We start from the raw sequence: 57,671 nt of genomic DNA, 5'->3' as shown, positions 1-57,671 counted from the left end.
CGCCGGTGAAGGACTCGACGACGGCGGTGTCCGGTATTCCGTTGCTGGAGGGCGCGACGGAGCTGAAGACGGCGATCGAGAGCAAGGACTGGGCCGGTGTGGCGATGGGCGCGGTGGGGACCGCCCTGGACGCCCTGACGATGGCGATGGACCCGATCGGCGCGGTCTTCGCCGCCGGGGTCGGCTGGTTGATCGAGCATGTCGGCCCGCTGAAGGAGGCGCTGAACGCGCTGACGGGCAACGCGGACGAGATCGCGGCGCAGTCGGAGACCTGGACCAACATCGCCAAGGAGCTGGAGAGCGTCTCCGCGGAGCTGGTGGATCTGGTCGAGAAGGATCTGCAGAGCTGGAAGGGTGACTCGGCCGACGCGTACCGCAAGCAGGCCGAGAACACCGCGACCCTGATCGCCAGCGCGCAGAAGGGTTCCGAGGGCGCGGCCAGCGGGGTGAAGACCGCGGGCGAGGTGGTGGCCGCGGTCCGCACGCTGGTCCGCGACATCATCGCCGAACTGGTCGGGCATCTGATCTCGTGGGCATTGCAGGTGGTGTTCACACTCGGGATCGGGATGACGTGGGTGGTGCCGCAGGTGGTGGCCGCGGTGGCGAAGACGGCGTCGAAGATCGCGAGCGTCACCACGAAGCTGGTGAAGGCACTCAAGGCGTTGGTGCCGTTGCTGAAGAAGGCCGGGACGCTCTTCGATGACGCCGGGAAGGCGTTGAAGGGCCTCAAGGGCGGCAAGCCCAAGGCCCCACCCAAACCGAAGGACATCAACTCCTCGAAGGGATCGCCGGGCAAGGACGGCAACTCGTCCGGGGACTCGACCACGACCTCCAGCGCTGGTCCGGGATCGACGAACACTGGCGGGACCGGTGGTGGGAACAGCGGCGGCGGTTCGCGGCCGCATGGCGAGACGGACCAGGGCGGCACACACGGGCCGGGCGGGGCGCCGCCACCGGGTCGTGGCCCTTCCGGCGGGAACAATTCGACCTCCGCTTCGGGTGCGGGGCCGGGTGTCCGGGGGAACAGCCGCGGTCCGCGGCAGGACGGGGTTCCCGACAAGAACAAGAACACCTGCGGTGACCCGATCGACGTGGCCGCCGGTGACGTGGTGCTCGCGCAGACCGACGTCGAACTGGCCGCGGCGCTGCCGCTGGTGCTGCGCCGCGTGCACCTGTCCTCCTACCGGGCGGGCTGGTCGTTCGGCCCGAACTGGGCGTCCACTGTGGACCAACGGCTGGAGGTCGACGGGGAAGGGGTGTCGTTCGCCGGCGATGACGGCACGCTCCTGTTCTACCCGCATCCGATGCCGCAATCCCTGCCGCTGGCAGGGCCGCGGCGGCCGCTGGCGTTGACCGGCGAGGGCTACACGGTCACCCTGCCGGAGCAGGGCCGGACGCTGCATTTCGGCGGCGGCACCGGGGTGCTGCCCTTGCGCGCCATCACCGATCGCAACGGGCACCGCGTCGAGTTCGTCCGCGACGACGCCGGAGTGCCGACCGAGATCCGCCACAGCGGGGGCTATCGCATCCGGGTCGAGTCGGCGGGCGGGATGATCCGCGCGCTGCACCTGTGTGGCGCTGACGACGGTGCCGACCTGCTGTTACTGCGGTACGGCTACGAGCACGGCCGGCTCGCCGAGGTCACCAACGCCTCCGGGACACCGCTGCGGTTCGGCTACGACGGCGCCGGCCGGATGACCGGCTGGACCGACCGCAACGGTGCCTGGTACCGCTACGGCTACGACTCCGAGGGGCGGGTGGTGCGAGCCGAAGGTTCCGGCGGATTCCTCAGCGGCACCATGGCGTACGAGGACAAGGTGCGGCGATGGACCAACTCGCTGGGACAGCAGACCGTCTACCACCTCAACGAACTGGGCCAGACCGTGCGTGAGGTCGACCCGGCAGGGCACGAGGTCCGTTCGGAATGGGACGCCTTCGACCGGCTGCTCTCCCGGACCGATCCGCTGGGCCGGACAGTGCGGTACGAGCACGACGAGTTCGGGAACGTGGTGGCGGTGACCCGGCCGGATGGCTCGCAGACCCGGTTGGAGCACAACGGTCTCGGGCTGCCGGTGACGATGATCGCGGCGGACGGGACGGTTTCACGGCAGGAATACGACGAGCGCGGCAATCTCACCCGCACGATCGACGCGGCGGGCCGCGCGAGCGGCTATGGCTACGACGAGCAGGGGAACCTCTCCACGATCACGGACCCTCTCGGCGGAGTGCGCACCATCCTGAGCAACGACGCCGGACTGCCGGTGTCGGTCACCGATCCCTCGGGCGCGGTCACCCGGTACGAGCGGGACGGATTCGGGCGGGTCTCCGCCGTGGTGGATCCGGCCGGAGCCACCACGCGGTTCGGCTGGACCGTGGACGGCCTGCCTGCCTGGGAGACTTCGCCGGACGGGACCACGCAACGGTGGATCTACGATGGCGAAGGCAACCTGCGTACCTATGTCGACGCCCTCGGCCAGATCCATCGCACCGAGGTCACCCATGCCGACCTGCCCTCCGCCGAGACTCGTCCCGACGGCACCCGCATGGAGTACGGCTACGACACCGAACTCCGGTTGACCAGCGTCACCAACCAGCAAGGCCTCGTGTGGCGCTACGAATACAACGTGGCGGGCGATCTGGTGCGGGAGACCGACTTCAACGGCCGGGTGCTGACATACCGGCACGACGCGGCCGGGCAGCTGGTCGAACGCGTCAACGGCGTGGGGGAGACCGCGCAGTTCCACTACGACGTCCTCGGGCGCGTCGTGGAACGCCGCAACGGCGCGGCGGTCACCACGTTCGCCTACGACGCGGCGGGCCGCGTGATCGAAGCGACGAACCCGGACGCGCGTGTCACCTTCACCCGGGACCTGGACGGACGGGTGCTCACCGAGACGGTCAACGGCCGCACCGTCGCCTCGGTCTACGATCCGCTCGGCAGGCTGGTCCGCCGCCGCACGCCGTCCGGAGCGGAGAGCGTGTGGGACTACGACGCGGGTCCCCGGCCGGTGTCGCTGCACACCGCCGGGCGCACGCTGCGCTTCGCCTACGACAGCGCGGGCAACGAAACCCGGCGGGAATGGGGCAGTCAGGCGGTACTCGCCCAGTCCTGGGACGGCGGCCACCGGCTGCGCTCGCAGTCACTCACCGATGCCACGGGAACCGAGACACAGCGACGTTCCTACCGGTACCGCGAGGACGGTTTCCTGACGGCCATGGACGATCGGCTCACCGGTCCGCGCCGGTTCGACCTCGATCGCGTGGGCCGGGTCGTGGCCGTCAGCGGCTCGGGCTGGAGCGAGCGATATGCCTACGACGCCGCGGGAAACGTCGCGCACGCGTCGTTGCCGACCTCTCCCGAGCCGACCGGCGAGGAATTCGGCGCACGGGAATACCGTGGCACACTGATCCGCCGGGCCGGCAACGTCCGCTATGAGCACGACGCCCAGGGCCGGGTGGTGCTGCGGCAACGGAAGCGGTTGTCCCGTCGCCCCGACACGTGGCGGTACTTCTGGAACTCCGACGACTGCCTTTCCGAGGTGCTCACCCCTGACGGCACCCGCTGGCGTTACCGTTACGACGCGCTCGGCCGCCGGATCGCCAAGCAGCGGCTCACTCCCGACGGTTCCGGGGTGCTGGAGCAGATCGAATTCGCCTGGGACGGGCTCGTGCTGGCCGAACAGGCGCACACGGTCGGCACCGGTCCGGGGGACGCCCGTGTCACGGTGTGGAACTGCGAACCGGACACCGGCCGCCCGCTGACCCAGACCGAGCGATCACCGCTGCGCCACGCGCCGCAGCAATGGATCGACGAACAGTTCTATTCGATCATCACCGATCTGGTGGGCACGCCGACCGAGCTGGTGGACGACCGAGGCGACGTGGCCTGGTTCCACCGCACGACGCTCTGGGGTGCCACGGCGTTGAGCCGGGGCGGCGCGGGAACCGGCACCCCGTTGCGTTTCCCCGGCCAGTACCACGACCCGGAAACCGGCTTCAACTACAACGTCCTGCGCCACTACGATCCCGATTCCGCCCGATACGGCAGCGCCGACCCGATCGGCCTGCGAGGGGGAGCCAACCCCCATCAGTACGTGCCCAACCCGCACACCTGGCTGGACCCGCTCGGGCTCACCCCGTGCCAGGAACAGCTCGCCGCCGATCTCGGCGACCGGGCCTCCTATTACCACCGCATGCTCAATCCGCGAACCGGCGAATACAACACGGTGTCCGTGATCAGGGTGCGCGACAGTCAGGGCAACGAATTCAATGTCGTCACGCAGAATGGCGGAGACGACTTCACCAAAGCGCAGCGAGGAGCCGCTCAGCCCGGTGATCTACTGGTTCGCGTACCCGGTGGAGTCGATCGGCACGCCGAGATGAACGGGATGGCCGTCATCCGGAATCAGGGATGGACGCCGATAGCCGGCGGCGCGAGCAGGCCCGTGTGTACGCCTTGTGGCACGACATTGTGGAACCAGCATGGTGCTCAGGTGGTCGGGCCTGAATACCTGGGCGAGGGGACCGGGCAGACCGGATTCATCTTCCCCCTTCCCGCGAATCCGACATGACGAACGAGAGGCCGATCGACCGCTCGGATGCCGACGGGATTCAGTCGATGGCGCGGGACGACCTCGTCGACCATCTGGTCGATGAGGTCGGCGCTCACTTCCCAGTCCGGCGAGAGAACTGGCGAACAAGCATCCCGGATCTATTGAGGGGTAAGTCAAATGTGGCGTGACTGGGCCTCTTGCGGCGAAGGACCCTTCGCTGGATCCGAGGTCGGAGGTGCCCTTTGTGGCGTGCTTCTGGGCCGGGCTGCGGGCGGCAGTCGTCCCTGAGTGTCCACAGAGGACGCTCTATGGCTTCCTGATGTCCGATTGATGGCTAGATGTGCAGTTTTGGCAGGGGTCGTGAGTGGTAAAGAGGGTTAGAACCCGCTTTGCCGCTCACGACCCCCTTCGCAAAACGTGCACATGGGCATCAATCAGACATTTTGTCACTGAGGGGGCGTCCTGGGGGGACGGTCAGAGGGCGGCCGATTTGGATCCGCGACACTGAAGCCTCCCTTCAGCGCATCGGACGCGGCGAAGGGAGCCCTCGATCCGGCACGGCCCGCTTGCGAACACGACACGTTTGCCCCTCTCGTCAATAAGTCGTAGCCCGCCCAGTCGTGCACCCAAGGGTCAAAGAGCTGGTCGAACGGCCCTGCGCATGGAACTTCCAGTGGTGGAATGAGCGGTCACGGCGCGGCGTAGGCGGGGGAGGCGGAATCATCATCAAGGCGACCCAAGCCAGGCACCGCGCCGCGCCTGAGCGCCCGCGTCAGGCGCACCGAACCGGACGGTTTTTCCCCAACCGATCGGACAGCCTGCCTTCCTCGTTCCCAATGCAGGACGATGGACGGGCGTTTCATCAGAATTTCATGGACAGCCGATAGCCTCACCCGAGGTCGAATCTCACGTCTTTTCGCAGGAATCACAGCTGATCCGGATGGAGCAGTTCGGCCGAATGCGTCACCGCTCTATTCCGTGCGCGACAGAAATCGCTGTTCTTCGCCGGACCCGGAAGCCGATTTCCTGATTCCAAAGGGGGTCGAGGGCATGTTTGCCTTCGCGTGGGCTCGTCCTGTTCGTCATCGCCACAAGGCGATGGTGGTCGCGTTGTTCCTGGCGTTGGTGGCGATGACGGTTCCGAGCGCGGGTCCGCCCGCCTCGGTGCGGGTCTCGGGTGAGAACGGGGCGTTGACGACTCCGGAGCATCCGGAGGGGACGGCCTTCGATCCGAATCAGATCAAGGACATCAAAGCGGCTGATCCGGGGGCCGGGGTGAACCTGATCGGGCCGCCGTCGGCGAACGCCATGGGTGATGCCCGCTTGTCGTATCCCCTGGAGGTGCCCAAGGGGAGAGCGGGCCTGGAGCCGAAGCTGGAGGTGAAGTACGGCTCCGGAGGTGCGAACGGCTGGCTGGGTGTCGGATGGGACGTCGCCCTGCCGTCCATCACGGTGGACACCCGCTGGGGCGTGCCGCGGTACGACGCCGGCCTGGAGACCGAGACCTACCTCCTGAACGGTGCGCAGCTCACCCCCGTCGCCCACCGGGGCGAGCTACAGAAGCGGACGGCGGAGAAGGTGTTCCACGCCCGGGTGGAAAGCCGGTTCGATCGGATCGTGCGCCATGGAGACAATCCGGCCGGTTACTGGTGGGAGGTCACCGACAAGGCGGGCACCCGCATGCTGTTCGGCGGGACAGCCGACACGACGCTGACCGACAAGGCAGGCCGCGTCGCCACCTGGGCGGTACGCGAGATCCGTGACACCCACGACAATGTCATGCGCTACCGCCACGCCAAGGTGAACGACGGTGGGACCGCCGAAGCGAAGGTGCCGGGCGGCAACCTGTATCCGCAACGGATCACCTACACAGGCCATGGCGACGCCGAAGGCAGATACTCGGTGACGTTCCTGCGCGACAGGGACCGTGGCGAGCCGCGCCGTGCGGACGTGCAGATCGACGCCCGCGGCGGCTTCAAGAAGGTGACCGCCGACCTGCTGCGACGGGTCGAGGTGAAGCTGGACGACCAACTGGTCCGCGCCTACGAGCTGAACTACCGGACCGGTGCGTTCGCCAAGACGCTGCTCGCGTCGATCTCGCAGTTCGGTGCGGACAACCGCCTTTTCACCACGCACTCCATGGACTACTTCGATGACGTCCGCGACAAGGACGGTAATTATCGCGGATTCGCCGAGGGCGCGAAATGGGCGGTCGCCGACGACGACCTCGGGGTGAACGTACGTGAAGGGGAGGCGTCCGCGTTGTCGGCGAGTACGTCGGTGAGCGCGGGCGGGCATCTGTACACGGGCTACAACCCGGTCGCGCCGATCAAATCGGGCTCGGCCGGGGTGAAGATCGGCGCCAACGCCGGTGTCTCCGACGGGCTGCTCGCGCTGGCCGACGTCAACGGCGACAACCTGCCGGACAAGGTGTTCCGCAAGGGCGGCGAGGTCTGGTACCGGCCGAATCTGGCCACACCGGGCGGGCAACCACGCTTCGGCGACACCGCGCTCAAGCTGCCGGGGCTCCCCGCCATCTCCTCGGAGTCGACGTTGTCCGGCACGATCGGCGTGGAGGCCTTCGCCGGGGCCGCGGCGCAGCTGGATCTGGTCTCCACGATCACCACATCGGATCGCTACTTCTCCGATGTCAACGGCGACGGGATCACCGACCTGGTCAACAACGGCGGTGTGTTGTTCGGCTATCTGGACGCGAAAGGTCAGCCCGCCTACAGCGAGGACAGCAAGCGGACCTCGGTCCCGGTGTCCGGGGGAGTGGCGTCGGGGGAGTTCGTCGGCGACCAGCGGGCGGCGTTCGACCGGGCGGTGGACACCGCGCCGTTGCTGGACAGCGTGCGCCGGTGGGTCGCGCCGTTCGACGGGACAGTGCGCATCGACGGGCGGGTGCGGTTGGAGAAGGACATGTCGCCGCAGCGCGCCGCGTATCAGAAGGCCGACGGGGTGCGCGTGACGATCCAGCACAAAGGCACCGAGTTGTGGGCCCAGCGGATCGGCCCGGACGATTACCTGGAGTTCGCGCCGACAGGTGTCAGCGCGATCGCGGTGCGCAAGGGAGAGGCGATCTACTTCCGCACCCAGTCCATTTTGGACGGGATGTACGACACCGTGGCATGGGATCCGACGATCACCTATGCCGGCAGCGCGAGTATCGATGTCAACGGGTTGAGCAACTCCGTGTTCTCCGCGTCCAAGGACTTCACCCTGTCCGGGCGGCAGTCCCAGGTCACCGCGCCGGTGACCGGAACCTTGAAGCTGACCGGTGACGTGGTCAAGGACAAGGTGACCTCCGACGACCTGAGAGTGGTGATCACCCGCAACGGCAAGGACGTAGTCAACAAGAAGTTGCCCGCCGCCTCGACCGGTACCACCCCGATCGACGTGAGCGTTCCGGTGACGGCGAAGGACAGTTTGTCGTGGCGTTTGCGGGCGGATTCCGCGATCGATCCGAGCGCGCTGAAGTGGGTGCCCCAGGCGCACTACACCCAGGCGGAAGGAGTGGAGACCGTTGTCGACGAGAACGGCAAGCCGACGATCGTGATCAACCCGCCGTACGACCTCGACATGTATCCGGTGTCGAATGGCTCTACACCACAGAAGGCCTGGACGGCGGGCCAGACCGGTCAACTGTTCGTGCAGCCTTTCATCAACCCGATCGTGATGGACAAGGACAATCACACGTTCGTGTTCACGATCAAGAAGCGCGGCGGGCAGCTGCTGGGCAAGCAGGTCATCGAGATCCCCGGCGGACTGACTCCCAAGCCGACGCCGCCGCGGATGACGGTGCAGGTCACTCAGGGCGATGAGCTGTTCTTCGACTTCGCCTCCCAAGAAGAGAAGGCGCCCACGCTGATCAGCGCGTCGGCGATGGTCGGTTTCAACCCGTTCTTCCTGCCGCAGGTGTCCGCCACGGTGTCCGCGTCCGCGAAGCCGGGCGCGTTCGCCCAGCCCTACCGCGGGTGGGGGGTGATCGGTTATCAGGCGCAAGGTGACCGGGCGACCAAGCCGATCGTGGAAAGCGATCTGGTGCTGGACGAGAGCTTCCGCGACTCGCTGCCCAAGGCGCCCAAAGAGGAGGACGTGCCCGGGTTCAAGGCGGATCCGAAGGTGACCATGCCCAGGCTCGCGGTGCTCGTGCCGATGCCCGCCGAGGGCAGATGGGCGGGCGCGGACGAGAACACCTGGGTCGGGCCCGGCACGACCGCCAGTTCCCGGTACGGCATGGACACCATCGACGTCGTCTCCGACGCCGATGTGGCCGGGGCGAAGGGTGTGCCGCGCCGGGGGATGACCGTGCAGGTCTCGACCACGCTCGGCGTCGGCCCGGTCGGCGGCAGCCTGGCGGGCGGCATCACTGCCGGTGGTGTCGACTTCCTCGACCTCAACGGGGACAGGTTCCCCGATGTCGTGGGAAGCAGCGGGATCCAGTATTCGGATATGACCGGTGGGCTCGGCGGGACGCGGGGGTCGCTGAACGGGACAGTGCGTGACACGAACTCGGTCGCGGTGTCGGTGTCCGCGGGGGCGGGCAGCCCCGCGCGGACGATGGGTACCGCTCGCGGTACCGACGCGCCCGAAGCGGACGCCGCTTCGACCACCGCCAGGGCGGGGTTGGAAATGCCCGCGCTGGGAATCGGCGGCAGCGTCGGCGGTGGTGAGTCGGCGACGGTGCGGGATCTGCTCGACATCAACGGTGACGGCCTGCCCGACAAGGTCCACGCCGACGGCAAGGTCGCGCTGAATCTGGGTTACTCGTTCGCTGACCCGGAGCCGTGGCCCGCGGGCGCGGTCAACACAGCCCAGACCGGGAACGTCGGAGTCAACCTCGGGGTCAACCTCGACAACTACGGCTTCGCGGGCGGCGTGTCGGCGACGCTGGGCGCGACGACGACCAAGGCCGGCCTGGCCGACGTCAACGGGGATGGCCTGGCCGACCGCGTGTTCGCCGGCGAGGCCGGGCAACCGATCTCCGTGGCGGTCAACACCGGTAGCGGTTTCGTGGCGCCCGTGCCGTTCCGCGGCGGGTTCAGCGAGGTCGCGGTCGACAAGAGCGCGAACCTCGCCGGCGGTGCCTACTTCACCTTCGGCTTCCCGATGCCCTTCGGTGGTTTCCTGGTGTTCAACCCCGGCGCCGACGCCTCCACCGGCATCGGCCGTAGCGAGATCGGCCTCCGTGACGTCAACGGCGACGGGCTGGCGGACCACGTCAAATCCACCCGCGACAACGAATTGCTCGTCGCGTCCAACCAGACCGGCCGCACCAACCTGCTCCGCTCGATGACGAGGCCGATGGGCGGGCGCGTCGACCTTGACTACACCCGCACCGGCAACACCCAGGCCATGCCCGAATCTCGCTGGGTCCTGTCCCGTACCACCGTGTCCGACGGCCATCGCGGCGACGGAGCCGACACCCAGCTCACCACCTATCGCTACGAAAACGGCGAGTACGACAGGCTCGAACGCGAATTCCGCGGCTTCGGCAAGGTCGTCACCGAGCAGCGCGACCCTGGTGCGGCCGACGCGCTCTATCGCTCGACCACCGACGAATACCGCACCGACGGCCCGTACACGGTCGGGCTGCTCGCCCGCACCCTGACCGCGGACGGCGCCGGACGGCCACTCGCCGAAACCGTCAACACCTACCAGCTCCGCGACGCCGACGGGGGAGCGGCGAAATCGGCCAGTGTGTTCCCGCAACTGACCAAAGTGGACAAGCACTTCTATGAAGGCGCCGCCGAACCCGGTAAGTCCACGCGGGTCGAGATGTCCTACGACGAGTACGGCAACCTGATCCGGTCGTTCGACGCGGCCGATGTCGGCGCCGCCGACGATGTGGAAACCACCTACGGCTACAGCGCGTCCGATCCGGCTTGCCGGGACCGCAACATCGTCGGTGTCGTCAACCTGGTCAAGCAGCGCGGTACGGTCGGCGACGCGGTGTCCCGGCACAGTGAATCCACAGTGGACTGCGGATCCGGGGCGATGCGGCAGATCCGCCAGTACCTCACCGACAGTGTTTCGGCCGACACCGACATGGAGTACTACCCGGACGGGAACCTGAAATCGGTCACCAATCCCGCCAACCGGTCCGGTCAGCGCTATCGGCTGGAGTACGGCTACGACACAGTCGTCGGCGTCCACATCGAGTCCATCGTGGACAGTTTCGGACTGCGATCGAGCACTACGCACAACCTCAAGTACGGTCAGCCGGAGCGCACCACCGACCAGAACGGCCAACTGGTACTGCGCGTCTACGACAGTGTCGGACGGCTCGACACCGTCACCGGGCCGTACGAGATCGGGTCCGGCAAGGCCACGATCGACTTCGACTACCACCCCGAAGCCGCCGTTCCCTACGCCACCACCCGGCACCTCGACCGCGACGCCGCAGGCGTGCGCGAGGACACCATCGACACCGTGACCTTCGCCGACGGCCTCAAGCGTCTCCTGCAGACGAAGAAGGACGCCACCGTCGCGGAGAAGCCCGGTGACGAGCCGGAACAGGTCATGACCGTGTCCGGGCGCGTCAAGTTCGACTTCGCCGGGCGGGTGGTGGAGCAGTACCACCCGGTCACCGAACCCAAGACCGGCGACAACAGCACCTTCAACGCCGCCTTCGACACGGTGGCGCCGACGCGCGTATCGTTCGACGCGCTCGACCGGCCGGTCAAGACGGTCGAGCCGGACGAGGTCACCAGCACCACGACCTACGGATTCGGCCCCGACAGGGCCGGAACGACCCGGTTCGAGACGACCGTCACCGACGGCAACGGCAAACAGAAGCGCACCTACCAGGACGTCCGCGAACTGACGACCGCGGTGAAGGAGTTCAATCCGGCGGGTGGGCAGCCGGTCATCTGGACCGGTTACGGCCACGATCCGCTCGGCCGGCTCACCGCCGTGGTGGACGACAAGAACAACACCACCCGGTCCGAGTACGACACCCTCGGCCGCCGCACCGTCCTGGACAGCCCGGACGCCGGTCGCACCGAGACCCGCTACGACCTGGCGGGGAACACGACGGCGAAGGTCACCGCGAGCATGACTGCGGCGGCCAAGCAGGTCGAGTACGACTACGACCAGAATCGCCTCAAGGCGGTCCGATATCCGACCTTCCCGGCCAACAACGTCACCTACACCTACGGCGGACCGGGCGCCCCCGACAACGCCGCGGGTCGGGTCACCGAAATCCGCGACGCCGCGGGTACCGTCACGCGCGGTTTCGGCCCGCTCGGGGAGACCGTCCGCGAGACCCGCACCATCAAGATCGCCGGGCAGGCGGACCGCGCTTACACCAGCCAGTGGCGCTTCGACGCGTTCAACCGTGTCCTGCAAATGACCTATCCGGACACCGAGGTCCTCACTTACACCTACGACAGCGGCGGTCAAGTCGTTCGCGCCACCGGCACCAAGAACGGCACCGGCTACACGTATCTCAACCGGCTCGACTACGACAAGTTCGGCCAGAAGGTCGTGCAGGAGGCCGGTAACGGGGTACGCACGACCTACACCTACGACCAGGCCGACCGCAGGCTCGCCACCCTGAAGTCGAAAGCGCCGGGCGGCACCGAATTCCAGAATCTCGGCTACACCTACGACAAGGTCGGCAACATCACGAAGCTGGCCAACGAGGTGCCGGGGAACGGAACGATCGGCGGGCCCAGCAGCCAGACCTACGGCTATGACGACCTCTACCGGCTGACCAGCGCCAATGGCCAGTACACCACCAAGAACAACCAACAGGACAAGTACTCTTTGGCACTGGGGTATGACTCCGTCCACAACACCACCACCAAGACCCAGCACCACGAGATAACCGGATCCCTCGCTCCGGCGGGGGTGGAGAAGGCATCGCTGAACCAGGGCGCGACGTCGCCGGTCGGGGGCGGCGGGGGAAGCCCTGCGTCGGGCCCGACGTGGTCCGGTCCGATCGAGCCGGTCGAGGATCCGGCCAACCCGGCCGAGGTCCAGGACAAGACCAGCTACGACTACCGGTACGACTACGGGAGCGGGAAACCGCACGCGCCGAGCAAGGTCGGCCCGATCACCCAGGCCTACGACGCGAACGGCAATCTCACCGACACGGTGAACACCGCGGCGGGCGGCAAACGACGTCAGTACGTGTGGGACGAGGAAAACCGCCTCGCCTGCAACTCCGACGACGCCACCACGGCGGTTCCTCAGACGCCGGCGGGCTGCGCCGGTGCGGCCGTCACCTACACCTACGACGCGGCCGGTGAACGCGTCGTCAAGAACGGTGACGGTCAATCCCTCTATCCCAACCGTGGCTACAGCGAACGGAACGGGACCGGCTACAAGCACATCTTCATCGGCGACAATCGCCTCGCCACGAAGACCGTCGCGGCCGAGGGTGTCGAGAACGCCCAGTCCTTCTTCCACGCCGACCATCTCGGCTCGTCCGGCTACGTCACCGACAACCTGGGCACCGTCACCGAACATCTCGAGTACATGCCGTTCGGGGAAACCTGGGTGGAGGAACAAGCCGGGCGCGGTGGGACTCCGTACAAGTTCACCGGCAAGGAACTGGACGACGAGACCGGCCTCTACTATCACGGCGCCCGCTACTACAACCCCAGAACACAACTCTGGGCAGGCACCGATCCCGCCCTCGCCGAATTCATGGCCGGATCGAAGACCGCGGGAGGTATCACCGATTCACGGAACCTCGCCGTCTACAGCTACACCCACAACAACCCCGTGATCTTGACCGACCCCGATGGCAGGGAACCTCAACCGGCGATTCCGTCGCCGCCGCCACCGCCGATGGCCGAGAATCACGAGAAAGCCAACAAGGACGGATCGGGGCCGAAGAACTACGACACGTGGAAGCCCAGCCTGGTGGAGAAATCGACGCTGCAGACGCTCAGGGCACAAGCGTTGCTGGGCGCGGGGGCGGCCAGTGATGCGGGGATGGTGATCGCGGCGGACATGCTGGTGCACTTCCTCAGCAATTCCGGGAGTCAGTACACCGTCAATGTCGACAACATGCTGAAGCAGATCGACGGGTTCCAAAGCAAAGTCGAGGGTATCGCCCTCAGGGCGGCGATGGAGGTATGGAGTGGCTTCCCGTCCGGTCACCGAGAGTCCTTTGCCTTCGAAACCGGCTACACGAACAATCATCGGGCGGAGTACAAGTCCAACCCGGACTGGTATGCCGCGCTCGGTACGTTCGACTTCCAGATCAGCGGTGTCGTCACGCCGACCGCCGACGGTGGCTACGACATCACCTATCAGGTGAGCATCTACGACTACTACAACTGGGAATCGACCGGCTGGCGCCCGTGGCGGCAAGCATCCGATCTGAATGATCTGCATCGCGCCGGGTGGGCGCAGAACTTCGATGTCATCGGAAGGTCCAGCCCGCGAACCTTCCATGTCCCGCCCTCGTGATTCCTGACCAGGTTGCCGTGAAGGAAGTCCTTTGGGTGACGGTCATGTCGATGTCTTCGATCTCGCCGACCCGCCCTTCGGCTTGTGCGCCGGTCCGGCGGTCGAGCCGCTCTGCCTGCCGTCTCAGTACTGTGACGTCGTATGACCGAGATCGAGATCACTGGAGACCTGGTCCGCGACCTGCTGCGGGAGCAACATCCAGACCTTGCGGGGCTGGCCATCCGTGAGGTGGCGGGCGGCTGGGGCAACCAGATGTGGCGTCTCGGGAACGAGTTGGCAGTGCGCATGCAGCGCATGGATTCCACACCGGAGCTCCAGTTCAAGGAGCGGCGGTGGCTACCCGTGTTGGCCCCGCGCTTGCCGCTGCCGGTGCCGACCCCGGTGCGGTTCGGCGAACCGTCCGAGCGCTTCCCCAAGCACTGGACCGTGATGACGTGGGTTCCTGGTGAGCCGGGGGACCACGGCTCGATCAACCGCGGCGCCCACGCGGCCGACACGCTGGCGGGTTTCCTCCGGGCGCTCCATGTGGCGGCGCCCGCCGAGGCGCCGATCGCTAAAGACCGCGGTGCCCATCCAAAGGACTGCACGGGCGGCTTCGAGAACTTCTTCCAGGCCGTTGCTCCTGACGACATCGCTGCCGACGTCCGGGCCGTCTGGGACGACGCCGTTGCCGCCCAGGTGTGGGAGGGCCCGCCGGTGTGGGTGCACGGCGACCTCCATCCCGCGAACGTCGTCGTCTCGGACGGAACGCTGTCGGGCATCGTCGACTTCGGTGACCTGTTCGCCGGTGATCCAGCGTGGGACCTCGCCGCCGCATGGGTGCTGCTCCCCGCGGGCACGGCCTCACAATTCTTTGACACGTACGCGCATGCGGACGAGGCGACGATGCGGCGGGCCCGCGGGTTGGCCGCGATGAAAAGCCTCTTTCTGATGCTCATGGGGCAGAACGGAGATCGGGGGCTTCCTGGCGGGAAGCCTCACTGGGGACCTGCGGGTCGGGCCGCACTCGATCGTGTTCTGAAGGGTGTTTGACGCACGCTTCGTTGAACCTGCTTGTTTAAGGGCCGCGCGGCAGTACTCCTCGGCTGGTTGGGTGCTCGGGGGCATTCCGGCTTCTCCTACCCGTCAGCGGCTCGTGTGAGGGCCGGAATTCCGAAGGTGCTAGTGGGTGTGCAACGTCCTGGCCGGTTTCCGCGACGTCCTCGACATGACCGACGACGCGCGGCCGGCAGCCGCGAGCGCCTCCTCAGCGCCGGGTCCGGCACCGTCTTCGGTGAAGCGGCTGCCGGAGCTGACCCGGGCCGCGATGTGGACCACCGCGATCGTGATCACCGTGCTGACCGCGGGCGTGGTGACTGTGCTGTGGTGGCCTGCCACCGCCGGTGCCGGACTCGTCGGCGCGGACCTGGTGAAGACCCGTCTCGACGCGCTGAAGATCGGGCTCAGCGTCGGTGTCGGCAGCGGCGGTGTGGTCGCCCTGTACCTGGCGTGGCGCCGCCAGCACTCCACCGAAGCCGACCTCGACAACCGCGAACGCGTCCTCGCCCAGCAATACGAAGTCCTCGCCCACCAACAGGCCGTCGCCGCCGCCACTCAGGCATACCAGGAACGCGTCGCCAACGAGGCCCACGTCGATGCCGCCGCCCGCCGGATCACCGAGTTGTACACGAAGGCCGTCGAACAACTCGGGTCCGACAAGGCCCCGGTCCGGCTCGGTGGCCTCTACGCCCTCGAACGTCTCGCCCAGGACAACGAAACCCAGCGTCAGACCATCGTCAACGTCCTCTGCGCCTACCTCCGCATGCCCTACGATCCTCCAGCCGAGCCAGACCATGACGATGACGCCGGTACCGAGAGAAGTGACAACTACCGCGAGCGTGTACAGGAACGCGAAGTGCGGCTCACCGCTCAACGCCTCCTCCACGATCACCTCGACCCCATCCGTGACACCGCTTACTGGGGTGCGCTCGATCTGGACCTCACCGGCGCCCAGCTCATCGACTTCGCCTTGACCGGCGCCCGGGTCGGAACCAGCACTTTCCGCAAAGCGATCTTCTCCGGCACTGCCCGGTTCGGCAGGACGACCTTCACCAGGGACGCCCGGTTCGACGAAGCGGCCTTCACCGGTGACGCCCGGTTCGACGAAGCGACCTTCACCGGAGCCGCCTGGTTCGGCGGGACGACCTTCACCGGCGATGCCCAGTTCGGCAGGGTTACCTTCACTGATGACGCTCTATTCGGTCAGGCCACCTTCATCGGTGACGTTCTGTTCAGCCAGGCGTCCTTTTCCTATGCCGCCTGGTTTGGCGAAGCGACCTTCATCGGTGACGCCTGGTTCAGCAAGGTGACCTTCATTGGTGACGCCCGGTTCGGCGAGGCGACCTTCACTGGTGACGCCTGGTTCGGCGAAGCGACCTTCACCGGCGATGCCCGGTTCGGCAGGGTGACCTTCAACGGTGACACCCGGTTCGGCGAGGTGACCTTCACCGGTGACGCCTGGTTCGACAAGGCGACCTTCTCCGGTATCCCCGAGTTCGGCGAGGCGACCTTCAACGGTGAATGCTCGTTCGACGACTCGACGGCCGATGACATGGCCTTTCGCCCCGCTGGCCTCTCCAGAACAGTCGATGACCCCACCAGCCAGGGCTGACTGACGCTGGTGAAGGTGTTTTCGGGAGGTCTTCCGACCCACTTCGGCTATCGCTGCGGAAGCGGTGGCTGCCGAAACGCGAGCGGCGATCGACTCCATTGGGCCGACAGGATCGTGTCCGCCAACGCCGCCGCCGATCCGCGTGCCGTTCCCCGGTGGCTCAGCACGAACGTCACCGATCCCGGATCGGGCAACCCGCTGACCGGGACCAGCCCGTCCGGGACCACGGACGCCGCGAACAGGCCGACGCCGAGTCCTGCTTCGAGCCCGGCCCGTAGGCCGTTGAGCCGTTCGCTGACGCAGCCGATCCGCCACTGGACACCGTTACGGCGCAACGCGTTCAGCGCGCGGGCCCGGGTGACGCTCGGCTCCGGGTAGAGGACCAGCGGCAGCGGCTCGCCCGGGATCAGGTCCAGTCCGGGCGAACTCACCCACACGAGCGGATCCCGTCGCACGCCCTGTCCGGAGTCGCGCTTGGCCAGCACCAGGTCGAGGTCTCCGTCAGCGAGCCGGGAGTGCAGCACCTCGCTCAGCTCGACCGACAGTTCGAGGTCGATCCCCGGATGCGCGCTGCGGAACCGGCCGAGGACGTCCGCGGCGTGGCCGAGCAGGAAGTCCTCGCACACCCCGAACCGGACCCGCCCGCGTGGGCCCGGCCGGGAGAAATATCGCAGTGCGCGGTCCTGCTGGTCGAGGATGCCACGGGCGAATCCGGTCATCGTCTCGCCGTCGCCGGTGAGCCGCACGCTGTGCGTGTCGCGCTCGAACAGCACGCTGCCGAGCGCCGTCTCGAGGCGGCGGACATGCTGGCTCACCGTCGACTGCCCGAGATCCAGCCGGCGGGCGGCTTCGGAGAACCCGCCCGCCTCGGCCACGGCGAGAAAAGTGCGCAGCAGGACCGGATCGATCACTACTCCGGAGTACCACTGTCAGTGCACGACCGTCTACCAGGTGTGTGCGCTGCCACTACCGGCGGCGGGTGATCACCACCGGCTTGAGGTCCTTGGGGATCGCGGCGAACGCGGACACCGGAACCCCGAACGAGGCGGCGAGAATCTCCCTCGGCAGCGAGTTCAGCGTCCCGACGATGCCGATGTCGTCGTTCGGCTCCCCGGTACTGGTGTTGAACATGACGAGCACGTCCAGGCCTTCGGTGGTGCTGGCATTCGCGAAATAGTGAAAGAACCCCTGCGGGGCGAAGACGAGTTCCCCTGTACTCGCGCTGAAAACTTGGTTGTGGTAGCTGCCGTCCTCGTGCGTGCCGAGAATGCTCCAGTCCGCTTTGCCGGAAATGATGTAGCTCAGCTCCCACGCGGAGGGGTGCCAGTGCGGTTCGCGGACCCCGCCGGGATCGAGGTGCACCAGATACACCGAGCCCTGCTGACCGGCCAGCACCGGGAAGTTCTTCTCGTGGGCTCCACGCAACGTCCCACCGTCATGGACGACCGGCGCGGATTTGGCGAGCGGGAAAACATACGGTGGCGTGGTCGTTTTGGCCGGTTCCTCCGAGCTCGCCCCCGCCGTCCCGGTCGCCCCGAGCGCAGTCGCGGCGGCGATTCCCGCACCCGCGCCGAGCGCACCCCGCCTGCTGATTTCCGACATTCTCTCCGCCTTTCCCAAAGAACGAGGAAGATTAGCTTCCTCATGATTCTTTCCAGAAATACGAAGACCGGAAAGTGTCTCGCGCGGATCACTGCTATCGCGAGTCGCGATGAGCGGCCGCGCTCCTGAATCTGTGGAACAACGACATTTCCGGCGCGCTCGGTCTGAGGCCGTCGAGGCCGCAGTGGCGGAGGCGACCGGCCGAGGGTGCGGCTCGGGAATGGTCCAGGCTGTCGCCGGTGTTGTCCGACATCGAGGTTCGCCGGGTTGGTTCGACGTGGACTGACAGTGACGAATCCGCCTGGTTTCGGCAGGGCCGGGTCTCGCGAGTCACCGCGAATGACGGAGCGTTTCTGCTCTGATCCCGTGCGGTCAGAGAAGACGGCCCGTGGAGGTTGGGATGGCAGCCGAGTGGGCCGAGTTCCTCGCCCACTTCGAGTTGCGGAAAGTCGCATTGGGAACCTGCGGCCGTGACTATGGATCCCCTTGTGCGCATGAAAACGCCTGTGTCAGGTGCCCACTCCTCCGGGTTGACCCAGCCCAATTGCCGCGGCTGGAGGAGAGCCACGCCAACCTCGTCGACCGTCTGGACGAGGCGAAAGAGCAGGGCTGGCTGGGCGAGGTCGCCGCGATCGAAACCACCATGGCCGCCGCAGCCCAGAAACTCGAGGCCATGCGCGCCCCCGAGCGACACGCCTGGGGACACCGCCCCCGAATCGGCGGCTATCGTGCAGTCGTGACAGGCTCTGGAGCGCGGCCGCTGCTGTTCCTTGACGTCGACGGGCCGCTCATCCCGTTCGGCGCTCCGTCAGGGCAGTACCCGATATATCCCTCCGACGACGACTCACCCGCCGCCAGCTCGAACCCACTCCTAGCCAGGGTCGATCCCGGGCATGGGCCCCGTCTGACCGCGTTGCCCTGCGATCTGGTCTGGTCCACAACATGGGGCGCCGAAGCGAACGAATGCCTATCGCCGCGACTGGGCCTTCCGCAGTTGCCGGTGGTCGACTGGCCGGAGCCTCCCGAGTATGAGCGGCAGGACGGGCGAGATGGACTGCACTGGAAGACCCGCGCGCTCGTCGACTGGGCCGCAGGACTGCCATTCGCCTGGGTCGACGACGAGATCACCGACGCCGATCGGAAGTGGGTGCGCACACACCATCGGGCACCTGCTCTACTGCAACGCGTCGACCCCCAGCATGGCCTCGTCGACGCCGACTACACCGCTCTTGCCGAGTGGCTGAAGAGGCTGAAATGCATAGCCGCCGACGTGGGTGTTCAGTACTGATGGCCAGGGCTGAGGGGCATACTGGTGAAGTGGATGGTTCGGACACGCCGAAGGCCGAGTGGGTCGCCAACCTTCCCAGCGGACCGCCGGAGAAGGAGGCCCTCGCACGCCTCGTCGACGCCGATGGCGGCCGGGACGATGCCGAGAACGCCTACTACGAGGCTTTCGCTGACCCGGACTTCGTTCGAGTCGAGACCACTCAGCGCCGCTTCCGCGGCCAGTACCTCCGACGACTGCGACGCCTGGCAGCGCGGCATGACCACTGGCACCTCACTGATTGATCGACACGCCCGGCAGTAACGCATCGCGAAGATTCCTTCGTGGCAGAGGGTCACAGTGACGGTTCGGATACCGCCAAACCCACTTCAAGATCATTTCGGTTAAGCACGCGTGCTCGTGCTGGCACCCGTTCCTGGAAATGCTGCTGGAACTCAGGCCATTCCGCATCGGTCGGTTCGCGGTACTCCTCGGCCGGCCGGATCGCGCGACGCTGGGCGAGGAACGCCCGGTAGGTGCGGACCAGATCGCCCTGCAGGCTGGATCGCCGGCGACACCAAGATCGCCTCCCGCCGGTTCGTGAACGCCCTGGCCTCGATCGGGGCCACCGGCTACCGCACCTTCCCTGTCGACGTCGTCGACCACGACGGCTCGCGGCTGGGCGATTTCGTCGGATTCGCGATCGAAGACGACGACCCCGCCAAAGATCTGCGCTTCGCCAACGGCGTGCAGTTCTGGACTTCGCCGCCACCGGCCGGGTCGTCGAGGCCCTCACCCACGCCGGCGTCACCGGACTGTCCATCACACCGGCGTAAGGATCGCGCCCCCTAGTAGCCTGGTTGGCCTCCAGTTGCGGTCTGCTATGACCAGTTGCCTCAAGTTCAGTAACGGGAGCCCGGATTTCCGCTGCTTCACAGTTCCGGCTCCGGTGTTCGGGAAAGGCGACTCAACGACGCTGATGGTCTCGCTGAATCGCCATTCCGTCGAGGTAGCACCGTGCCGTCCCGTGGCATCGCGGGGTGGTTCCAGCTGAGCCGTGGCCATCTACCGCATCCGCCGGCAGATGGCCACGGTGCTTCTGATGGTCAGATGCAACCGGGAGTGCTGTATGCCGGGTCCGCGGTAACCCATACGGTCGCGCCGCTCTCGGTCGTGGTCCGGTAGCGGTTGGATCCTTCGATGGCAGTCCACACGAAGCAGCGAGGCCACGACCAGGTACCCGCCCAGGAACCGCCTGAAGGCGCGTTCCACAGCGTCATCGAGGTCGCGGTTACCTGGCGCGTACCACCCAATACCTGATTGACGTCAGCGGAGCCGCCCGGCACGGCCTGAGCCGGAACGGTCCCTGTCGCCGCAAGCACCAATGTCGCCACAGCCACCGCGATCTTTCTGCCGAGACCTACCCTCACGTCACCCTCCTAGGCGCTGGATACGTTGTGGCAGCGGCAACTGCAGCTTTTCCGCTGCCGGCGGAGTACCCAACTTACGGAGCAAAACTTCTGACGTGTTCCACTGAACGTGTGCCGTCAAAGGCCGTCGCGTTACACCCGAACGTGTCTGCATTCCGGCAGCACTCACCGCTATCGTCCCCAACCTGGCTGCGCGACTGAGGTCGCGCAGCACAAGGCACGATCAAGCTGGCGCTGCGTGACAGCGTATTCCTCGAAAATTCGCAGCTGCGCGACCGGTGACGCACGATCGACGGCCACATCGACCTCGGTTGGGTCGGCGCCCGTACCGTCGCCGACCCCTCGGCACAGCGGCGCCGTCGTGAAGCCTGGCGACGACTCCGAACCGACGATCTCCTTCCGCCGGGAAGAGGTTGAGCGACTTCCACTTCACCGCGCCCGGAGAACTTCCCATTGTGGTCTGGACCACATTCGAGAGCGAGTCCGTATCTACCAATGGAGGTTCGAGTAGGCAACCGACGAAGGTCGGGTCAGTCACGGAGCAGATTCCGTTACAGGCAAACGGGTGAATTCGCGTTCTTCCGTATCACCCTGATGTCATCGATGATCGAAAGTGGCCGTTATAAGGCCGTTTTCGGGGGTTGCACAATACGCTGCACGTGCGCATGACCGTGCTGCTCACATGATGAGAATCCGGATTGGCAAGATCATTTTCTCGTTTCCGCAGTTGGTGGCGTTGCGGACGGGGAAGAAGTGATCTTCGGGCGCCCGTTTCCGCTTTTCCGCGTTTGAATCGACGGTCCGCAGGGAACCAGGAGGCGCCGTCATGGCGTCGCCTACGTCGAAAAACGGCCTGAACTGGAAAAAGTCGAAGAAGGGAGGGAGTCCGCGATTGTTTCGTCGGGCGCCGAGTCCGGCGGCTGGAACTTCCCTCTTCGTTTGTTCTTAACGCATCCGCCATCCCGTGGATGTGTTACTTCGAGCTTGCCTTCTTTGTGTTCGGTGCTCGATGTGGTTCCAGGATGTGCGTCGGGTTGACACTGGTTCAATTAAATGAAAGCCAGATATTGCCACCCTGTGTAGTGTCGAGAGCTTTTCGGCCGAGCAGCCTTTCCCACCATTGGCGGTACAGACGATCTCCCTCCCCGGGCAGCGTGTTGTTCCGGCCCGATGTGGACACACCGTTCCACGGGTGGGGGAACAAGGAACGTGACGCGGTACGGAACGCGGCTCTCAACTCGGATTTTCTGTTGACAGGGGAGGAATCGGTCATGCGGCCTGCGCCAGAACAGTACGGCCACACTGGACGGAAACAGGTGCCGACGCGGCGGTTCCAAGAAGTACTGACCGGCTTGGCGAGCAGGCACGGCGTTCCGGGAGCACAGCTCGCGGTGCTCGAAGCCGGCCTGACGACAGTGGTCCAGACCGGTGTGGAACATCAGGACAGACGGAGACCGATGAGCCCGTCGTCCGCCGTACCGATCGGATCGGTCACGAAACTGGCCACCGCCACGGTCGTGATGGCGCTGATCGCGGACGACGACCTCGAACTGGACCAGCCGGTCGGCGAGATACTGGGCGACCCCGGTCTCGCCGAGGGAATGACGCCACGGCATCTGCTGAGCCACACCAGCGGCCTGCCCTCCGATCCTGCCGACGTCACCGGCGCGTGCCTGCGTGAAATCCGCGCGGCGGTTCCCGTCTCCCCGCCCGGGACAGCGTTCTCGTACTCGAATCTCGGCTATGCCCTGGTGGGATCGGTGATCGAAGCGGTCACCGGGATGACCTGGCGTGAAGCCGTCGAGGCGATACTCCTGCGACCACTGAAGATCGAGCCCGCCTACGCCGGAAGCCCGAGAACCGTCACCGGACACGGCCGTGCCACCGGACCGACCGGTGCGCGCCCCGTCGAGCAGGCCTTGCCGCCGATGCTCGAACCCGCGGGCGCGCTGGCGCTGAGCGCCGCGGACCTCATCGAACTGGGCCGGGTCCACCTGGGAAAGCCGGGATTGCTCGACGTCGTGACCGCGGCGGACATGCACCGGCGGGTGCCCGACGCCGAGCCGTTCGGTCTGGCCGACGGCTGGGGTTTGGGGATCGCGCACTACGAGGAAGACGGCGAAGTCTGGCTCGGCCACGACGGCACCGCCGACGGCACCTCCTGCCAGCTGCGGATCGATCAGGGGGGCGCCTGCGTCGTCGCGTTCACGGCGAACGGCGCCGCAGGCACGGACATGTGGCACGACCTCGTCGCCGAGCTCCGCGCGCTCGATATCGCGATCCCGGAACGACGGCAGCCCGTACCGGCCCGGCCCGTCCCGTTCCCGGCCGGCGACTTCGGCACCTACCGCAACGGCGCTCTCGACTACACGATCCGTCCCGGCGGACATGCCGGAGCCGACCTGGTCGTCGACGGCGAGATATTCCCCGAGTTCACCCTCCACGACGACGCCTCGTTCACGGTGCGCGACCCCGTCACCGGGCGCCCGACGCCGTGCGGCCGCCTGCGCGGAACACCCGGCGCGGCCACCGCGATCGAAATCGGCGGCCGCCTCGCGCGGCGTCACTGAGCCGTTTCTCCCTCCCCGTCCCCCTGCCCATCTCGGTGGGTTTGCTTGCTGTGCCCGGAAGGTACCGAAAAGATGACCGTGTTCGACACGACGGCCGCCCCGCAAACGGAAAGAGCCGCCGCTCTGCCGGAACTGTTCGCCGCGTGGGTGCGTTCCGCCCCGGACGCGGTCGCCGTGGACGGTCACGGTGGACAGCTGACCTACGCCGAACTGGCCGACCGGGCCGCACGCTTCGCCGCCCGGCTGACGCGGCTCGGAGTGCGTGCCGAGGACAGGGTCGGATTGCAGCTCGAAAGATCCGCCGAACTCGTCGTCGCCGAACTGGCGATCGTGATGGCGGGCGGGGTCTACGTGCCGCTCGACCGGCGTGCTCCCGACGAGCGCTCACGGCTGGTCCTGACTTCGGCGAAGGTATCGGTGCTGGTCACCGACGAGCCGGAGCGGGCGGCGCGGATCCACAGTGGACATGTCGTCGTCGCGGGAGGATCGCTTCCCGCGCCGGAAGCGGCGCCGCCGCGAGTGGACGCGGATCAGCTGGCGTATCTCATGCACACGTCGGGCTCGACAGGGGCCCCGAAGGGAGTCGCGGTCCGGCATCGGGATGTCGCGGCGCTGGCGGCCGACAGCCGGTTCGCGGGCGGCGCGCACCGCCGCGTCCTGCTGCATTCGCCCGCCGCCTTCGACGCGTCCACCTACGAGCTGTGGGTTCCGCTGCTCGGCGGCGGGACGGTGGTGATCGCGCCTCCGGGAGACCACGACGTGGAGGTGCTGCGCGAGATCGTCGGCCGGTACGCGATCACGTCGCTCTGGCTGACCGCCGGGCTTTTCCGTGTCGTGGCACAGGAGGCGCCGGACTGTTTCCTCGGCCTGGAAGAAGTCTGGACGGGCGGGGACGTGGTCCCGGCGGCGGCTGTCCGTCGGGTGCTGGACGCCTGCCCCGGCCTCACCGTGACCGACGGCTACGGCCCCACCGAAACCACCACCTTCGCCACGTCACGGCCCATGTCGTCAAAGGACGGTGTGCCGGACTCCGTGCCGATCGGCCGTCCACTCGACGGCGTCCGCGCCCACGTCCTCGACGACGCGTTGAACGCCGTCCCGGCAGGGCAGGCGGGGGAGCTGCACCTGGCCGGATCCGGTCTGGCCCGCGGTTACTGGGGCAGACCCGGCGCGACCGCGGATCGCTTCGTGGCCGATCCCGGCGTACCCGGCGGTCGTATGTACCGGACCGGCGATCTGGTGCGGTACAACGACGACGGCGAACTGGAATTCCTCGGCCGGGCCGACGACCAGGTCAAGGTCCGCGGTTTCCGGGTCGAGCCCGGCGAGATCGAATCGGTGCTCGCCGCCGCGCCGGGAGTGGGCGAGGTCGTGGTCGTCGCCCGCGAGCAACGACCGGGCGTCAAGCGGTTGGTCGCCTACGTCGTGGCCCAGCCGGGAGAAGCGCTCGGCGACCTCGCGGAGTCCGCGGCGGCGGTGCTGCCCGACTACATGGTGCCGTCGGCGTTCGTCGTCCTCGACGCGCTTCCCCTCAGCGCCAACGGGAAGGTCGATCGCCGCGCACTGCCCGCACCGCCGGAAGAGAGCCGGACGGATACCGGGCCGCGCTCGGACACCGAACGCGCCGTCGCCGAGGTCCTGGCCGGCGTGCTCGGAACGGACGGTGTCGCCGTCGATGACGACTTCTTCGCCCTGGGCGGTGACTCGATCCTCGCGGTGCAGGCGTTGTCCCGGTTGCGCCGGACCTTCGGCGTGACCTTGTCCGCTCGCGCGGTGTTCGACGCGCCCACCGTGACCGGACTGTCCCGGCTGGTCGACGAGGCACAGCCGGCCGCGAACGACACGATCCCGACCGCACCGCCATCCCGGATGTCGCCGCTTTCGCCCGCCCAGCGGCGCCTGTGGTTCCTCGACGAGCTGACCGGGGACAGCGCGGAATACAACACCGCTGTCGGTCTCCGGCTTTCCGGGCCGCTGGATCTCGACGCCCTGCGCGGTGCGCTGGTCGCGCTCTGTGCCCGTCACGAGTCCCTGCGCACCACCTTCGACGAGGGTTTCCAGCGCATCGCCGACACGGCCGGGATACCCCTGCGCGTCGAGGAAACCGCCGCGGACGACGCCACGCTGGCGGCGGACCTGAGCGTCCCGTTCGACCTGCGCGCCGGCCCGCTGACCCGGGCCACGCTCTACCGTCAGGCGCCGGACGAACACCTTCTCGTCCTGTGTCAGCACCACATCGTCACCGACGGCCGGTCGATCGGAATCCTGACCGGTGAGTTGCTGGACTTCTACGCCGGTGTGGCCCCGCCGCCGCTGGAGTCGGGCTACCGCGATTACACGCACTGGCGCCGTCAGTCCGACGACGACGCCCAGCTCGGCTACTGGCGTGAAGCGCTCGACGGGCTTGAACCGCTCGCTTTCCCGACCGATCGCCCGCGGCCGGCCGAGCGCAGTACGGCAGGTGCGGTGCACCGCCACGATCTGCCCGCGGATCTGGTCCGAGGTCTCACCGCCGCGGGACGGCCGCACGGGGCGACCTTGTTCATGACCCTGACCGCGGCCGTGCAGCTGCTCCTGTCGGCCTACGGGGATCAGCGCGACATCGCGGTGGGCACCGCTGTCGCCGGACGCGACCGGCCCGAATGGGAGTCGCTGACCGGGTTCTTCGTCAACACCCTCGTCCTGCGCTCGCGGGTCGACCGTGCCCGGCCGTTCCCGGAGTTCCTGGCCGGCTTCCGGGAAACGGTGCTGGAGGCGTTCGCGCACGCCGACGTCCCCTTCGACCGCGTCGTCGAAGAGACGCAGCCGGAACGCGATCCGTCGCGGACACCGCTGATACAGGCGGTCGTCGTCCTGCAGAGCCCGCTCGTCCGCCCACGTGAGGTCGCCGGCCTGCGAGTCTCGGAACACGACCTGCCCCGGCCGTCGGCCCGGTTCGACCTGGTCGTCGAGTTCTGGCCGACGGAAGACGGCTTGCGGGTCACCATCGAGTACGCCACCGCGCTCTTCGACAGCGCGACGATCGAGCGGCTGACCGCGAGCCTGGAAGTCCTCCTCACCGGGATCGCCGCCGATCCCGACCGCCTGGTGGGCGATCTTCCGCTGCTCGCCGAGGCGGACCGCGGACTCCTGCCGTCGCCGGACCCCGCTCCGTCGATGACCATCACGCGCCTGTTCGACCAGCACGCCGAACAGCACCCGCACGACCCCGCGGTGCTCTTCGGCGAGGACCGCCTCGACTACGGCGAGTTGCGTGCCGAAGCCGACCGGCTGGCGGGACGGCTCATCGAGCTCGGCGTGCGCCCCGAAGACCGGGTCGGCGTGCTGATGGACCGGTCGCCCGATCTGGTGGTGGCGCTGCTGGGGATCCTCAAGGCGGGTGCCGCCTACCTGCCACTGGATCTGCGTGCCCCGGCCGAGCGTTTGCGCCTGCTCCTCGACGGCGCCCCCGTTCTTCTTACCGACGAGACCTGGCACGAGACCGCCGTCACCGTCCACAACGGACAGATCTTGACGCTGCCGACGTCGGGGGAGGCGGCCACGGCTACGGTCGACCCCGGGAACCTGGCCTACGTCGAGTACACCTCGGGCTCCACCGGCGTCCCGAAGGGCGTGGCGGTCCGGCACACCGACGTGGTCGCACTGGCCACCGACCCCCGCTTCACCGGCGCCGCCCACCAACGCGTGCTGTTGCACTCGCCGCTCGCGTTCGACGCCTCCACCTACGAGCTGTGGGTCCCGCTCCTGAACGGCGGCACCGTGGTCGTCGCGCCACCGGGGGACGTCGACGCGCACGTCATCCGGGAGCTGACCGCACGGCACGGTGTCACCGCGCTCTGGCTCACCGCCGGTCTCTTCCGGCTCTTCGCCGGTGACGCGCCCGAGTGTTTCCGTGGCCTCCGGGAAGTCTGGACCGGCGGCGACGTCGTCCCACCCGAAGCCGTGCGCCGCGTGCTGGACACCTGCCCCGGCCTCGCGGTCGTCGACGGCTACGGGCCGACCGAAACCACCACGTTCGCGACCTCGTTCCGCATGACCTCGGCGGACACGGTCCCCTCGACGATCCCGATCGGTACCCCGCTGACCGGGATGCGCGTCTACGTGCTCGACGAAGGGCTGCGGCCGGTTCCGCGCGGCGCGCTCGGCGAGATCTGCGTGGCCGGTCCGGGGCTCGCCCGCGGTTACGCCGCCCGGCCGGGCGCGACGGCCGATCGTTTCGTCGCCTGTCCGTACGGCGCCCCTGGCGAGCGCATGTACCGCACCGGTGACCGGGGGCGGTGGCGCGCGGACGGGACTCTCGAGTTCGCGGGCCGTGCCGACGACCAGCTCAAGATCCGCGGCTTCCGGGTCGAACCGGCCGAGGTGGAACGTGCCCTGTCCGCCGAAGTCGAGGTGGCACAGGCCGTGGTGACCGCGCGCGCCACCAGAGGTCGCAAACAGCTGGTCGCGTACCTGGTGGCGGCCGAGGGGGCCACCGTGGACACCGAGGTGTTGCGTGGCGTCCTGAGCCGGACTCTGCCGGACTATCTCGTTCCGTCGGCGTTCGTCGTCCTCGACGCGCTTCCCCTCAACGCCAACGGGAAGGTCGACCGGCATGCGCTGCCGGAACCGGGCTTCGAGCCCGCCGCGAGCGGAGGCAGGGCGCCGCGGACCGAGCGTGAAGCGGTGCTCGCGGGTATCTGGGCGGACGTCCTGGGCCTCGACCGGGTCGGTGTCGAGGACAACTTCTTCGCCCTCGGCGGCGACTCGATCCTCAGCATCCAGGTCAGCGCGCGGGCCAGGAAGGTCGGGCTGGCGATCACCACGGCGGACCTGTTCCGGCACCAGACCATCGCCGCCCTCGCCCCGACCCTGACCGGCGTCTCCACGGCCCCGGACCGGGGACCCGTGTCCGGTGACGTCGTGCCGACCCCGATCCAGCGCTGGTTCTTCGACACGATCGCGGGACCAGACACCTTCGACCAGGCCATCACGGTCGAACTGGCCGAGGGCACCGACGAAGCCGCGCTCGCCGTCGCCATCGCCGCGGTGACCGAGCATCACGACGCGTTGCGCACGGCCTTCACCCGCGACGGCGGCCAGTGGCGGCTGCGCATCGCCGGAGCCGACGAGGGACATTCGTTGCTGCGCTGGTCACTGTCCGGTCCTCCGGCAGGGCGTGTGCTGCACCTGTCGGCGCACCACCTCGCCGTCGACGGCGTGTCCTGGAGGATCCTGCTCGACGACCTCGACCAGGCGTACCGGCAGGCCGATCTCGGGCCGAGGACGACGTCGTTCCGCGAGTGGGCGGCACGCCTCGCCGCGCATACGGAGTCCGGCGGTTTCGACGACGAGCTGGCCCACTGGCGCGCGATCCCCGACGTCACGCCGATCCCCGTCGACGGGATCGGTGCGAACACGGTGGGCCGGGCCCGCGCGGTGACGGCCCGGCTGACCGCCGAGGAGACACGGTCACTGCTGCGACAGGTCCCCGAGGTCTATCGGACGCAGGTCAACGACGTCCTGCTGACTGCGCTCGGCCGGACGTTGCGGGACTGGACCGGCCGGGTTCCGGTGATCGACCTGGAAGGCCACGGCCGGGAGGAACTGTTCGACGGCGTGGATCTGTCGCGCACGGTGGGCTGGTTCACCAGCCTGTTCCCGGTGGCGCTGGACGTCCCGGACGAGTGGGGCGAGGCGATCAAGGCCGTGAAGGAGCGGCTGCGCGCGGTCCCGCGACGCGGTATCGGCTACGGCGCGTTGCGGTATCTCTCCGGTACCGCGCCGGCGATCGATCCCCAGATCAGCTTCAACTACCTCGGACAGTTCGACCTGGCCGGTGAGCTCTACACCGGCTCGCACGGCGAACTGTCCTTGGCCGCCGACCCCGGCGGCGTCCGTCCTCATCTGCTCGACGTGGTCGGCCAGGTCACCGGCGACACGCTGGAATTCACCTGGCACTACGCGGAAGGCGTGCACGACGAAGCCACCGTGACCCGGTTGGCCGACGGCATGCTGGAGAACCTGCGCGGACTCCTCGGGCACTGCGCCGAACCCGGTGCGGGCGGCCGGACGCCGTCGGACTTCCCCCTCGCGGGTCTCGACCAGTCCACAGTGGACGAACTCGTCGGCGACGGCAGGGACGTCGAGGACGTGTATCCGCTGACGCCGATGCAGGCGGGCATGGTCTTCCACGGCTTGGCCCAGCCCGGCGACCGCAACTACTTCGAACAGGTCTCCTTCACCGTCGACGACGTTCCCGGGCCCAGGGCGCTCGGCGCGGCCTGGCAACGGGTGGTCGAGCGGACACCGGTCCTGCGCAGCTCGATCGTCTGGGAGGGGGTGCCACAGCCACTGCAGATCGCGCGGCGGTCCGTCGGGATCCCGGTGTTCTACCCGGACTGGTCCACCGGGGACGCCGAAGAGTCCTTGCGGCAGCGACTCGCCGAAGACCTCGCCGAAGGGCTCGACCTGACCAGTGCTCCGCTGATGCGACTGGTCATCGCGAAGGAGTCGGCGACCTCGGTCCGGGTCATCTGGACCTTCCACCACGTGCTGCTCGACGGCTGGAGCGTCTTCGGCGTCCTGTCCGACGTCCTCGCCGAACTGCGTGGCGAAGAGCCGCCGGTGCGGCGCCCGTTCCGCGACTACGCCGGCTGGCTCGCCGCGCAGGACGACGAAGCCGCCGAAACCCATTGGCGGGCCGAACTCGCCGGCGTGACGCCGACCCCATTGCCCGGTGATCGAGGTGCCCGCGCCCACACGGCCAGCTCGTCGGCCCGGGTCCCGGTGACCTTCGACGACGCCACGACCAGCCGGATCAACGCGTTCGCGCGACGGCACCACCTGACGCTCAACACGATCGTCCAGGGCGCCTGGGCGGTTCTCCTGGCGCGCTACAGCGGTGAGACCGAAGTGTGCTTCGGCGCGACGGTCTCGGGGCGCCCGGTCGAGTTGCCGGGAGCGGACGACATCGCCGGTCTGTTCATCAACACCCTGCCGGTGCGGGTCAGGCTGGACGCGGAGCGCGGCCTCGTCGACTGGTTACGGGAACTACAGGCGGCGCAGGCGGAATCGCGCCGCTTCGGCCACGTCGGCCTGCCGCGGTTGCAGTCCTGGAGCGACACCGGCGGCAGCCTGTTCGAGAGCATCATCGTCTTCGAGAACTACCCGGTGGCGGACGTCGCCGGGCTGCGGGACGTCCGCGCGGCCGAACGCACGAACTACCCTCTCGGCGTCGTCGCGTACCCGGGACGGCAGCTGTCCCTGATGCTGACCCACGACCCCGGGCTGATCGGCCCGGACCTGGCCCGGCAGCTCGCCGGACACCTCGAAACGCTGATCCGCGCCTTCACGGACACACCGCACGAGCCCGTGACACGGGTGCCGATGCTGTCGGAGCCGGAGATCCGGCACCTGCTCCGCGAGCGGAACGTCACCGCCCGGGAGGTGCGGGAGAGAGCGGTGCCCGAGCTGTTCGAGGCCCGCGCGCGCCGGGATCCCGACGCCGTCGCGCTGCTGTCCGACACGGAGACAGTCACCTACGGCGAACTCGACGTCCGGGCCAACCGGCTGGCGAACCGGCTGCGTGACCTCGGGATCCGCCCAGAAGACCGGGTCGCGCTCCTGATGGACCGTTCGCCCGCCCTGGTCGTCGCCGAACTCGCGATCCTGAAGACCGGCGGCGCCTATCTGCCCTTGGATCTGCGCGCACCCGCCGAGCGGCTGCGGCTGCTGCTGAGCGAAGCCGAGGCCGACGTCCTCGTCACCGATCAGGCTTGGCTGTCCACGGCGGAAGAGATCCACGAGGGTGTGATCGTCACCGACGCGGGCGACGCGCCGGACACACCGCCCGTCGTGAGGATCGACCCCGAGCAGCTCGCCTACGTCATCTACACCTCGGGATCGACCGGGAAACCCAAGGGCGTCGCCGCCCGGCATCGAGACGTTCTCGCGCTGGCCGCCGATCAGCGTTTCGCGACCCACGACCGCGTCCTGCTGCACTCGCCGCAGGCCTTCGACGCCTCGACATACGAGCTGTGGGTGCCGTTGCTGAACGGCGGCACAGTCGTGCTGGCCCCGCCGGGGGATCTCGACGTCCACACGCTCGGCCGGGTGATCACCGCCCACGCCGTCACCGGTGTCTTCATGACGACCGGTCTGTTCCGGCTGGTCGCGCAGGAAGCGCCGGAGATGTTCGCCGGTGTGCGCGAGGTCTGGACCGGCGGGGACGCCGTGCCCGCCGTCGCGCTGCGCCGCGTCCGGGCCGCGTGCCCGCATACCCTGGTCGCCGACGTCTACGGCCCCACCGAGACCACGACCTTCGCCACCGTCCACCCGCTGCCGGACGAGGTGCCCGACGTCGTGCCGATCGGGGCGCCACTGGACAACACCCGTGGTTACGTCCTCGACGAAGACCTCCGGCTCGCCCCGCCGGGGGCACCCGGTGAACTGCATCTCGCCGGGGCCGGGCTCGCGCGCGGATATCTCGGACGTCCCGGGCTGACCGCCGACCGGTTCGTCGCGGATCCGTTCGGCCCGCCGGGGGAGCGGATGTACCGCACCGGCGACGTCGTGCGCTGGAACGAGCAGGAGGCCCTCGAATTCGTCGGCCGGGTGGACGAACAGGTCAAGATCCGCGGCTTCCGCGTCGAACCGAGCGAGATCGAGGCCGCACTGGGCGAACACCCGGGCGTCGAGCAGGCCGCCGTGCTGGCCCGCGCGGACGGCGGGGTGAAACGGCTGGTCGCCTACGTCGTCGGCGAGACCGAAGGGCTGGGGGAGTTCCTGGGCCGGACCCTGCCGGACTACATGATCCCGGCCGCGTTCGTCCGGCTGGAGAAGTTCCCCGTCAACGTCAACGGAAAGCTCGACCGCGCCGCGTTGCCCACCCCCGATTTCGGGGCTGGTGACCACGTCGCGCCGCGCACCGACCGCGAACGCGTGCTCGCCGGGATCTGGGCCGAGGTACTGGGCGTCGAACGGGTCGGGGCGACCGACGACTTCTTCGAACTCGGTGGCGACTCGATCCTCAGCATCCAGGTGGTGTCGAGGGCCCGTCGCGCCGGGCTGGAACTGCTGCCCGGTGACCTGTTCACTCACCGGACCCCGGCGGCGCTCGCTGCCGCCGCGCGCGCCGCCACCGGGGCCGTCGAGCGCGGCCCGGTCGACGGCGAGGTGCCGCTCACGCCGATCCAGCGGTGGTTCTTCGCGACCCAGACCGCCGATCCGGACCACTTCCACCAATTCGTCCGACTGGGTCCGGAACGGATCGACACCGCCGCGGCACGCAAGGCCGTGGACGCGCTGCTGGAACACCACGACGCGCTGCGGATGCGGTTCACCGACGACGGCCGGAAGCAGGAGAACGGGCCTGTCGGCGCCGGGACACCGTTGGTCCGCCTCGACCTCTCCGAGCACGGTGTCACCCTCGCCGTGCACCACCTCGTGGTCGACGGCGTCTCGTGGCGGGTGCTCGCCGAGGACTTCGATCGCGGTTACGCCCAGGCGCTGCGGGGCGAGCCGATCGACCTCGGACCGCGCACCACGTCCTTCCGGGAATGGGCGATCAGGCTCGCCGAGCACACCGCCGACGGCGGGTTCGACGACGAACTGCCCTACTGGCGAGGGATTCCCCAGGACACCTCGATCCCCATCGACGGTGAAGGCGAGGCGACGGTCGCCTCGATGCGCGAGGTCACCGCGCGGCTTTCGGAGGCGGAGACCGAGGCACTGCTGAGGGAGGTGCCCGCGGCGTATCGCACGCAGGTCAACGACGTCCTGCTGACCGCGCTCGGCCGGGTGCTGAGGGACTGGACAGGCAGGGTCCCGGTCGTCGATCTGGAGGGCCACGGGCGCGAGGACCTGTTCGACGACGTCGATCTGTCCCGCACCGTGGGGTGGTTCACCAGTGTCTTCCCGGTCGCGCTGGACGTTCCCGAAGACTGGGGCACGGCGCTGAAATCGGTGAAAGAACAGCTCCGGGCGGTGCCCCGGCGCGGAATCGGCTACGGCGCTTTGCGGCACCTCGCCGGAACCGCGCCGGCGATCGACCCGGTGGTGAGCTTCAACTACCTCGGCCGCTTCACGTCGGGCAGGCTGGAATCCGACGAGAGCGAGCTTTCGGCGCGAGCGCATCTGCTCGACGTCGTCGGCCGTGTCGAGTCCGGCGAACTGGAATTGACTTGGTACTACACCGAAGGCGTCCATCGAGAGTCCACTGTGGATGGACTCGCCGAGGCGATGCTGACCGCGCTGCGAGAGATCATCGGGCACTGCGCCGCGCCGGGCGCCGGTGGACGGACCCCGTCCGACTTCCCGTTGACCGCCCTCGATCAATCCACAGTGGACTTCCTGGTCGGTGACGGCAGGGACGCCGAGGACGTCTACCCGCTGACGCCGATGCAGGCGGGCATGGTGTTCCATTCCCTTTCCCAGCAGGAAGAACGGCTCTACTTCCAGCAGGTCGGATTCGTCCTCGAAGGTGTCGGCGACGTCGATGCGCTGGCACACGCGTGGCAGCACGTCGTCGACCGCACGCCCGTGCTGCGCACACGGATCGCTTGGGAAGGCGTGCCGGAGCCGGTGCAGGTGGTGCGGCGCCGGGTCACCGTCCCGGTCACCCGGCTCGACTGGCGCGCCCACATGCCGGCGGCTCAGGAGCGGTTCTGGCAGGAAGTCCTCGCGACTGATCGGGCCGAGGGGCTCGACCTGGACGGGGAAACCCTCCTGCGGTTGACCCTCGCGCGACTGTCGGACACGGAAGTCCGCGTCCTGTGGACGTTCCACCACGTCCTGCTCGACGGTTGGAGCGTCTTCGGGGTGCTGTCCGACGTCTTCGCCGCGTACGCCGGAGAAGAACCGCCCGATCGGCCGCCCTTCCGCGACTACGTGGCGTGGCTGGACCGCCAAGACGACACCGAAGCGGAACGGCACTGGCGTCGCGAACTCGGCGACTTCACCGCTTCCGCCCGGCTCGCGGCGCGGGACCACACGAGCCGGTCCGCCGAATGGCTGCGGATACCGGTCGAGAGCTCCGCGCGACTCGGGGAAGCCGCACGCAAGGCGGGGCTCACGATGAACACCGTCCTCCAAGGCGCGTGGGCGCTGGTGCTGTCCCGGCTGACGGGGGAACGTGACGTCTGTTTCGGCACCACCGTGTCCGGCCGTCCGGTGGAGCTGGCCGGCGCCGACGACATCACCGGCATCTTCATCAACACGCTGCCGGTGCGGGTCACCACCGATCGCTCTCCGGTCGCGAAGTGGCTGGCGGCGCTGCAGGACCGGCAAGTGGAGTCCCGCAGGTACGGGCATCTGCCGCTGACGAAGCTCCAGGCGTGGAGCGGGGCCGACGGCGGTCTCTTCGACAGCATCGTCGTGTTCGAGAACTACCCGATCGACGCGGCGACGCGGGACGGGCTCCGGTTGCGCGACGTCGACGCCGCCGAGACGACGAATTACCCGCTCAGTATCGTCGCGTCGCCGGGAGAGCGGCTGAGTATCGACGTCGGCTACGACCCTCATCTGTTCGACGCCGCGACGGCCGAGCGGATCACGGCCCGGCTGGTCGGCGTGCTTGACGCGTTCGCCGACGACCTGAACCGGCCGCTCGACGGGATCGACCTGCTCACCGACGCCGAACGGTTGCAGATCCTCGGTGATTGGAACGACACCGCCCACCCGCTGCCGGAGGGCAGTCTCGCCGGGCTCTTCGCCCGGCAAGTCGCGCGCGCTCCCGGCGCCCTCGCCCTCATCGGCGACGACGCTCGCCTGACGTACGCGGAACTGGACGTGCGGGCGGACCGCCTCGCGCGGTATCTGGTGTCGCTCGGGGCCGGCCCCGAAACCGTCGTCGGGGTGCTCATGGACCGCACAGCGGACCTGGTCGTCGCCGAACTCGCCATCGTCAAGGCCGGTGCCGCGTACCTGCCGCTCGACACCCGCGCGCCCGCAGCACGGCTGAAGACACTGCTGGACGGTGTGCCGATCCTGGTCACCGACCGGGCCCGCGCCCGCTCCGTCGTCCATGACGGGCAGATCGTCGTCCCCGACGGCCGGACCGCGAAGGTCGCGCTTCCCGAGGCGTCGCCGGACAACCTCGCGTACGTGATGTACACGTCGGGCTCGACCGGCAAGCCGAAGGGCGTGGCAGTGCGTCAGCGCGACGTCGTCGCCCTCGCGGCCGACCGGCGATTCGCCGCGCACAAGCGGGTCCTGCTGCACGCCTCGCCAGCGTTCGACGCCTCCACTTACGAACTCTGGGTCCCGCTGCTCAACGGCGGTGCCGTCGTCCTGGCACCGCCCGGCGATCTCGACGTGGACACGCTCCGGCGGGTCATCGCCGAGTACGACGTCCACGGGGCGTTCTTCACCGCGGGCCTGTTCCGGCTGCTCGCTCAGGAGGCTCCGGAGACCTTCCGCGGGATGCGCGAGGTCTGGGCGGGCGGCGACGTCGTCCCGGCAGCCGCGGTCCGGCGGGTGCGGGAGGCGTGCCCGGGCACGATCGTCGTCGACGGCTACGGACCGACCGAGACGACGACCTTCGCCACGTCGCATCCCATCCCGGACGACGTCGCCGGAGCCGTGCCGATCGGGAAGCCACTCGACAACATGCGGGCTTACGTCCTCGACGCCGATCTGCGGCTCGTGCCGCAGGGCGCGCCCGGCGAGCTGTACATCGCCGGCGCCGGGCTCGCTCGCGGGTACTTCGGTGATCCGGCGCTGACCGCCGACCGGTTCGGGCCCGACCCGTTCGGTCCGCCGGGGGAGCGGATGTACCGCACCGGCGACCTCGTCCGCTGGAACCCGCGTGGAGAGCTGGAGTACACCGGCCGCGCCGACGAGCAGGTCAAGGTCCGCGGCTTCCGGATCGAACCGGCGGAGATCGAGACCGCGCTGACCGCGCATCCCGGCGTCGGCCAGGCCGCGGTCCTGACCAGGGAGGATCACGGGGTCAAACGGCTCGTCGCCTACCACACCGGCGACGCGGACGACCTCGCCAGGTTCCTGCGCCGGACGCTGCCCGACTACATGGTCCCGGCCGCGTTCGTCCGGCTCGACCGCTTCCCGTTGAACGCCAACGGGAAGATCGACCGGCGCGCCCTGCCCGCGCCGGACTTCGGCGACAAGACCGCCCGGACCGCACCCACGACGGAGGCCGAACGGGCGCTGGCCGGGATCTGGGCGGACGTCCTCGGTGTCCCGGACGTCGGGGCCGAGGCCAACTTCTTCGAACTCGGTGGCGACTCGATCCTCAGCATCCAGGTCGTGTCGCGCGCTCGCCGTGCCGGGCTGATCCTGTTGCCCCACGACGTCTTCCGGCATCCGACGCTCGCCGCGCTGGCCGCGCACGCCGGTGGTGGCACCGGTCCGCTCGCCGAGCAGGGGCCGGTCACCGGAACGGCTCCGCTCACCCCGATCCAGCGCTGGTACTTCGCCACCCAGCCGGATCGGTTCGACCAGCGGGTGGTGCTCGACTTCACCGAGGACGTCGACGAAGCCGCGCTGCGCCGCGCGCTGGAGACCGTCTGGGCGCATCACGACGGGCTGCGGCTACGGTTCGAGCGCGAAGGCGTCCAGCACGGTGAGCCGGTCTGGCCCGCCGAGCTGCTCACCGACGAGATCGCCTTCGATCTCGAACGAGGTCCGCTGCTGGCGGCGGTGCTCGACGGGCGGCGGCTGACCCTGGCCGCGCATCACCTCGTCGTCGACGGTGTCTCCTGGCGGATCCTGCTGGAGGACCTGGAAACCGCCTACCGCGGCGGCGAGCTCGGCCCGAAGACGACGTCGTTCCTGGCGTGGGCGGAGCAGCTGGCCGAGCACGCCGCCGCCGGCGGCTTCGACGACGAACTGGCGCACTGGCGCGGGATCCCGCCTTCGCCGGCCGCCGAACCGGCCACGATCGCCGACCTCGGCGAGGTGACCGTGCGGCTCACCGCCGAGGAAACCCGTGCGCTGCTCCAAGACGTGCCGGAGGTCTATCGCACGCAGGTCAACGACGTCCTGCTCACCGCACTCGGCCGGGTCCTGCGGGACTGGACCGGGCAGACACCCGTGATCGACCTGGAGGGCCACGGGCGCGAGGAGCTGTTCGAGGACGTCGACCTGTCCCGCACGGTCGGCTGGTTCACCAGCATGTTCCCCGTGGCGCTGGACGTCCCGCACGACTGGGGCGCGGCGCTGAAGTCGGTGAAGGAACAGCTCCGGTCGCTGCCGCGGCGGGGCGTCGGCTACGGCGCGCTGCGGTACCTCACCGGGACCGCGCCGGACATCGATCCGCAGATCGGCTTCAACTACCTCGGCCGCTTCGACGGCGCGGAGGCGGGCCTGTTCCGGACCGGTTCCCTCGACGCCGACGTCGACCCGGCCGCTCCCGCGATCCACGCACTCGACATCGTGGGCCGGGTCGTGGCCGGGACGCTGGAGCTGACGTGGGCCCACGTCACGACCCGGCACGATCGCGGCACCGTCGAAGACCTGGCGGGAAAGATGCTCGCCGCCCTGCGCGAGATCATCGCGCACTGTGCCGCGCCGGAGGCGGGTGGCCGCACGCCGTCGGACTTCCCGCTGGCCGCCCTCGGTCAATCCACAGTGGACACTTTGGTCGGCGACGGCCGCGCGGTAGAGGACGTCTACCCGGCGACGCCGATGCAGGGCGGGATGGTGTTCCACGGGCTTTCCCAGACCACGCAAGGCATGTACGTCGAGCAGGCGACGTTCGTCCTCGAAGGCGTCACGGATCTCGACCGGCTCGCCGCGGCGTGGCAACGGGTCGTGGACCGGACCCCGGTCCTGCGGACGGCGTTCGTCTGGTCCGGGGTCGAGGAGCCGCTGCAAGTGGTGCACCGCGAGGTGAGGCTCCCGATCCGCGTGCTCGACGGGACCGGTCACGATCTCCAGCGGCTCTTGGCCGAGGACCGCGCACAAGGACTCGACCTCGCGGAGGCACCGCTGACGCGCGTGGCGCTCGTGCGGTTGTCGGCGACCGAGGTCCAGGTCCTGTGGACGTTCCACCACGCGCTGCTCGACGGCTGGAGTGTCTTCCACGTCCTTTCCGACGTCTGTGGCGCGTACGCCGGGCAGAGCTTGCCCGCCAGGCCGCCGTTCCGGGACTACCTCGCGTGGCTCGACGGCCTCGACCGGACCGACGCCGAACGCTTCTGGCGCGCCACCCTCGCCGGAATCGACGCTCCTTCACCCGTCCCCGGCGACAGGGCGGCCACGGCCGGCCACATCGCCTGTTCGTCCGACTGGCTGCCCGTCCGCCTGGACGAGACGGCGACGAGGGAGCTCGACGAGTTCGTCAAACGCCACGGCCTCACGCACAACGCGGTCCTGCAAGGGGCCTGGGCCCTGCTGCTGTCGGCTTACCGCGGTCACGACGACGTCGTATTCGGATCCACCGTCTCCGGCCGCCCGCCCGAGGTGACGGGCGTGGACGAGAGCACCGGCATCTTCATCAACACGCTGCCCGTCCGGGTCGGGATCGACCGGGACAGCCGGGTCGCGGAGTGGCTCGCGGGTCTGCAGGCGAGCCAGGCCGAGGCGCGCCGGCACGGGCATCTTCCGCTCGCGCTCGTCCAGGGCTGGGCGGAGCTGCCCGCGGGAGTGAACCTCTGCGAAAGCCTGGTGGTGTTCGAAAACTATCCGATCACCGACGCCGAGGCCGGGCACGGCCTGACCGTGCGCGACCTGTCGGCCCGCGAGACGACGAACTTCCCGCTCACCGTCGTCGCGTCGCCGGGCCGCGAGCTGAACGTCGACCTGGGCTACGACCCGGCCCTGTTCGACGCCCCGACCGTGACCCGCCTCGCCGGGCACCTCCTCACCCTGATCCAGGAACTGGCCAAGGACGGCGACCGGGTGCTCTCCGAGGTGTCGATGCTGACCCTGGAAGAGCAGCTTCAGCTGGCGAAGTGGACAGACTCCGGCGCCGAGGCCCCGGCCCGGTCGCTGCCGGAGCTGTTCGCCGCCCAGGTGCGTGCCCGGCCGGACGTGGTGGCGGCCGTCCTCGACGGCGAGCAGGTCACCTACGCCGAGTTGGACCGGCGGGCGAACCGGCTCGCCAACCGGCTGATCGGGCTCGGTCTGCGGCCGGAGGAACCGGTCGGCCTCGTCACGAGCAGGGCGGGCACGGTGGTGGCGGAACTGGCCGTGGTCAAGGCGGGCGGCGCCTACCTCCCGATCGACACCCGGGCCCCGGCGGAGCGGCAACGGGCACTGCTCGACGGAGTCCGGTTCGTCGTCTCCGACCTGGAGTACCCGAACAGCATCCGCCTGTCCTCCGTGGACGACGAACCGGACGGCGATCCCGGCGTCGTCGTCGACCCTGACCGGCTGGCGTACGTCATGTTCACCTCCGGGTCCACGGGCACGCCCAAGGGAGTCGCCGTGCGGCACCGCGACGTCGCCACCCTTGCCAGGGACAGCAGGTTCCGCGGCGGGGCACACGACCGCGTGCTGCTGCATTCCCCGGCGGCCTTCGACGCCAGTACCTACGAGTTGTGGGTTCCGCTGCTCACCGGTGGTCGCGTGGTCACGGCGCCGGACGGCGACCTCGACGCGCACCGGCTGCGGGCCTTGATCCGCGAGCACGGCCTGACCGGCATGTGGGTCACCGCGGGCCTGTTCCGGGTGCTGGCGCAGGAAAGCCCGGACTGCTTCACCGGACTGCGGGAGGTGTGGACCGGCGGCGACGTCGTACCGGCCGAGTCGGTGCGGCGAGTGCTGGGCACGTGCCCGGGACTGCGCGTCGTCGACGGCTACGGCCCGACCGAGACGACCACCTTCGCCACCGCCCATCCGATGGACGGCCCGGTCCCGGACCGGATCCCGATCGGCAGGCCGCTGGACGGGATCGTCGCCCGCGTTCTGGATCCGCAGCTGCGCCCGACGCCTCCGGGGGTGCCTGGGGAGCTGTACCTCGCCGGAGCGGGCCTCGCTCGCGGATACCGGAACCGGCCCGGCCTGACCGCCGACCGGTTCCTCGCCGCTCCGGGCGGAGAACGGATGTATCGGACCGGCGACCTCGTCCGCTGGACCGGGGAGGGCGTTCTCGAGTTCCTCGGCCGGGCGGACGACCAGGTGAAGCTGCGCGGGTTCCGTGTCGAACCCGGTGAGGTCGAGGCCGTCCTGGCGCGGCATCCCGCCGTGGCGCAGGCCGCGGTCGTCGTCCGCGAAGACGCGCCCGGAGTGAAGCAGCTCGTCGCCTATGTCGTCTCGGAAGCCGGGCATGACACCCTCCGGGACTCCCTGGCCGCGACGCTGCCGGACTATCTGGTGCCGTCGGCGTTCGTGACGCTGGACCGGATCCCGGTCAGCACCAACGGGAAGCTCGATCGGAACGCGCTGCCCGCGCCCGCCGCGCTGAAGACCGGCCACGTCGAGCCGGAAACCGAAACCGAACGGGCGCTGGCCGGGATCTGGGCTGACGTACTCGGCGTGGAACGGATCGGCGTCGAGGACAACTTCTTCGCCCTCGGCGGGGATTCACTGCGGAGCCTGCACATCGCGGCCAAGGCCGGCGCGTTGTTCGCCGTCCGGCTCACCCCGGCCGACGTGCTGACCGCGCGCACCGTCGCCGGGCTGGCCGGAACGGTCGAAGAACTCATTCTGGGCGAGCTCGAAAGCCTCGCCTCCGAAACGGAAGCGTGAGGACGCCATCATGACCTCGTCCCGACAGGACCGCATCGCGGCACTGCCCGCCCACCTGCGGGAGGCGCTGCGCGCGCGGATGGCGGGAACGGCCGCGCCCGCGCCGGAGATCCCGGCCGCCGCCGACCGTTCCCGCCCGATCCCGCTCTCGTCCGCCCAGCGGCGCCTGTGGTTCCTCAGCAGGCTGCGGCCGGACGACCCCGAGTACAACAGCGCGTTCGCCCTGCGCCTGACCGGAACGCTCGACCACGCCGCGCTGGCCACCGCGCTGAAGTCGCTGGTCCGCCGCCACGAGCCGTTGCGCACCACCTTCGAGGAGATCGACGGCGAGGGTTTCCAGACCGTGAACCCGCCTTACGAGGTCGCGCTTCCCGTCGTCGACGTCGTCCGCGACGACCTGGAAGACGTCCTGCGCGCCGAGTACACCCGGCCGTTCGACCTCGGCCGCGGGCCACTGTTGCGCGCGATGCTGGCGCGGCTCACCGAAACCGAGCACGTGCTGCTGGTGTGTGTGCATCACATCGCCACCGACGGCGCGTCGATGGGGGTACTGACCGAGGAACTCGGCCTGCTCTACCGCGACGGCGAACACGCGCGGCTTCCCGCCCAGCCGGTGCAGTACGCGGACTTCGCGGTATGGCAGCGAAATCGGCCGTTACGAGGAGCGGGTCTCGACTATTGGAAGGCGCACCTCGCCGACGTCGTCCCCCTGGAGCTGCCCACCGACCGGCCCCGGCCGCCCGTGCGAAGCACCGACGGCGCGGTACGCGAGTTCACCGTGCCCGTGGAGGTGGCCGGGCGCCTCGCGGAGCTGGCGCGCTCGTCGGAGACCACGTTGTTCACGGTGCTGCTCGCCGCGTGCCAGGCGTTGTTCGCCCGCTACACCGGGCAGGACGACATCGCGCTCGGCACCGTCGTGCGGGGCCGCGAAAAGCCGGAACTCGAACGTGTCGTCGGCTTCTTCGTCAACACCGTCGTCCTGCGTTCGGCCGTCGACCGGTCCGCGACTTTCACCGAGCATCTGACTCGCGCCCGCCAGACCGTGCTGGACGCCTTCGCGCACGACGACGTGCCGTTCGACGCCGTCGTCGACGCCGTACAGGCCGGCCGCGACGCCGGGCGCAACCCGCTGTTCGACGTCATGGTGCTGCTGCATTCCGCTTCCGGGGCCGGACCCGGGTTCCCGGGCCTGACCGTGGAACCGGCGGAGGTGGCGCGGGACGCGGCGAACTTCGACCTCTCGGTGGAGTTCGAGGAGTCCGGCGGCGAGCTGGCGGGGCTCGTCGAGTACAGCACCGAACTGTTCGACGCCGCCACGGTCGACGGCCTGATCGGCCACCTGCTGCGGCTGCTGACCGGGATCGCCGCCGAACCCGGCCGCCGGATCGCCGACCTGCCGCTGACCGACGACGACGAGGAACGCCGTCTGCTGTTCTGGGGGAGCAACGGGCTGGAGGTGCCTGCCACGACGATCGTCGACCTGCTGGACCACCAGGCGAAGACCCGGCCCGGCGAAATCGCGCTGGTTTGCGGCGAAACCCGGCTGACCTTCGCCGAACTGGCCGCCCGTACCGACGGCGTCGCCGCGGAGCTGGCCGCCCGCGGCGCCGGTCCGGACCAGGTCGTCGCGGTGCTGCTGCCGCGCTCGGCCGAAGCGATCGTCGCGTTGTTCGCCGTGCTCAAGGCGGGCGCCGTGCACCTGTCGATCGATCCGGGTCTGCCACCCGAGCGGATCCGGACGCTGCTGGAGGACACCCGGCCGGTGGTCGTGCTCGACGGCACTTTCGAGGTCACCACCGACGGGCCGCGACCGGCGCCGCCACGGCCTTCGGACGCCGCGTACGTCATCCACACCTCGGGCTCGACGGGGACGCCGAAGGGCGTCGTCGTCGGCCACGCGGCCCTGGTCAACCTGCTTGCCAACCACCGCACCGTGTTCGGCCGCGACCGGATGCGCGTCGCGCTGACCGCGACCCTTTCCTTCGACACCTCGTGGGAAGGCCCGCTGCTGCTGGCGGACGGCCACGAACTGCACGTCATCACCGAGGAGACCCGGCTCGACCCGGCCGGGCTGACCCGCTACGTCCGCGACGAGAACGTCGACTTCCTCGACGTCACACCGTCGTACCTGCGGCAGCTGCTGCCCGCAGGACTGCTCGAAGGAGAGCGTCGGCCGAAGTTCCTGATGGTCGGCGGCGAGGCCCTCGACGGCGATCTCTGGCGCGAACTCGCCGCGTCCGGAACGGAAGCCCACAACTACTACGGGCCTACCGAGTCCACAGTGGACGCCACGCGCGCTCCGGTCATCGGCGATCGGCCGGTGATCGGCAGGCCGCTGGGGAACGTGACCGCCTACGTCCTCGATGAAGGATCCCGGCTCGTCCCGGTCGGCGTCCCCGGCGAACTGTGCCTTGCCGGCGCCCAGCTCGCCCGTGGTTACCTCGGCCGTCCGGGGCTGACCGCGGACCGCTTCACCGCCGACCCGTTCGGCCCGCCCGGAGCCCGGCTCTACCGCACCGGTGACCGGGCACGCTGGACCGCGGACGGGCAGCTGGAGCACCTCGGCCGGGTCGACGATCAGCTCAAGGTCCGCGGCTTCCGGATCGAACCGGGCGAGGTCGAAGCGGTGCTGCGGGCGCAGCCGTCCGTCACGGACGCCGCCGTGGACGCGCGGAACGGCACACTGGTCGCCTACGTCGTCGGTGACACCGAACCCGCCCGGCTGCGGTCGGAGCTGAGCCGTGTCCTGCCCGGCCATCTCGTCCCGTCGGTGTTCGTCGGCGTGGAAGCTCTGCCGCTGACCAGACACGGGAAACTGGACCGCCGCGCCCTGCCCGATCCCGAACACACCACCACTACGCCGTACGTCGCTCCCCGGAACGACCGTGAACGGCTGGTGACCGCCATCTGGTCCGACGTCCTCGGCGTCGAACGCGTCGGTGTCGACGACGACTTCTTCGACCTCGGCGGGGATTCCCTTCTCGGCATCAGGGTTCTCGCGCGGCTGCGGGACGCGCTCGGCGCAGAGGTGCCCGCCCGCCTCGTCCTCACCGCGCCCACTCCGGCCCGGCTCGCCCGGCGGCTGCCCGAGAGCACCGCGCCGCAGGCGGCGATCCCCGTGCTGCCCAGGGACGGCGGCCGATTCGAAGCGCCGCTCTCCTTCGCCCAGCAACGGCTGTGGTTTCTCGACGAATTCGAACCGGGCAGTTCCGAGTACGTCTCGCCGACGGCCTTGAGGCTGCGCGGAGAGCTGGACCTCGCCGCGCTGAACCGCGCCTTGACCGCTCTGGTCGCCCGGCACGAGTCCCTGCGGACGACCTTCGCGACCGTCGACGGTCGCGGCGTCCAGGTGATCCACCCGCCCTACGCCGTCGACGTGCCCGTCACCGACGGCGATCTCGACACCGCGTTGGAAGCGGCGACCGGCCCCGTCGATCTGCACGCCGGACCGTCGTTGAGGGTCGCGCTGACCCGGCTCGCGCCCGGCGACCACGTGCTCACGCTCGTGTTGCACCACATCGTCACCGACGGCTGGTCCTCCGGCGTGCTGCTGGCCGAGCTGGCCACGTGCTACAGCGCGTTCGTCCGCGGCGAGACGCCGGTCCTCCCGCCCCTGTCCGCGCAGTACGCGGATTACGCGGTCTGGCAGCGGGAACGGCTTCGGGGCAACGATTTCGACGCCCAGCTCAGTTACTGGCGCAACCGGCTCGACGGCGTGCCCACCCTCGACCTCCCCACCGACCGGCCCCGGCCCGCCGTCCGGACGAAGAACGGCGCCCTGCACGAATTCAGCGTGCCCGCCGGGACCGCGGCCCGGCTCAAGGAGTTGTCCCGGCATCAGGGCGGCACCTTGTTCACGACGCTGCTCGCCGCGAGCAAGCTGCTGTTCGCCCGCTGGTCGGGCCAGGACGACGTCGCCGTGGGCACGGTCGTCTCCGGCCGCGAGCGCACCGAAGTCGAAGGCCTGATCGGTTTCTTCGTCAACACGCTCGTCCTGAGGTCCACTGTGGACTTGACGCTCGGGTTCGACAGCTTCCTGGATGACGTGCGGGACACCGTCCTGGACGCTTTCGCGCACCAGGACGTGCCCTTCGACCGGGTCGTCGACGACCTGCAGCCGGAACGGGACACCAGCCGGACGCCGCTGTGCCAGGTGCTGGTGGTCCTGCACAACACCCCGGACACCCGGCCGTCGATGACGGGTCTGGACGTCGAAGAGCTGGCGCCGCCCGTCGTCACTGCCGGTTTCGATCTCACGATCCACTTCCAGGAGACCGCCGGGCGGCTCGACGCGCTCGTCAACTACAACACCGATCTGTTCGACGCCGCCACGATCGAGCGGCTGACCGGCTGGCTTCGCCGGATGCTCGACGGCATCGCGACGGCTCCGGAGCTGCCGCTCGCCAGGCAGCCCTGGATCAGCCCGGCCGAACGCGACCGGGTGCTGGTGGAGTGGAACGGCAAGGCGGCCGCGGAACCGTCGCCGGTGCTGCACGAACTCTTCGCCGCACGCGCCGCGCGCACTCCGGACGCCGTCGCGGTGACGAGCGGGAGCACCGAGCTGACCTATGGCGAACTGGACAGGCGCGCCAACCGCCTCGCCCACCGGCTGATCGAGGAGGGCGCGGGGCCGGAGCGGCTGGTGGCGTTACGGCTGCCGCGGTCGGCGGATCTGGTCGTCGCGGTACTCGCCGTCCTGAAGTCGGGGTCCGCGTACCTGCCGATCGACCCGGCCTACCCGGCGGCGCGGATCGAGGCGACGCTGGCGGACGCGCGCCCGGTCTGCGTCGTCGACTCCGTCGAGGCCGACGGGCGGCCGGACACCGCTCCGCAGGTTTGTGTCGAGCCGGGAAACGCGGCCTACGTCATCTACACCTCCGGGTCCACCGGTGTGCCCAAGGGCGTCCTGATCCCGCACGCCAACGTCACCAGGCTGTTCTCCTCGACCGCGCACTGGTTCGGCTTCGACGAGAAGGACGTCTGGACGCTCTTCCACTCCTACGCCTTCGACTTCTCGGTCTGGGAACTGTGGGGCGCGCTGCTGCACGGCGGCAGGCTCGTGGTCGTCCCGCAGGACGCGGTCCGCGAACCGGAAGAGTTCCTGGCACTGCTCGCCGAGCAGCGGGTGACCGTCCTCAACCAGACGCCGTCGGCGTTCTACCGGCTGAGCGCACTGCCGTCGCGGCAGCTCGGTCTGCGGTACGTGATCTTCGGCGGCGAGGCGCTGGATCCCGCGCGGCTGGCGGAGTGGTACCGGCGGCACCCGGACGGGCCGCGGCTGGTGAACATGTACGGCATCACCGAGACCACGGTGCACGTCACGCACCGGGCGCTGGAGGCGGACGGCACGGCCACCGTCGGCGTCCCGATCCCGGACCTGCGGACCTACGTGCTCGACGCCGATCTCGCTCCAGTCCCACCCGGGGTGACCGGCGAACTGTACGTCGCCGGGGCCGGGCTCGCGCGCGGCTACCTGAACCGTCCCGGACTGACCGCCTCGCGTTTCGTCGCGGACCCCTTCGGCGGGCCCGGCACGCGGATGTACCGCACCGGGGACCTGCTGAGGTGGACCGGCGGCGGTGAACTGGACTACCGGGGCCGCGCCGATCATCAGGTCAAGATCCGCGGCTTCCGCATCGAACCCGGCGAGATCGAAGCGGCGCTGATCGCCCATCCCGACGTCGAGACGGCGGCTGTCGTCGCCCACGGCGCGGGGGACACCCGGCGGCTCGTCGCGTACCTGACCGGGGCGGTGCCGGGGACGACCGCGCTGCGGGAGTTCCTCGGCCGTTCCCTGCCCGCCCACCTGGTGCCCGCGGTGTTCGTGCCGCTGGAGCGGTTGCCGCTCAACGCCAACGGGAAGCTCGACGTCCGGGCACTGCCCGAGCCGGGCGCGCGGACCGAGAACCGTTACGTGGCACCGCGCACCGACGCCGAGACCGTGCTGGCCGCGGTCTGGTCGGAAGTCCTCGGGGTCGACAGGGTCGGCGTCGAAGACAACTTCTTCGGGCTCGGCGGCGACTCGATCCTCAGCATCCAGGTCGTCGCGGCCGCCCGGCAGGCGGGGCTGACGCTGTCGTCCAAGGACCTGTTCCGCAACCAGACCATCGCCGAACTCGCGCATGTCGCCCTGCCGGAAACCCCTGCCGAGCACGTCGAGGCGGAGAACCTCGGGCCGGCTCCGCTCGGCCCGATCCAGTCCTGGCTGTTCGAACGGCTGGAAGCGCCGTGGCGGCTGACCATGTCCGTGCACGTCGTGCTGTCGTCCGTGGACAGGCCGAAGCTGATCTCCGCCTTGAACCGGGTCGCCGAGCGGCACGACGCGCTGCGCATGCGGTTTTCCCGTACTGAGGGGCGTTGGGAGCAGGAGCCCGCCCCGGTAGATCCGGACAGCGTCCTCAGGCACGTGGACCTGTCCGATGTGGATCCCGCGGAAGACGTGGCGACGGCCATGCGCGCGGAGGCCGTGCGGGCACAGACCTCGCTCGACGTCACCACCGGGCCGCTGTGGCGCGCGGTGTTGTTCACTTTCCGCGATCGGGCGCCGCAACTGTTCCTCACCGCCCATCACCTCGTCATGGACGGGGTTTCGTGGCGGATTCTGCTGTCCGACCTCGAACGCGCGTACCGGGGCGAGGTTCTCGCACCGGTACGGACATCGTTCACGTATTGGGCCCGTTCTCTCGCCGAGAACGTGAAAATGGGAAGACTCGACAAGGAAATCGGGTACTGGGAAACTTCGCTCCGCGGAGCCTGGATGGACATTCCGGTTGACCGCCCGGGCCGCAACACCGCGAAGTCGGAGCGCGGTGTCTCGGTGTCACTTGGCCGGGCCGAGACCACCGCGCTCCTCCGCGACGTACCCGACGCGTACCGCACCGAGGTCAACGACGTCCTGGTCAGCGCGCTCGGCCGGGCGCTGGCCCGGTGGACGGGGCGGTCGAGGGTCGGGATCGCCATGGAGGGGCACGGTCGCGAAGACCTCGCCGGCCCCTTCGACCTTTCGCGCACGATCGGCTGGTTCACCGCCCAGTACCCGCTCTCGCTCGCCGTTCCCGAAGGTGACTGGGGCGACGTGCTCAAAGCCGTCAAGGAACAACTGCGCGCGGTTCCGGCCAAAGGCGCGGGCTTCGAGGCTTTGCGCTACTTGAGCGCCGAAGAAACGCCGGGTTCCGCGTTGCGCGAAGCTCCCGAACCGCGGATTTCTTTCAATTACCACGGCCGCTGGGACATGGGGAGTCCCGCCGAAGGATGGATCCGGGGCAGGGCCGAAGCCCTGGGGGACGACAGCGACCCGGAAAGCGTGCGTCCGTACCTGCTCGACGTCATCGGTGTCGTCGAAAGCGGTGAACTCCATCTCACCTGGCAGTATTCCGAGGAGGTGCACGAAGAAGCCACGGTACGCGCGCTCGCCGACGCCACACTCGACTCGTTACGCGGGATCATCGCGCATTGTGCCGACAACGGGGGACGCACGCCGTCGGACTTCCCGCTGACCCGGCTCGCGCAGGCGGACGTCGATCGCGTCGCCGGTGACGGTCGTGACGTCGAGGACATCTATCCGCTCACGCCGTTGCAGACGGGGATGCTGTTCCACAGCCTGGTCGACACCGGTTCGACCGCCTACTTCGACCAGTTCCGGCTCCGGCTCGCCGGGGTGAGTCGTCCGGACGCGCTCGCCGAAGCTTGGCAGCGCGTGGTCGACCGCACGCCGATCCTGCGCAGCAGCACCGCTTGGGAAGGCATCGAGGAGCCTGTCCAGCGGGTGCACCGCGAGGTCCGGGTCCCGGTCCGGCAGGACGACTGGCGCTCGCTCACGCCGGACGAGCAGGACCGGGAACTGAAGAAGCTGCTGGCGGACGACGTGGCGGCGGGAATGGACCTGGCCGCGCCGCCGTTGATGCGCCTGGCGATCGCGAGGGTCGCCGACGACGAAGTGCAGCTGGTCTGGACCTCGCATCACGTCCTGCTCGACGGCTGGAGCACGGCGCAGGTCTTCGGCGAGGTGTGCGAGCAGTACGCGGCCATCGTGGAGGGCCGCGCCGCGCGGCTGGACCCGCGCCGGCCGTTCCGCGACTACCTGGCGTGGCTCGCCCGGCAAGACCGCCCCGAGGCCGAGGCCCATTGGCGCGCGGTGCTGGACGGATTCACCACCCCGACCCCGTTGCCCTTCGACCGGCGGCCGCAGGAAGCGCACCGCGCCGAGTCCGCGGAAGCCGTCCTCGTCGAATTGACGCCTGAGGAGTCCGCGCGCCTGCACGAGACGGCGAAGTCCGCCGCGCTCACGGTCAACACGATCGTGCAGGGCGCTTGGGCGCTGCTGCTCGCGCGGTACAGCGGGGAGACCGACGTCTTGTTCGGCACGACCGTGTCCGGCCGCCCGGAGGGGATGCCGGGTGTCGAGTCGATGATCGGCATGTTCATCAACACGGTCCCGGCACGCGTGGAGGTCCGTGGCGGGGAATCCGCCCTCGACTGGCTGCGGGAAACGCAGGCGGCGCAGGCCGACGCGCGCCGGTACGACTTCCTCGCCCTTTCGCAACTGCAGGCGTTCACGGACGTGCCCGCCGGAACTGCCCTGTTCGACAGCGTGGTGGTGTTCGAGAACTACCCGATCGAGGACAGCGGGCAGGCCGACGTGCGAGTGCTGGACGTCGAGTCGCTGGACACGACGAACTTCCCGCTGAACCTCACCGCCTACCTGCACGACAAACTCGGGCTCGAGCTGTCGTACGACCCGAGGTTGTTCGACGCGGCCACGGTCCGCCGTCTGGCGGATCAGCTCGCCGGGTTCGTCCGCGCGATCGTCGCGGATCCGCGGAGCCGGCTCGACGCGCTGTCGCCGCTGTCGTCGTCCGAACGGCGCGAACTGCTGGCCTCGGGCAGCGGCCCGGTGATCGACGTGCCGTCCGGCACGGTGCTGGACGTCTTCGAGGCGACGGTCGCCCGCGTTCCGCACGAGACCGCGCTGGTCTTCCGCGGCACGGTCTTGGACTTCGCCGAGGTCGACGCCCGCGCCACGCGACTGGCGGGTGAACTGGCCGCTCGTGGCGCCGGGCCGGAGACGGTGGTGGCCGTCGCGCTGCCCCGCTCGGCCGAAGCCGTGATCGCGATCCTCGCGATCTTCAAGGTGGGCGCGGTGTATCTGCCGATCGATCCCGGTCTGCCGGAGGAACGGAAACGGTTCCTGCTTGAGGACGCGCGCCCGGTGGTGGTGCTGAGCGAGCCGGAGGCCGTTCGAGCGACAGCCACCACGGTCAGGGCGAGCGTGGACACCGCGGCGTACGTCATCTACACCTCCGGTTCGACTGGGACACCGAAGGGCGTCGTCATCGAGCACCGCGGTCTGATGAACATGCTCGCCGCGCACCGCCGCGTTTTCCTCACCGAAGAGCGCCGACGGGTGGCGCTCACCGCGTCGCTGTCGTTCGACACCTCGTGGGAAGCGCTTTTGGCCATGATCGACGGCCACGAGCTGCACGTGCTGGACGACGACACGCGGCTCGATCCCCGCGCCGCCGTCGACTACGTCCGCGACCACCGGATCGACCTGCTCGACCTGACCCCGACCTATCTCCAGCAGTTGCTCGAAGCGGGCCTGCTGACCGGGGACCATCGGCCGGGCACGGTGCTCGTCGGCGGCGAGGCGACCGGCGAGCGACTGTGGCGTGAGCTGGTGGCGTCCGGTGTGACCACGCACAACTATTACGGGCCCACCGAGGTCACGGTCGATTCCGTGCACACGCCGGTGGCGGGGGACCGGCCGCTGATCGGCTCTCCGCTGGCCAACCTGCGCGCCTACGTCCTCGACGCGACCGGGACGCCGGTTCCGGTGGGGATGCCCGGTGAGTTGTTCCTCGCCGGCGTCCAGCTCGCCCGCGGTTACGTCGGCCGTCCGGGACTGACCGCGGATCGATTCGTCGCCGACCCCTTCGGCCCGCCGGGCACCCGTATGTACCGCACCGGCGACCGTGTCCGCTGGACGGCCGATGGACGGCTCGACTACCTCGGCCGCGTCGACGACCAGGTCAAGATCCGCGGCTTCCGGGTCGAGCCCGGCGAGGTGGAAGCCGTGCTGCGGCAGCACCCTTCGGTCACGGACACGACGGTCAACGCCCGCGACGGACGGCTCGTCGCGTACATCGTCGGCGACCCGCGAGGACTGCGGGAGTGGCTGCGGGATCGCTTGCCGGAGCACCTCGTCCCGTCGGCGTTCGTCGCACTCGACGCCCTTCCGCTCACCCGTAACGGGAAGATCGACAAGCGGGCGCTTCCGGCGCCGGGCCGCGACACCGCCGCCGAGTACGTGGCGCCGCGAACCGAGGCCGAACGTCGTCTCGCCGTCATCTGGGGCGAGGTCCTCGACGTCGACCGGGTCGGCGCGACGGACAGCTTCTTCGAACTCGGCGGCGACTCGATCCTGAGCATGCGGATCGCCTCCCGCGTGCGCGCCGAACTGGGCGTCGACATCTCGCCGCGGGCGTTGTTCGCCGCACCGACCCTCGACCGGTTCGCCGCGGCCCTGCCGGAGCAGCGGGCCGGCACGCGGCCGATCCCGGTCGTGGCTCGCGACGGCGCCCTGCCGTTGTCGTTCTCCCAACAGCGGCTGTGGTTCCTGGACGAGTTCGAACCGGGTGGCACCGAGTATCTGTCGCCCTCCGCGTTGCTGCTGCGCGGTGAACTCGACGTCGTCGCCCTCAACCGCGCGCTGGACTTCCTGGTCGCCCGCCACGAGTCGCTGCGCACCACCTTCGACGCGATCGACGGCCGCGGTGTGCAGTTCGTGCACGAGCCCTACCGCGTCGACCTTCCCGTCGAAGACTTCGACGAGGACAGGATGGCGCGGGAAGCGTCCCGTCCGTTCGATCTGCGAACCGGACCCCTCCTGAGGGCCCGGTTGTTCCGGCGGACGCCCGAGGAGCATGTCCTGCTGCTGGTGCTGCACCACATCGTCACCGACGGCTGGTCCTCGGGCGTACTGGCCGCCGAACTCGACGAGACCTACGCCGCCTTCGTCCGCGGAGAAGAGCCGTCACTGTCCGAGCTTCCCGTGCAATACGCGGACTTCGCGGCCTGGCAACGGGAACTTCTCGACGGCTCCGCGCTCGCCGGACAGCTGGAGCACTGGAGGGACCGCCTCGCCGGACTCGAACCCCTTGAGCTGCCCACCGACCGGCCCCGGCCCGCGACGCGCACGACGGCGGGGGAGTGGATCGGATTCGATCTTCCCGCCGACGCCGTCGCGAGACTCCGGGAACTGGCCAAAGCCCAGGACGGCACCCTGTTCATGACCCTGGTGGCCGCCTGCCAGGTCCTGCTGGCCGGGTGGGCGGGCCAGGAAGACGTCGCCGTCGGCACGGTGACCGCCGGGCGGGAGCGCACCGAGCTGCAACGGCTGGTCGGATTCTTCGTCAACACCCTGACCCTTCGGTCCACTGTGGACACCGAACGGTCCTTCCGGGAGTTCCTGGCACAGGTGCGGAACGTGGTACTGGACGCGTTCGGCAATCAGGACGTCCCGTTCGAACGCGTGGTGGACGCCGTGCAGCCGGTCCGCGACCCGAGCCGCACCCCGCTGTTCCAGGCCATGGTGGTCCTGCAGAACACCGGTGACCGGCCCGGTTCCGGCGGGCTCGTCGCGGGCGAGGTCGCGCTGCCGGCGGTGGCGGCCCCCTTCGACCTCCTCGTGCAGTTCGAGCAGGACGGCGACACGGTGCACGGGGCGATCAACTACAGCACCGGACTGTTCGACGCCGCGACCATCGAGCGGCTCATCGCGCGGCTGCGTGCCCTCCTGACCACGCTCGCCGCCGAACCGGACCGCCCGATGACCACGCTGCCGACGCTGCCCCAGGGTGAGCTCGACCAACTGCGAGCCTGGAACGACACCGCCCGTGCCGTCCCGGCCGCGTCCCTGGCCGAACTCTTCGAAGCACAGGTCCGGCGGACACCTACCGCGCCCGCGCTGATGACCGACAGCGGTTCGCTGACCTTCGGGGAGCTCAACGCGCGGGCCAACCGGCTGGCGCGCTCGCTCCTGGAGCGGGGCGCGGGACCCGAGCGGGTCGTCGCCGTCCGGCTGCCGCGTTCGGTGGCGCTCGTGGTCACCGAACTGGCCGTGGCCAAGACCGGCGCCGCGTTCCTGCCCGTGGACCCCGGCTATCCCGCCGAGCGCATCGAGTTCATGCTGCGTGACGCGGACCCCGTCCTGGTGGTGGACGGCGAACTCGACGCGGGCGCCCACGACGACACCGACCTGGGAGTGCGGTTCGATCCCGCTCAGCCCGCCTACGTGATCTACACGTCCGGCTCGACCGGCCGGCCCAAGGGGGTCGTCGTCACCCATGCCGGGCTCGCGACGTTCTCAGCCGCCGAGATCGAACACTGCGACGTGCGGCCCGGTGACCGCGTTCTGGCCTTCAGCTCGCCCAGTTTCGACGCCTCGATCCTGGAACTGTGCCTGTCCCTGCCCGCCGGTGCCGCGCTCGTCGTCCCACCCGAGGGGCCGCTGCTCGGTACCGACCTCGCCGACGTCCTGCGCCGCACGCGGGTCACCCACGCGCTGATCCCGCCGATCGCGCTGGCCACCGTGCCCGAGACGGATCTCCCGGACTTCCGGACCGTGATCGTCGGCGGGGACACCTGTCCGGCGGTGCTGGTGGACCGATGGGCTCCCGGGCGGCGGATGATCAACGCCTACGGGCCCACGGAGTCCACCGTGGTCACCTCGTGGAGCGAGCCGCTGACCCCGGGCGCCCCGCCGCCGATCGGCACACCGATCCCGAACACCGAGGTCCACGTCCTGGACAAAGCGCTGCGGCCGGTACCGATCGGCACGACCGGCGAGCTGTTCGTCTCCGGTGCCGGTCTGGCGCGCGGCTATCTGAACCGGCCGGGCCTGACCGCGGACCGGTTCACGGCGAATCCCTTCGGGCGCCGGGGCAGCCGGATGTACCGGACCGGCGACCTGGTCCGGTGGACGGCATCGGGTGCGCTGGAGTTCGTGGGGCGTGTCGACGAGCAGGTCAAGGTCCGCGGTTTCCGGGTGGAACTCGGCGAGATCGAAACGGCCCTGCGACGCCATCCGCAGGTACGCGACGCGGTCGTGGTCGCCCGCGAGATCGGTGGGCACAAGCGTCTCGTCGCCTACGTCGACGGCGAGACGGCGGATCTGCGGGCCTTTCTCGGCGAGACGTTGCCAGCTTACCTCGTGCCTTCGGTCTTCGTGCCCTTGGACGCGGTTCCGGTCACCGCCAACGGCAAGGTGGACCGCGCGGCGCTTCCCGCTCCGGATCCGGCTTTGGCACAGGGCGCGGACCACGTGGAGCCGCGCACCGAAACGGAGAGGTCGCTGGCGAAGCTCTGGACCGAGGTCCTCGGCGTGGACCGCGTCGGGTCCACGGACAACTTCTTCGACCTCGGCGGCGATTCGATCCTGAGCATCCAGGTCGTCCACCGGGCCCGGCAGGCCGGGCTGGCGATGCGGTCGAAGGATCTGTTCACCCACCAGACGGTCGCCGAGCTCGCGACGGTGGTGAAACCGGTGGACACGGCGGACGCGGATCGCGAGGTCGTCGTCGGCGACGTTCCGCTGACCCCGATCCAGCAGTGGTTCTTCGCCTCCGAACCGGCGAATCCGGCGCACTTCAACCAGTCTGTGCTCGTCGAACTCGAAGGACCCGTGGAGCAGGAATCGCTGCGGCTCGCGCTCGACGCCGTCATCACCCAGCACGACGCGCTGCGCCTGCGCTTCGAGCGGACCGAAGAGGGATGGACGCAGTACAACGAACCACCCGAGCCGGGGCCGGTACTGAAGAAGGTGCCCGCCGACCGGTTGGAGGCCGAAGCCGAGGTCGCGCAGGCGGATTTCGATCTCGCGCGGCCGCCGCACCTGCGCGCGGTGCTGACCGAACCGGACGGAGCTGGGAATCCCCGCCTCCTGCTCGCCGCGCACCACCTCGTCGTCGACGCCGTGTCGTGGGGCATCCTGCTCGAAGATCTCGAACGCGCGTACCGGCAGATCGAAGCCGGGGAGAAGACCGACCTCGGGACCAAGACGACGTCCTTCCGCGAGTGGTCCCACCGCCTGCGCGAGTTCATCCAAGGCGGGGGACTGGACGACGAACACGGCCATTGGGCTCGTGAGCTGCCCGGCCGCACCGTTCCGCGCGACCGGACGGACGTGCCGCCCGCGCCACCGGAATCGGTGACCGTCGAGGTCGCCGAACGGGACACCGACGCCCTGCTGCACCTGGCACCCGGCGCCTATCGCACCCGGATCAACGACGTCCTGCTGACCGCGCTGGCCAGGGCGCTCACCCGCTGGACAGGGGAGCGAGACGTCGCCGTCGACCTGGAAGGCCACGGACGCGAAGAGATCCTCGACGACGTCGACCTTTCCCGGACGGTCGGCTGGTTCACCACCTTGTTCCCCGTCGGGCTCACGATCGACGACTCGGCCGGGTGGCGAGCACTCGTCAAGGCGACCCGGAAACAGCTGCGCGCCCTGCCCCGCAACGGTTTCGGCTACGGCGCCCTGCGGAACTTCCGGTTCCCCGAGCTCGGTGACACCGCGCCGGAGGTCGCGTTCAACTACCTGGGGCAAGGCGACCACGCGAGCGAGGGGACCGGCTTCTACCGGCGAGCCCACGCACCCCTCGGCCGCGAACAGGATCCGGAAAACCGGCCGCCCCACGTGCTCGAAGTGGTCGGCGGTGTCCGGGACGGCCGCCTGGAGTTCTCCTGGTACTACCAGCCCCATCTGAACACGCGCGCCACGGTGGCGGCCGTCGCCGCGGACTTCGCCGCCGCCTTGCGGGCCATCGCGGCCGACTGCCGGGGTGACGAGACGTGAGCGGGCTGCGAAGCAATCGCGACTACCGTCTCCTGTGGACCGGGCAGGTCGTGTCCGAAGCCGGGTTCAGCACCACCATGATCGCCTTTCCCCTGGTGGTACTGGCGATCACCGGCTCCGGTGTCCAATCGGGACTCGTCGTCGGTGCGGTGGCGATCGCCCAGCTGGTCGCCGGGCTGCCTGCCGGTGCGCTGGCGGACCGCTGGTCCCGCAAACGGATCATGCTCGGCTGTGAGGCCATGCAGGCGATCGCGGCCGTCGTGCTCGTCCTCGCGCTGTGGCGGGACGTGGCGGGAGTCGGTCTCCTGGTCGTCGTCGCGGTGGTGATGGGAGTGTGCCGTGCCTTGTTCGAACCGGCGGAGGAGGCGAGCCTGCCGCTGCTGGTCCCGGCCGACCAGGTCCCGTCGGCGGTCTCGCTGAACGCCGCGCGAACGAGCGCCGGACAGCTCTCGGGTACCGCGCTCGGCGGCTTCCTGTTCTCCTTGGGCCGGTTCGTGCCGTTCGTTCTCGACGTCGTGACCCACCTCGTCGCCTTCGTGTCGCTGTTGTTCGTCCGGCTGCCGGCCCGCCGGACCACGGCCTCCCGCCCACCCGCGCATCTGGGCCGGGAGATCGCGGAAGGACTGAACTGGGTGTGGCGGCAACCGCCGCTGCGCGTCACGACGTTCTGCGTGATCAGCCTCAACCTGTTCTTTTCGGCCTACTACCTGGTGATCATCGTGCTCGCCGACGGCCGGGGCATGCCGTCGGGGGAGATCGGCGTCATGGCCGCGATGCTCGGCGGCGGCGGGGTGCTCGGCGCGCTGGCCGCACCCGTCCTGTACCGCAGGTTCAGCCCGTACGTGTTGATCGCCGGGGTGTTCTGGGCCTTGACCGTCCTGACACCGCTCGCGATCTTCGTGCACAGCGGATACCTCATGGGCCTGCTGTTCGCGGGGATCGCCTTTCTGCCGCCCGCCGCCAACACGGCCATCAGCACCTACCAGCTGCTCACCACACCCGACGAGTTGCGCGGCCGCCTCGGTGGCGTGCTGGGGGTGACGGGCGGTCTGGCCGCCGCGCTCGGGCCCGCACTGGGCGGGTGGCTGGTCGAGTTCCTGCCCGGCTCCACGGCGGTGCTTGCGTGCGCGGGCGCCATCGCGGTCGTCACGCTGCTCACCACCTTCAACCGCACACTGCGCGGGCTTTCCGCCACGTCCGCACCATCCGAAGTGAAAACCACCGTAAGTTGAGGAGAGAGAACCGATGGACGACAACACCACGTTCCAGGTCCTGATCAATGACGAAGAGCAGTACTCGCTTTGGCCCGCGGACAAGGAAATCCCCGAAGGCTGGCGTCCCGATGGCAAAACGGGCACTCGCCAGGAGTGCATGGACCACGTGGACGAGGTCTGGACGGACATGCGTCCCCGAAGCTTGAGGGAGCGCATGGCAGCCGAATGACCGGTCGCGGTGCCCGCGGCGGTGGCCGCACCCGCCCGGGCACCGCCCGCTTCCCGAGCGGTGCGTTTCGAATTGTTGAGGGGTAAGGCAAATGTGGCGTGTTCTGTCGCTCGCCCGCACAGGCCGGACCCGATGTCGCGAAAGCCACATTCGGGACATCTGATGTCGCGAAAGTGGCTTTAGCGACACCACCGGGCCGTCGCCGCCCCCCCAGACCGCAAGCCACGGGGTGATTGGGACATTAC

14 protein-coding genes (1 of these 14 only partly in view) are annotated in these 57,671 nt (G+C 69.2%); 12 read left to right on the top strand and 2 right to left on the bottom strand.

Annotated features, from left to right (window positions below; translation table 11 throughout):
• The 4 genes from ACFWMR_RS08785 to ACFWMR_RS08770 all read left to right on the top strand — a co-directional run.
• Positions 1-4,571 carry the 3' portion of an RHS repeat-associated core domain-containing protein gene (locus tag ACFWMR_RS08785; RefSeq protein WP_378377976.1) on the top strand. It extends 19 nt beyond the left edge of the window, so only the last 4,571 of its 4,590 coding nucleotides appear in the window; its start codon lies off the left edge, out of view; the stop codon is at positions 4,569-4,571.
• Positions 4,572-5,603: 1,032 nt separating this feature from the next.
• Complete coding sequence (locus tag ACFWMR_RS08780) at positions 5,604-13,982, top strand: SpvB/TcaC N-terminal domain-containing protein (protein WP_378377975.1); 8,379 nt, start codon at positions 5,604-5,606, stop codon at positions 13,980-13,982.
• A gap of 141 nt (positions 13,983-14,123) precedes the next feature.
• Positions 14,124-15,014: an aminoglycoside phosphotransferase family protein gene (locus tag ACFWMR_RS08775; protein WP_378377974.1), complete on the top strand. Its 891-nt coding sequence runs from the start codon at positions 14,124-14,126 to the stop codon at positions 15,012-15,014.
• Between the two features lie 136 nt (positions 15,015-15,150).
• Positions 15,151-16,632, top strand: coding sequence for a pentapeptide repeat-containing protein (locus ACFWMR_RS08770; protein ID WP_378377973.1), 1,482 nt, complete (start codon positions 15,151-15,153; stop codon positions 16,630-16,632).
• Positions 16,633-16,679: 47 nt separating this feature from the next.
• Here ACFWMR_RS08770 and ACFWMR_RS08765 read toward each other — a convergent pair whose 3' ends face one another.
• Both ACFWMR_RS08765 and ACFWMR_RS08760 read right to left on the bottom strand, forming a co-directional pair.
• Complete coding sequence (locus tag ACFWMR_RS08765; RefSeq protein WP_378377972.1) at positions 16,680-17,543, bottom strand: LysR family transcriptional regulator; 864 nt, start codon at positions 17,541-17,543, stop codon at positions 16,680-16,682.
• 55 nt (positions 17,544-17,598) lie between these two features.
• Complete coding sequence (locus tag ACFWMR_RS08760) at positions 17,599-18,234, bottom strand: cupin domain-containing protein (RefSeq protein WP_378377971.1); 636 nt, start codon at positions 18,232-18,234, stop codon at positions 17,599-17,601.
• A gap of 544 nt (positions 18,235-18,778) precedes the next feature.
• Here ACFWMR_RS08760 and ACFWMR_RS08755 point away from each other — a divergent pair.
• The 8 genes from ACFWMR_RS08755 (at position 18,779) to ACFWMR_RS08720 (ending at position 57,426) form a co-directional block, all read left to right on the top strand.
• Positions 18,779-19,522 carry a hypothetical protein gene (locus ACFWMR_RS08755; RefSeq protein ID WP_378377970.1) on the top strand — a complete coding sequence of 248 codons (744 nt, stop codon included), beginning with the start codon at positions 18,779-18,781 and terminating at the stop codon, positions 19,520-19,522.
• Positions 19,523-19,551: 29 nt separating this feature from the next.
• Positions 19,552-19,803 (top strand): hypothetical protein, encoded by a 252-nt coding sequence (locus tag ACFWMR_RS08750; protein ID WP_378377969.1) that lies wholly within the window; start codon positions 19,552-19,554, stop codon positions 19,801-19,803.
• Positions 19,804-20,098: 295 nt separating this feature from the next.
• Entirely contained in the window at positions 20,099-20,350 is a 252-nt protein-coding gene (locus tag ACFWMR_RS08745; protein WP_378377968.1) for a hypothetical protein, read from the top strand.
• A 1,849-nt stretch (positions 20,351-22,199) separates the two neighbouring features.
• Positions 22,200-23,498: a serine hydrolase domain-containing protein gene (locus ACFWMR_RS08740; RefSeq protein WP_378377967.1), complete on the top strand. Its 1,299-nt coding sequence runs from the start codon at positions 22,200-22,202 to the stop codon at positions 23,496-23,498.
• Between the two features lie 78 nt (positions 23,499-23,576).
• Positions 23,577-41,129 (top strand): non-ribosomal peptide synthase/polyketide synthase, encoded by a 17,553-nt coding sequence (locus ACFWMR_RS08735; RefSeq protein WP_449224319.1) that lies wholly within the window; start codon positions 23,577-23,579, stop codon positions 41,127-41,129.
• 10 nt (positions 41,130-41,139) lie between these two features.
• The gene (locus ACFWMR_RS08730; protein ID WP_378377965.1) at positions 41,140-55,983 is read left to right on the top strand and encodes a non-ribosomal peptide synthetase; all 14,844 of its coding nucleotides are present in this window, start codon (positions 41,140-41,142) and stop codon (positions 55,981-55,983) included.
• Entirely contained in the window at positions 55,980-57,215 is a 1,236-nt protein-coding gene (locus ACFWMR_RS08725; RefSeq protein WP_378377964.1) for an MFS transporter, read from the top strand. The genes ACFWMR_RS08730 and ACFWMR_RS08725 overlap by 4 nt, the downstream gene beginning before the upstream one ends.
• A 13-nt stretch (positions 57,216-57,228) precedes the next feature.
• The gene (locus ACFWMR_RS08720) at positions 57,229-57,426 is read left to right on the top strand and encodes an MbtH family protein (RefSeq protein ID WP_378274131.1); all 198 of its coding nucleotides are present in this window, start codon (positions 57,229-57,231) and stop codon (positions 57,424-57,426) included.
• The last annotated feature ends 245 nt before the right edge of the window (positions 57,427-57,671 follow it).

It is taken from the genome of Amycolatopsis thailandensis (assembly GCF_042723255.1).
In the GTDB taxonomy this organism is placed as follows: Bacteria; Actinomycetota; Actinomycetes; order Mycobacteriales; family Pseudonocardiaceae; genus Amycolatopsis; species Amycolatopsis thailandensis.
The sequence above is the reverse complement of the archived record's forward strand: the minus strand, read 5'-3'. Positions and strand labels throughout refer to the sequence as shown.

Excerpts from the sequence above, each read along its gene's own strand:
- ACFWMR_RS08740 (WP_378377967.1), top strand. The coding sequence starts at position 22,200 with ATGCGGCCTGCGCCAGAACAGTACGGCCACACTGGACGGAAACAGGTG.
- ACFWMR_RS08730 (WP_378377965.1), top strand. The coding sequence starts at position 41,140 with ATGACCTCGTCCCGACAGGACCGCATCGCGGCACTGCCCGCCCACCTG.
- ACFWMR_RS08720 (WP_378274131.1), top strand. The coding sequence starts at position 57,229 with ATGGACGACAACACCACGTTCCAGGTCCTGATCAATGACGAAGAGCAG.
- ACFWMR_RS08775 (WP_378377974.1), top strand. The coding sequence starts at position 14,124 with ATGACCGAGATCGAGATCACTGGAGACCTGGTCCGCGACCTGCTGCGG.
- ACFWMR_RS08760 (WP_378377971.1), bottom strand. The coding sequence starts at position 18,234 with ATGTCGGAAATCAGCAGGCGGGGTGCGCTCGGCGCGGGTGCGGGAATC.
- ACFWMR_RS08780 (WP_378377975.1), top strand. The coding sequence starts at position 5,604 with ATGTTTGCCTTCGCGTGGGCTCGTCCTGTTCGTCATCGCCACAAGGCG.